Origin of the sequence: Arthrobacter sp. H35-D1 (genome assembly GCF_030063185.1) — a bacterium.
Classification (GTDB): Bacteria; Actinomycetota; Actinomycetes; order Actinomycetales; family Micrococcaceae; genus Specibacter.
The window spans coordinates 1-48636 of sequence record NZ_JASISP010000017.1; the positions used below are offsets into that span (position 1 = coordinate 1).

At 62.8% G+C, this 48636-nt stretch carries 33 protein-coding genes; 12 read left to right on the forward strand and 21 right to left on the reverse strand.

The genetic code is table 11. The annotated features are described in order from the left end of the window. Positions 1-126: 126 nt before the first annotated feature. Together QMG25_RS14765 and QMG25_RS14770 are read right to left on the reverse strand one after the other, a co-directional pair. Positions 127-456, reverse strand: coding sequence for a hypothetical protein (locus QMG25_RS14765; protein ID WP_283461525.1), 330 nt, complete (start codon positions 454-456; stop codon positions 127-129). A gap of 292 nt (positions 457-748) precedes the next feature. Continuing rightward, on the reverse strand, positions 749-4246 hold the full coding sequence (locus tag QMG25_RS14770; RefSeq protein WP_283461527.1) for a DEAD/DEAH box helicase: 3498 nt from the start codon (positions 4244-4246) through the stop codon (positions 749-751). Between the two features lie 193 nt (positions 4247-4439). Here QMG25_RS14770 and QMG25_RS14775 point away from each other — a divergent pair, with 193 nt between their 5' ends. After that, positions 4440-6071: a DHA2 family efflux MFS transporter permease subunit gene (locus tag QMG25_RS14775; protein ID WP_283461529.1), complete on the forward strand. Its 1632-nt coding sequence runs from the start codon at positions 4440-4442 to the stop codon at positions 6069-6071. A 102-nt stretch (positions 6072-6173) separates the two neighbouring features. Here the strand turns inward: QMG25_RS14775 and QMG25_RS14780 are convergent, their stop codons facing one another. The 4 genes from QMG25_RS14780 to QMG25_RS20605 all read right to left on the reverse strand — a co-directional run bounded on the left by QMG25_RS14780 (position 6174) and on the right by QMG25_RS20605 (position 9222). Continuing rightward, positions 6174-7076, reverse strand: a complete 903-nt coding sequence (locus tag QMG25_RS14780) for an FHA domain-containing protein (RefSeq protein WP_283461531.1) — start codon at positions 7074-7076, stop codon at positions 6174-6176. Between the two features lie 10 nt (positions 7077-7086). After that, the gene (locus tag QMG25_RS14785; protein ID WP_283461533.1) at positions 7087-7341 is read right to left on the reverse strand and encodes a hypothetical protein; all 255 of its coding nucleotides are present in this window, start codon (positions 7339-7341) and stop codon (positions 7087-7089) included. A 213-nt stretch (positions 7342-7554) separates the two neighbouring features. Continuing rightward, positions 7555-8952, reverse strand: coding sequence for an MBL fold metallo-hydrolase (locus QMG25_RS14790; RefSeq protein WP_283461535.1), 1398 nt, complete (start codon positions 8950-8952; stop codon positions 7555-7557). Between the two features lie 93 nt (positions 8953-9045). Continuing rightward, positions 9046-9222, reverse strand: a complete 177-nt coding sequence (locus QMG25_RS20605; RefSeq protein WP_502866420.1) for a DUF8730 family Cys-rich protein — start codon at positions 9220-9222, stop codon at positions 9046-9048. Between the two features lie 158 nt (positions 9223-9380). Here QMG25_RS20605 and QMG25_RS14795 point away from each other — a divergent pair, with 158 nt between their 5' ends. Further along, positions 9381-9638, forward strand: coding sequence for a metal-sensitive transcriptional regulator (locus tag QMG25_RS14795; protein WP_283461537.1), 258 nt, complete (start codon positions 9381-9383; stop codon positions 9636-9638). A gap of 104 nt (positions 9639-9742) precedes the next feature. Here QMG25_RS14795 and QMG25_RS14800 read toward each other — a convergent pair whose 3' ends face one another. From QMG25_RS14800 to QMG25_RS14810, 3 genes are all read right to left on the reverse strand, one after another. After that, positions 9743-9991 (reverse strand): hypothetical protein, encoded by a 249-nt coding sequence (locus tag QMG25_RS14800; RefSeq protein WP_283461538.1) that lies wholly within the window; start codon positions 9989-9991, stop codon positions 9743-9745. A gap of 108 nt (positions 9992-10099) precedes the next feature. Next, on the reverse strand, positions 10100-11086 hold the full coding sequence (locus QMG25_RS14805) for a diaminopimelate dehydrogenase (RefSeq protein WP_283461540.1): 987 nt from the start codon (positions 11084-11086) through the stop codon (positions 10100-10102). Positions 11087-11261: 175 nt separating this feature from the next. Then, complete coding sequence (locus QMG25_RS14810; RefSeq protein ID WP_283461649.1) at positions 11262-11981, reverse strand: dienelactone hydrolase family protein; 720 nt, start codon at positions 11979-11981, stop codon at positions 11262-11264. A gap of 409 nt (positions 11982-12390) precedes the next feature. Here QMG25_RS14810 and QMG25_RS14815 point away from each other — a divergent pair, with 409 nt between their 5' ends. After that, positions 12391-13977: an ABC-F family ATP-binding cassette domain-containing protein gene (locus QMG25_RS14815; protein WP_283461542.1), complete on the forward strand. Its 1587-nt coding sequence runs from the start codon at positions 12391-12393 to the stop codon at positions 13975-13977. A 68-nt stretch (positions 13978-14045) separates the two neighbouring features. On the opposite strand, the gene QMG25_RS14820 is transcribed toward QMG25_RS14815, so the two are convergent. Beyond that, complete coding sequence (locus QMG25_RS14820; protein WP_283461544.1) at positions 14046-16310, reverse strand: MMPL family transporter; 2265 nt, start codon at positions 16308-16310, stop codon at positions 14046-14048. A gap of 87 nt (positions 16311-16397) precedes the next feature. On the opposite strand from QMG25_RS14820, the gene QMG25_RS14825 reads away from it, so the two are divergent. The 4 genes from QMG25_RS14825 (at position 16398) to QMG25_RS14840 (ending at position 27621) form a co-directional block, all read left to right on the forward strand. After that, positions 16398-16868: a MarR family winged helix-turn-helix transcriptional regulator gene (locus QMG25_RS14825; RefSeq protein WP_283461546.1), complete on the forward strand. Its 471-nt coding sequence runs from the start codon at positions 16398-16400 to the stop codon at positions 16866-16868. A 121-nt stretch (positions 16869-16989) separates the two neighbouring features. Further along, on the forward strand, positions 16990-18981 hold the full coding sequence (locus QMG25_RS14830; protein ID WP_283461548.1) for a penicillin-binding transpeptidase domain-containing protein: 1992 nt from the start codon (positions 16990-16992) through the stop codon (positions 18979-18981). Positions 18982-19231: 250 nt separating this feature from the next. Next, positions 19232-24727 carry a DUF4082 domain-containing protein gene (locus QMG25_RS14835; protein WP_502866421.1) on the forward strand — a complete coding sequence of 1832 codons (5496 nt, stop codon included), beginning with the start codon at positions 19232-19234 and terminating at the stop codon, positions 24725-24727. Between the two features lie 368 nt (positions 24728-25095). After that, a complete protein-coding gene (locus QMG25_RS14840; RefSeq protein ID WP_283461552.1) occupies positions 25096-27621 on the forward strand; it encodes a DUF222 domain-containing protein in 2526 nt (841 codons plus the stop codon). A gap of 92 nt (positions 27622-27713) precedes the next feature. Here the strand turns inward: QMG25_RS14840 and QMG25_RS14845 are convergent, their stop codons facing one another. The 3 genes from QMG25_RS14845 to QMG25_RS14855 are packed head-to-tail and all read right to left on the reverse strand — an operon-like array spanning position 27714 to position 30767. Continuing rightward, positions 27714-28727, reverse strand: coding sequence for a hypothetical protein (locus tag QMG25_RS14845; RefSeq protein WP_283461554.1), 1014 nt, complete (start codon positions 28725-28727; stop codon positions 27714-27716). Next, positions 28724-30016, reverse strand: coding sequence for an MFS transporter (locus QMG25_RS14850; RefSeq protein WP_283461556.1), 1293 nt, complete (start codon positions 30014-30016; stop codon positions 28724-28726). Before QMG25_RS14850 ends, QMG25_RS14845 begins: the two co-directional genes overlap by 4 nt. A gap of 13 nt (positions 30017-30029) precedes the next feature. Continuing rightward, positions 30030-30767: a hypothetical protein gene (locus tag QMG25_RS14855; protein WP_283461558.1), complete on the reverse strand. Its 738-nt coding sequence runs from the start codon at positions 30765-30767 to the stop codon at positions 30030-30032. Between the two features lie 256 nt (positions 30768-31023). Here QMG25_RS14855 and QMG25_RS14860 point away from each other — a divergent pair, with 256 nt between their 5' ends. Beyond that, positions 31024-32907, forward strand: coding sequence for a DUF2264 domain-containing protein (locus QMG25_RS14860; RefSeq protein WP_283461560.1), 1884 nt, complete (start codon positions 31024-31026; stop codon positions 32905-32907). Between the two features lie 6 nt (positions 32908-32913). Here QMG25_RS14860 and QMG25_RS14865 read toward each other — a convergent pair whose 3' ends face one another. From QMG25_RS14865 to QMG25_RS14880, 4 genes are all read right to left on the reverse strand, one after another. Beyond that, the gene (locus tag QMG25_RS14865) at positions 32914-33429 is read right to left on the reverse strand and encodes a hemerythrin domain-containing protein (protein ID WP_283461562.1); all 516 of its coding nucleotides are present in this window, start codon (positions 33427-33429) and stop codon (positions 32914-32916) included. Positions 33430-33505: 76 nt separating this feature from the next. Beyond that, positions 33506-35104, reverse strand: a complete 1599-nt coding sequence (locus QMG25_RS14870; protein ID WP_283461564.1) for an ABC transporter permease — start codon at positions 35102-35104, stop codon at positions 33506-33508. Next, entirely contained in the window at positions 35083-36096 is a 1014-nt protein-coding gene (locus QMG25_RS14875; protein WP_283461567.1) for an ABC transporter ATP-binding protein, read from the reverse strand. Before QMG25_RS14875 ends, QMG25_RS14870 begins: the two co-directional genes overlap by 22 nt. 9 nt (positions 36097-36105) lie before the next feature. Beyond that, entirely contained in the window at positions 36106-36780 is a 675-nt protein-coding gene (locus tag QMG25_RS14880) for a TetR/AcrR family transcriptional regulator (protein ID WP_283461569.1), read from the reverse strand. Between the two features lie 64 nt (positions 36781-36844). Between QMG25_RS14880 and QMG25_RS14885 the strand changes: the two genes are divergently transcribed. Both QMG25_RS14885 and QMG25_RS14890 read left to right on the forward strand, forming a co-directional pair. Next, positions 36845-37543, forward strand: a complete 699-nt coding sequence (locus tag QMG25_RS14885; protein ID WP_283461570.1) for an NUDIX hydrolase — start codon at positions 36845-36847, stop codon at positions 37541-37543. Positions 37544-37589: 46 nt separating this feature from the next. After that, a complete protein-coding gene (locus QMG25_RS14890; protein WP_283461572.1) occupies positions 37590-37823 on the forward strand; it encodes a PLDc N-terminal domain-containing protein in 234 nt (77 codons plus the stop codon). 18 nt (positions 37824-37841) lie between these two features. Here the strand turns inward: QMG25_RS14890 and QMG25_RS14895 are convergent, their stop codons facing one another. From QMG25_RS14895 to QMG25_RS14910, 4 genes are all read right to left on the reverse strand, one after another. Beyond that, positions 37842-39623, reverse strand: a complete 1782-nt coding sequence (locus QMG25_RS14895; RefSeq protein WP_283461574.1) for a 5-oxoprolinase subunit B/C family protein — start codon at positions 39621-39623, stop codon at positions 37842-37844. Then, complete coding sequence (locus QMG25_RS14900) at positions 39624-40406, reverse strand: LamB/YcsF family protein (protein ID WP_283461576.1); 783 nt, start codon at positions 40404-40406, stop codon at positions 39624-39626. 19 nt (positions 40407-40425) lie between these two features. After that, the gene (locus tag QMG25_RS14905) at positions 40426-41421 is read right to left on the reverse strand and encodes a malate dehydrogenase (RefSeq protein WP_283461579.1); all 996 of its coding nucleotides are present in this window, start codon (positions 41419-41421) and stop codon (positions 40426-40428) included. Positions 41422-41600: 179 nt separating this feature from the next. Beyond that, the gene (locus QMG25_RS14910) at positions 41601-43748 is read right to left on the reverse strand and encodes a beta-galactosidase (protein WP_283461582.1); all 2148 of its coding nucleotides are present in this window, start codon (positions 43746-43748) and stop codon (positions 41601-41603) included. 252 nt (positions 43749-44000) lie between these two features. Here QMG25_RS14910 and QMG25_RS14915 point away from each other — a divergent pair, with 252 nt between their 5' ends. Beyond that, on the forward strand, positions 44001-45032 hold the full coding sequence (locus tag QMG25_RS14915; protein WP_283461585.1) for a LacI family DNA-binding transcriptional regulator: 1032 nt from the start codon (positions 44001-44003) through the stop codon (positions 45030-45032). Positions 45033-45187: 155 nt separating this feature from the next. Further along, a complete protein-coding gene (locus tag QMG25_RS14920; RefSeq protein ID WP_283461588.1) occupies positions 45188-48391 on the forward strand; it encodes a DUF8696 domain-containing protein in 3204 nt (1067 codons plus the stop codon). Positions 48392-48636 lie beyond the last annotated feature (245 nt).

Consider the following 48636-nt stretch of genomic DNA (forward strand, 5'->3'; position numbering starts at 1 on the left):
GCAGGGGCACGACCCGCCCTGCCAGGACCGCCGCGGTGTCAGCCTTCAAAACGGCTGCGGCGCCGGCAGCTTCGGCGGCACGCTCGACGCGTTTGGTGCCCAGACTGATCCCGGCCAGGCCCCTGATTAGCCCGGCAGCGTGGCCCAAGGGTACCGCGGCACCGGCGGTGGCATCGAGGACATGCCTCCCGAGACGGACGTGCCTGTGACACCGAGTTCAGCATCGCGGGGCACTACTCCTGCCCGGCATTGCCGGCAGTGGCAATACGCCCGTTCCAACCGGATCGGGCCGAGCACGGTATCGATGTCCTTGGCACGGTAAGAAACGAACCCGGCCAGGTGCCCGGGACCGCACGGGATCCATTGACCGTGATGCCCGGTATCAGCGGCCAGCAAGCCCTCCAGCAACGAGGCCCCCACCGCGGTCATCGCGATTCGAATCGCTTCCTCCAACACACCCAGGCCATCACCACTACCGGCCCCAAGCCGTGGGCTGCTCCCTGCGCCAGCACCTCGATCTCGGTCATGAAATCCTTTTCGGATCCGGCTCAAGAGCCCCCCCCCTTTTCCCCGCCTGTCGCGGCGGGGGTCATCATCAACGACAACCCGCCCAGGCGGTCCCCGCGCTCTCGGCGATATCGAGCACGTTGTTGAACATGAACTTTTGGCCGCCCTCTCGGGCAGTGCCCCAGCGGAGTGGATCGAAGAGTACTCCGCTGGAGATACCCAATGCCCGCAGGGAGCATGCTCAGGCGTCGAACAGGCCGCGCACATCATCGGCGGAGAGCGCGGAGGAGAACATGGCGTCGTCGTCCATGACAGCGGAGAACAGCTTGGCTTTCTTTTCCTTCAACGCCATCACCTTTTCCTCGATGGTGTCCTTGGCGACCAGCCGGTAGACCATCACGTTCTTTTTCTGCCCAATTCTGTGGGTGCGGTCCACGGCCTGATTTTCCGTGGCCGGGTTCCACCACGGATCCAACAGAAAGCAGTAGTCCGCCTCGGTGAGGTTCAGGCCAAACCCGCCGGCTTTGAGGCTGATCAGAAACACCGGTGCCGTACCCGACTTGAACTTCTCAATGACGTCGCCGCGCTTGCGGGTCTTGCCGTCAAGGTAGGCGTAGTCGATGCCCGCCGCATCCAACCGTTCGGCGGCCTTGCCCAGAAAACTGGTGAACTGGCTGAAGATCAACGCCCGGTGCCCCTCGGCCACCACGTCTTCCAACTGTTCGAAAAGCACGTCGAGCTTGCTGGAGGGGGCATTGGCGTATTTTTTGTCCACCAGCGACGCGTCAAGGCTGAGCATGCGCAGTGTGGTCAGCGACTTGAAGATCGCAAACCTGTTCTTGTCCATGTCGCCGAGCATGCCCAGCACCTTTTGGCGTTCGCGCTGCAAATGGCGCTGGTAGATGGTCCGGTGCCTGGGAGCCAGCTCGAGTTCCAGAACCTGTTCTTGCTTGGGCGGGAGATCCTTGGCGACGGCATCTTTGGTGCGCCGCATGATCAAGGGGCGGATCCGGCGTCGGAGCTGCTTCAGCTTGTCAGCGTCGCCCTCCTTTTCAACTGGCTTGCTGTAGTAGTCGGCAAAGTTCTTCGAGGAAGGGAAGAGCCCGGGCGCCGTGATGGCAAAGAGCGACCACAACTCCATCAAGTTGTTTTCCATGGGTGTGCCGGTGATGGCCAGCTTGAAGGGCGCCGGGAACATCCTGGCGTTGCGGCTGGCGTGCGTGGCGGGATTCTTTACGAATTGGGCCTCGTCAAGGATCAGCCCGGACCACTCCTGCCTCGCGTAGGCGTCGTAGTCGAGCCGGAACAGCGTATAGGAAACTACGACGACGTCGGCTCCGGCCACCAGCTCAGCCGGTTCCGTTTTGCTGCGGGTGAGGGTGTCCGTCACGGCCGTGGTCCGCAGGCTTGGGGCAAAACGAGCGGCTTCCGCCGCCCAGTTCGGCACCACCGAAGTGGGAGCCACCACCAGGAACGGCGAGGCATTCGTATCGGCGCCGGCCATCGCTTGGGCGTGGCAAATCAGCGCAAGGGTTTGCAGGGTCTTGCCCAACCCCATGTCGTCGGCAAGCACACCGCCCAGCCCGTTTTCATGCAGGAACACCAACCAGTTGAACCCCTCGTGCTGGTAGGGGCGCAGCGATGCTTGCAGGCTGGCGGGGACCGGCACGGGCTCCACGCCGGAGAGCTCCAACAGCCCCGACACCTGTGTACGCCAAGCCTCGGCCTGCTCGGACGTGGCGGCCAGCTCGGCCAGTTCGTCCCACAGCCCGGCCTGATAACGGCTGATCTTCAAGCTTTCACCGGGTTCCTGCAGGGAGCGTGCCTCCTCGATGAGGGTGCGCAGCTGCTGGAACTCGGCCTGGTCAAGAGAGAAGTAGTGCCCGTTGGGCAGCATCAAGTGTTCCTCGCCGTCGGCCAGCGCCCGGAACAGTTGGTCGAAAGGCGCCTCGGTGCCGTCGATCTTGACAGTGACGCCCAAATCAAACCAGTCGCGGTTGTCCGTTCCGGTGGTGCTGATACCGATTTGCGGGGTTGCCGTCAGCTCGGTGTAGTCCGGTGCGATCCCGCTGGTGTCCACCCGGACGTGCTCAAGGATGGCCAGCGCCGGCAGCGCCTCCGTGCTGAAACGCGCCGCCGCCACGTCCTTCAAGCGGACAGGTGCATTGCTGCCCGGGTACAGGCTCGGCGCATGCGGGAACGGTTCCTGGACCGCTGCCGGGAACGGTTCCAGCAGCGCGGAAACCTCCGCAAGGAGCCGTGTTTCAAAGGCAGCATCCCGGTAGCCACTGTGGTCGGCCACCATGGGGCGCCGCGCCACTGCGCCGTCCACAAGGTATTCCCAGTGCCAGTGCAATTCCAGCCCTGGGCCGCCTTGCGGTTGCGTGGCGCCGCCCTTGGATTTTCTCCCAAGTTTGTTGTCACCGGCATCCTTCGGCGCGGGGGTATGGACTGCCGTGACCACCAGGTCCGGGTCCTTGAGTTCCGGAAGGTCCGCCGAGCCGTCGCTGGAGACCAGTTCCCCTGTGGAGACCAAGCCCTGGCGCAGCAACGGGTAATAGCTCCCCATGAAGCGTTCTCTGCCGGACGGCGGAATCTCCACGGCGGTGCGACCGTCCACCAGGGCGTGCACGGTGTTGCTGACAGCATGGGAAACAGGAGCCAAGGAAATGTTGGACTTTGCCAGGACCTTCTGCAGGGAGGGTTCGTTGCCCTTGCCGCTGTCCCACCAAAACAGCCCATGCGCCGGCGAGCCCACCATGCCAACGGCGGCAGGGTCCAACGCGACGCCGTCGGACTCTGCGCGCGGAAGGAGACGGAGGGCGCCGTCGGCCTGTGCCAGTACGTCCAGCCCGACGACGGCTTCCTCGTGGACGGAAATGGTGACGGCTTTCCTGGAGCCAACAAACTGGATGCCGACCTGGCGGGCCTGCCCCAGCAATTGCCACAACAATGCGGAATTGAACTTCTCCACGTTGATCCACCGACCGGTGTTGGCGTAGGAGGGAGTTCCAGCGCGCGCCAACGCATGAAAAACGACCATCCAGTTCCAGTGTGCCGGGTTTAGTCCGTGGCTGTAGTGGTCGTAGCCAAGCTTGTCCCAGGTCAGATTGCCGCGCACCCATTTGCCGGCGTCGTTCAAGGCAACCAGGCGGACACGCAATTCAACGTGCGCCGGGTCCTCCTCCTGCACAAGTGCCGCCGCACGGTAGCGGGAATAGGGGTTCGCGGGTTCTGTGAAAAGTTCAAATTGCAATGCCATGGGCATCAGCTTGGTGACCACCTGGCCGGGGGATGCGGGATGGGCGCGGCCGCGATGAGCAGCCTCCTCCGGCTCGCAAGGCAGAATTGCCGCCAATTGCCGTTCCCACTTTTCCGGCACTGGTTTGTCGCCCGCCCCGGAACCCAAACTGGCTTCGGCGCGCATGGCATCGGCCGTCAACAACAATGCTGCAACATGCTTGCAGTTGGCCTGGACGGGGCAGGTGCAGATTCCGTAGTCGAGCTGGATCCCGCGCTGGCCCTTGTGGAAGATGGCAGCGGTGCCATAAGCGGCTTGTTGGCTTCCAGCCACCAGTCCCGTCAGTGTCAGTCCATCAGCATCCCACTGCATTGTCTGGACCCGCTGGCTTAGCGAGTACGCGCGGCCGCGATCTAGTGAGAGCGTGCCAACCAATGCGGCGATTGCCTGCGTGCTGATCGTTGGAAGGAGCACCGTTGAGGTGGGGGAAGAAACCATGTATTAACGATAACGGCAGGGTGTGACTTCCCACTGCTTGGACCCGCGTTCCGTGGGACTGCCCTCCGGCAAGAGCCACTCTTCACATTCGGTGAACGAGCCATCACCCTGCCCGAATCATTGATGATTCGATGAGTTAGTAATACGATTATCTAAGTAATTTATTTTGATGCGCAAGGAATGGTGCCTTCCGATGCAAACAGACTCAAAGAGAAGATGGGTCGGGCTGGTCTTCATCAGCCTCGCCGTATCCTTGATCATCGTCGACTCCACAATTGTCAACGTTGCGATTCCCTCGATCGTGGACGACCTCGGGGCGACGTCCACCCAGGTCCAATGGATTCAAGAGTCGTACACGTTGGTTTTTGCTGCACTGTTGCTGGTCTTTGGGGTGCTGGCCGACAGATTCGGACGACGCCGGCTCCTCATCCTTGGCGTCAGCATCTTTGCCTTGGCGTCGATACTCGCGGCGACAAGCCAAAGCGGGAATCTCCTCATCAGTTCCAGGATCCTGCAGGGCATTGGCGGGGCCATGGTCCTTCCTGCCACACTCTCGATCATCAATGCCACGTTTAGGGGCAAGGAAAGGGCCTTGGCCTTTGCCGTCTGGGGCTCCACCATTGGGGGGATGTCAGCTGTGGGTCCTTTGCTGGGCGGCTGGCTGACCACCGCGTATTCTTGGCGATGGGCCTTCGGCATCAACATTCCACTCGGTGTCATCGTTGTGGTGGGAACGCTGTTCGCCGTGGAGGAATCTCGTGACACGGGGTCCACCAAACGCATCGACGCCATTGGTGCGATGCTCTCCGTGCTGGCCAGCGCCTCACTCGTTTTTGGTCTGATTGAGGGAAGAAACTACGGCTGGTGGCTGGTGCACAACCCCTTCATCGTGGGTGCGTGGAGCTGGCCCTTGAGTCTCTCCCCGGTGCCGCTTGCCTTCGCCGTGAGCGTGCTATCGCTGGTGCTCTTTATTACTTTGGGCCGTTCCCGGTCCCGTCGAGGGGCCAGCACCATGCTGGACTTCAGTCTTTTTTCCATCCCGTCGTTCCGCAACGGCAACATCGCGGCCATGATCGTTAGTCTGGGAGAGTTCGGGATCATCCTTTCGCTGCCCATTTGGCTGCAGAATGTATTGGGATTTTCTGCACTGCAAACCGGGCTGCTGTTGCTGCCGCTGGCTGCGGGATCATTCGCAGCGAGTGGTTTTGCCGGAGCCTTCGGCAACAAGGTCGAAGCTGTCGTGATTGTCCGCGCCGGTATTGCCTTGGAGATCGTCGGAGTGGCGTTTCTGGGCTTGGTCATTAGTTCCACCACGCCATGGGGCGCGCTTGTGCCCTTCCTGTTCATTTACGGGCTTGGGGTGGGGCTGGCCACTGCGCAGCTGACTGGTGTGGTGCTCAAGGACGTCCCACAGCTTAAGAGCGGCCAAGCTTCCGGAACTCAAAGCACTGCGCGGCAAGTGGGTTCGGCACTGGGGATCGCGATTCTCGGAACTGTCTTGTTCACCACAGCCACAGTGCAGTTGGGAAACTCCCTGGAAGAACAAAACGTGCCGGCAGCTGCCAGGGCAAAGATTGTTTCGGCAGTGGTGGAAAGCTCCGGGGCGGCCATCAAGGGGCTGGACAAGGAACCGTCAACCCAAGCTGCTGCAAATGCCGCGCGCATGGCCTTCTCCGACGGGACAAAGTTTTCGGCGTACTTTGCCGCAGGCTTCCTGACGCTCGGCTTGTTGGCCACGCTGTCACTGGGCAGGGTCGATCCGCGGACGGATCCGGGGCGCGGGTTGGATCAGGAACCCGCGGAAGAACAGGTCATTTCAGACTGAAAGTCTTCGCGAGGCATGCCTGTGGGCCAGCTTGAATGAGCAAGGCAGAAACCATGGCACCTGCGCAGGGGCTTGACTGTGCAGGTGCCATGGTTTTGCGGGCTAGTCTTGGTCGTTGTACTCAACCCGGCGGGGATCGCCCAGCCCGGAGATGGCGTCGTACTCAAACTGGCCTTTCCGGGGATCAAATTGCGGGCGTTGCACTTTCGAGAATTCGCCGCCCGTCCTGCCGCCAAAGGGGCGGCCGTGATCTGCATATTCCTCCCGGAAAAAGACCATCCGCCATGGCCCCAGCAGGATCCGTGCCCCGGTTCGCAGAATTCGTCCAGGCGCTTCGGAAGAAGCCGGCTCAGCGGGAAAGAAGACGTACTCGTCGTCGTCGGTGTGCACTATGCGGCCCTGCGCGGCAGGCAATTCCGGCAACTTGAGGGTCGCGTCGGCTCCACTGCCAATGACAGTGGTTTCCTCGGTGAGGTTGAACTCCTTGGGTGCACGGCCATCCCAAGTCTCGCTGTCCCGGACAAAGATCAGCCGGGGCCTGCCACCTCCGCGGGCGTAGTGGGTGGTGGTGGGTTTCATTCGATACCGCCGCTGGAACGTTGGCGAGAGCGGAAATGGTGTGGGCGGCGGAAGCATGCGCCCCTGCAGTCCGCTGTGGGCTTGGGCCTTGATGACGGTGGCCCAGGTGTTCGACTTCCCCGGCTTGATGTGGGGCGAGGTCGACATGAGGCGTTGCAACGGGGAGACCGACACGGCACCCATGCTGACAATCGTCCCTTCCGGAAGGGACACGTTCACAACAATTCCACGCGTGGCCAAGGATTTAGCCAATTTCCTGATGACAGTTATATGCCTCCGGGAACCGAGCCGAAAAAGTGCTGCGTTGTCGGTGTGGATGTTAATCTCTTGGCCGGCAGCCTTGATGCTGCCGTTGACCGAGGCTGCTTCCTTGCCGTCCTCGGCCGGCAGTTCGGCCGAAAACTCAAGATCAATGTCGAAGCGCATGGCCCCGCACCTAGTGCTTGGAATCGGCGGAGGGGGCGCTCTCATTGTCGCTGGTGGTAACCCGCAGCGTCCCATTGAACTTCCAGGTGGCCCGTGGCGCATCCGGACCAATGTCCCGGGGCACTTCCACGCTCATGTCCATGAAGCTGTAGTTGACCACTGCTCCACGGCCAGTCAGATAGGACCAGAGCTGTTGGCCCAGATCCGACCAGTCGCTCACGGGAACGGACCGGAAATCTTCGGCTACTGGTTGGTTGTCAGTCATGGCTGCTGTCCCTTCAAGCTATTTGCTGCCTGTGCTGATCGCACAACAGGGGTGTCTTGACTGGAGCAGGGGTGGCATTCCCTGGATCCGGGTCGTGCACTTGCTGCAACCATAGTGCTTGGTGATGAAGAATAATAGACCTAGTTAAAAAATCTAATTACTTCTTCATGGAAGTTAATTGGTTGAACTGATTTCAGCGGGAGATCGCCGGAATCAGGCGTTCTGCGACTGGTGCCAGTCGATCCAGCCCGCGTAGCTGCCAACAAGTTCGACGACGTCGAACCCGGCCCGGCGCAGTGCCGATGCTGCGACCGAGTTTCGGACGCCGCTCTGGCAGTAGCTCACGATGGTGCCTTCCCTGGGCAGCTTCTCCATGTTCCACAGGACGCGGCCGGCGCTGAACTGCTCGGACCCCGGGATGTCTCCGGCCGCGTGCTCGGTTTTGGTGCGGACATCCAGGAGCAGTTCGGTGTTGAAGCCTTCCAGCTCCGCCGGGGAGATTGTGCGCGGGACGAAGAGCGGCAGTCCTTCAAAAGACGTGATGTAGCCGGCAACCAAGTCGATGCCCACGCGGACCAGATGGTCCCACAAGTCCATCGCCGATTCCTGGTCTGCAGCCAACAGGACCACGGGCCTGTCGGCAACTTCGGGGTCAAGTGCCCACGCGCCGTAGCTTGCCACCTTGGCTCCCGCCGGAATATTCACCGACCCGCGCACAGTGCCCTGGTGAACCACGCTGTGGTGGCGGGTGTCCACCAAGCTGACTTCATCGGTTGCCATCCGGTCCGCAACTTGGGCCGTGGGGAGTTCGGTTAGGGGCTCGCGTGCACCCAAGATGACGGGTCCCTGACGGTTCTGCTGCTTCATGCGGGCGAAGTACGCGTGTGCGTCGGGCTGCCCATCGAGCAATTCCTTGGTGAATCCGGCCTCGTCGTTGGCCTCCAGGTAGTGGCCCCACCAGGAAAATCGGCGTTCGTAGCCAACCGTCGTGGAGGGGATGGAGCCAAGCGACTTCCCGCAGGCGCTTCCGGAGCCATGGGCGGGATAAACCTGGACATAGTCGGGCAGGGTCAGGAACTTCTCCTTCAGCGACACGAAAGTGTCGTGCGCGCCGACAAAGCGGGTGTCGACCCCGCCAGCAGCTTCATCCAGCAAGTCGGGGCGGCCCAGGTCGCCCACGAAAACGAAGTCGCCGGAGAGCAGGAAGCCCGGCTGGTCGCTGAAGGCGCCGTCCGTGATGAGGAAAGACAAGTGTTCCGGGGTGTGGCCCGGGGTGTGCACTGCGCTCAGAGTGATGTTTCCGAGTGGGATGGTGTCTTGGTCGAACATCCTCACGCCGTCGAATCCGTATTGCCAATCTTCCCCGCCTTCTGCGGAAAGATAGATGGAAGCATCCGTCGCCGCAGCCAGTTCGCGGGTTCCGGAGAGGTAGTCGGCGTGAATGTGGGTCTCGGTGACAGCCACGATTTTCATGTCATTGGCGGCAGCAAGGCGCAGGTACACATCGATGTCACGGCGGGCGTCCACCACCATGGCTTCACCCTTGGCCTGGCAGCCAATGAAGTAGCTGGCTTGGGCTAGATCTTCGTCATAAATACGTTCGAGAAGCATGTCACTCCTACATTTCGTCAAGTGATTTTATACCCCCAAGGATGTCAGATCCCAGGTAAAGCATAATACCCCCGGGGGTAATGTGGCCAGTGTCTAGCGCCCGAACAGGCGTGCCAACCAGTTGGTGCTTTTTGCGGGCGACTCGGGTGTGTTCTTATCGCAGGTGCAGCGCTCGGCCCGGAGGACATGGCTCATGACCTGGTCCACGTGCTGGCCGCAGCCGGCCCACGTTATCTTTTGGCACTTACGGCATGTTACTGCACGGCACATCTGTTTTCTCCTCAGCTTGGGGCGGCACCAGCGGTGCGGCGACCGTTTCAACTGAGTGTTCCATATACCCCTAGGGGTATTTAAGTTAGTGTTTGTCGCAGTTCGTAAACCCCCAGGGGTATAGGGTTGTGCACACGAGAAGCAAAAAGGAGGCAGCCATGCAGCTGGAGGCAGACGAGATGAAACCAGCCATCAACAGGCTTAAGCGGGCGCAGGGGCAGCTCAATGCCGTCATTCGCATGTTGGAGGAAGGCAGCGACTGCAAGGCGGTGGTAACCCAGCTGGCCGCAGCGTCCAAGGCCATAGACCGAGCGGGATTCTCCATTATCGCCACCGGGCTTGAGCAGTGCCTTGCCAGTGAAGACTCCACGGCAGACCGCGCCGACCTGGAAAAGCTTTTCCTCTCCCTCGCCTAACACCGCAGCCTCGATACACAGACGCTCCAGCACTTTCGGGGCATTAACCCCCAACGCTCCTGCGCCTTCGGAGCCGAGCTGCCCTCCGTATCGAGCCCAGCCAGTCAGGGCTCCACTGCGCTCATTTCCACGAAGCCGGCTGAAACGCTGAACTGGGCGCCGGTGGTGGCGCGAACAGTCTTGATGCTGACCCAGGGTGCCGTATCAGCAAGCACCAGCCCCTTGCGGCTCACATCCATCACGGCCAAGTCGGTGATGACCCGGTCCACCACGTTCCTGCCGGTCAGCGGCAACGAGCAGTTCTCGACAATCTTGGCGTCGCTGCCACAGACGCTCCTGCACTTTCCGGGCATTAAACGCCAACTCGCCCAAGTGACGGAGCATTGGCGTTTAATGCCCCAAAGGTGCAGGAGCATTGGCGTTTAATGCCCCAAAGGTGCAGGAGCGGTGGTGGGTGGGGGTTAGAGCTGGTCGGCCCGCAGCTGTGCGGCAGAGTGCGGCGACAACAGGCCCGGAGCCACGTCAAAGACGGTCTTGGCGCCAAATTGGCCTGCAGCGCTCATGCGGTGCACGGCGCGGGCGTAGGCCACCAGCACGCTTGAGGTGAACTCTGGGTTGCTCTCCAACGCCAACGAGTACTCAATGACCTGCGCGTGCCCGTCGGAGGTGTTGCCGCTGCGAATCACAAAACCGCCGTGGGGCATGGAGCTGTGGTCGCGCGCCAACTCTTCGGCGGTAATGAAGTTCACCGTGGTGTCGTACTGGTCAAAGTAGTGCGGCATCGAAACGATCTCGGTGCGCACAGCGTCCTCGGAAGCGCCCGCTTCCAGCACCACAAAGCATTCGCGGGTGTGCTTCTCCCGCGTGGAAAGCGTGGGGTGCGAGCCGCTGCGAACCTCTTCGATGGCGGTCTCCGAGGGCAGCGTGTACTGCACGCCGCCGGCCACGCCGTCGACCCGGCGGACAGCATCCGAATGCCCCTGGCTCAGTCCGCGCCCCCAGAAAGTGTAGGTGTCGCCGTCGGGCAGCAAAGCCTCTCCGTAGACGCGGTTGATGGAGAACATGCCCGGGTCCCAGCCGGCGGAGATCAACGCTGTCTTGGAGTTGGCCAGGGCAGGCTCGTCCACAGCGGCAAAGTACTCCGGGATCCGCGCGTGCGTATCAAAGCTGTCCACGGTGTTGAAAAGTGCAGCAAGGGCCGGCCCCTGTTCGGGGAGGTCGGACTTGGAGCCGCCGCACAGGATCAGCACGTCGATGTCGCCCGCATGCCCTGCCAGATCGTCCATGGAGTGCACGGCTGCCCCGGCATTCAGGGGTGTCAGCGCTGCCGGGTCGCGACGGGTGAAGATGCCCACCAAAGTCATGTCGGCGTTCTTGGCAATGGCGGCTTCCACGCCGCGGCCCAAGTTTCCGTAACCAGCAATTCCAATGCGAATTGGCGCGCTCATCTAATCTCCATTCGTTCATCGGGCCGTCCTCTTTGGCGGCCGCATATCTACCCACCACCGTACCTCCTGTACAGCAGCGCATGCAGAGTTGCGCCTGTGTGGCACACTCCGGTGCGGGAACCAACTTCAGTGCGTGCCTGCCGGGGTGCGCAGCCGCGGCAGCCGCTGGGGAGCACTAGGCGAGATGCTGCCCCAAGAACTCCAGAGTCGCCGTCCATGCAGCCTGCGCCGCTTCCGGCCGGTGCATAGACGGGTTGGTGTCATTGAAAAACGCGTGGCCGGCCCCTTCGAAAATAGTGTTGCGGAAGTCCACGCCTGCTTCCTTCATGCGCGCGGCCAGCTCCGGCAGGGCATTCACCAGCGCGGAGTCGTCGGCGCCGTAAAAGGCCAAGACAGGGCAGGCAATGGCAGCAAGCTCGGCCACCGAATAGCTTGCGTGTCCATAGAAGGGGACGGCCGCAGCCAACCGTGGCTCCTCCACAGCCAAGGAAAATGCGTAAGTGCCGCCAAAACAGTAACCCACCACGGCTGTTCTTCCGGCGCCCTCCGCCGAGGACTGGAGCTGCTCAAACGCCGCGGCGACCCCTGTCCTGATCCGTGCCGCCCTCTCCGGGGCGTTCATTGGCTGCAGGGCCGCCCGGATCTGGGGCTGGATATCCGACTTCTCGGCCGGATCTGCGAGGCGGGCGCCGAGTTCGGCCAGCAACGTCGCATCCAAGCCGGCCAGGCCCATGAGGTCCGGGGCCACCGCCACGTATCCGGCCGACGCAAACCTGTCGGCCACGTCCCGAATGTGCGCGTGGAGTCCCCAAATCTCATGGATCGCCAGCACTGCACCCCGCGGCGGACCCGACGGGTCCGCCGCGGGGTGCCTGAAATTGCTCTCCTGCCGCACTGAAATCAACCATGGTTCCCATGGCCCAACAGTGGCACTGTTGGGTGGATGATTCCAGAAGTATTTGGCAGCTGATGCGGGTGCGGCTGTCCACTCGATGTTCGTACTGCAGCTGATGCGGGTGTTCGGGGCGGTAACTCACAGGAGCTGCAGTATGAACGATGGGCGTTGCCGGTAACTCGCAGGAGCTGCAGTATGAACGTAAGCCGGGGACGTCCACCCGCAGGTGCTGCAGTATGAACCAGTATCAACCACGATCAACAACGATCAACCACGAGCCGTGCTGCGCAGGACCGCAGCAGGGCGTGAGCCTCTCCACGGGATCAACGGTAAAATGGTGGCAGGTATTATTACCGCGCTTCTTTTCCGCACCATCAGCTTCCTGCACAACCATAAAGGACATCACCGAATGAGTTTGATCCGCCTCAATGACGTTTCCGTGCGCTTCGACAAGGTCCAGGTGCTCCGCGAGGCGTTCTTCAAGCTGGATGCCGGGGACCGGGTGGGTTTGATTGGCCGCAACGGGTCGGGAAAGTCCACGCTGCTGAAGCTCGTCCTGGACCAGGTGGAGCCCGACTCCGGCACTGTCAGCGTGGAGCTGGGAACCAAAATTGGCTACTTCTCCCAGTTCTCCGAACTCAACGGCAGCTCCACCATCCTTGAAGTGCTGGAGGACGTGTTTGCCCACGTGGTGGAGATCGAAACCGAACTTGCCGGGATCGACGCTGCGCTCGCCGTCGAGCCGTCCGCTGCCGACATGGACCGACTGATCCACCGGCAATCCGAACTGTTTGCCGATATGGACCGGCTGGACGGTTGGGACTACCAGCGCTCCATCGACAAGGTCCTGACCACGCTTGGATTCAACCAGGCGCACCGCGTGTGCGCCATCGATGAGCTCTCCGGCGGGTGGCGCAACCGGGCCGCCTTGGCCAAGATTCTCCTTGAAGCCCCCGACGTCCTGCTCCTTGACGAGCCCACCAACTACCTTGACGTGGCTGGCGTGGAATGGCTCGAAGGCTGGTTCAAGAATTTCAAGGGCGCGGCCATCATCGTCTCCCATGACAGGAAGTTCCTCGATGCGGTGGTCACCCGCATCATCGAAGTGGAGAACTTCCACCTGCACGAATACCCGGGCAACTTTGGCGACTACGTGACGGCCAAGCAGTTCAGGCTCAAAAGCCTCGAGAGCCAGTTTGTGCACGAATCCGAGCTGCTGGCCTTCGAAGCCGAAGGGATCTCCGACCGTCGCGCGGCTGCCAAGGCTGCCTCTCGCGGCCTGGATTCCAAGCTCTCAAAAATCAAGAAGTCCCGCACGCCCCGTCCCGTGGACAAGATCATCACCGAAATTTACGCCGGGCTGCACGTCAAGGACGTGCTGTGCCGGGTGGAGTCGCTGACCAAGAGCTACGCCGACCGCACCTTGTTCAGCGACCTCAGCTTTGAGATTCGCCGCGGCAACAGAATTGTGGTGCTGGGCGCCAACGGCTCGGGCAAGTCGACGCTGCTGCGTGCGTTGACGGGGGAGGAGCCGGCAGATTCCGGCTACGTCACGTGGGCCAAGGGCGGCGGGCTGGTCTCCTACAACCAGGTCCTCGACCAGCTGGACCCCGAAGATACTGTCACGCACGCCGTCAACGCCATGCCGGACAGCCTGGCCCTGACCGCGACCAAGAAATCGGTCAACAGGTTCCTGGCCATGTTCCAATTCTCCGAGGCCGACCTGAAACAGCGCATCGGCAACCTCTCCGGCGGCCAGCGCGCCCGCGTCGCCATGGCGCAGTGCCTGCTCTCGGGTGCCAGCGTGTTGGTGCTTGATGAGCCCACCAACCACCTTGACATGTCCAGCACCCAAGTCATGGAGCGGGCGCTGCTGCACTTCCCCGGCGCCGTCCTGGTGGTCAGCCACGACCGCTTCTTCACCGACAAAATTGCCAACCGCCGCATGGTGTTCAACCCGGAAGCGCCCGGCGCCGTCGCCGTCAGCGGAGGTTGAAAGGCGGTGCCGCCGTCGTGCCTTGGAAAAAGTACGACGGCGGCACTCAGGGCCCAGCGTGGGTCGCCCTAGCGTTGGGCAGACTCAACGGGTTCAGGCTCCAGGGGATCGGGCTCCAGCGGCTCAGCCTGGGCATCCTGCGATGGAACGCGCTGGCCGAACTTGCTTCGTTTGGCAGGCCACCAGACACGATTTCCGACGTCGTAGGTCGCCGCCGGGACCAGCAGCGAGCGCACAAGCACCGTGTCCAGCAGCACGCCGAACGCCACGATGAACGCCAGTTGGGCCAGGAACAGCAGCGGGATGACGCCCAATGCCGCGAAGGTGGCGGCCAGCACCACGCCGGCGGAGGTGATGACGCCACCGGTCTTGCCCAGTCCGCGCAGGACACCGGCGTGGGTGCCCATCCGCAAGGATTCCTCGCGGACCCGGGTCATCAAGAAGATGTTGTAATCCACTCCCAGGGCCACCAAGAACACAAAGCCAAACAGGGGCACGGTGGCATCGGCGCCGGGGAAGCCAAACACGTGGTTGAACACCAGCGCGGAAATGCCCATGGTGGCCGCGTAGGAGAGCACCACGGAGCCGATCAGCAGCAACGGCGCCACGATGGAGCGCAACAGCAGCATCAGCACGATGGAAATGACCACCAGCACCAGCGGCACAATCTTCACCAGGTCCCGTTGCGCCGTGACGTTGGTGTCCAAGGCAATGGCGGAGACACCGCCCACCAGCACGTTGGAATCAACGGCGGGCAAGTTCTCGCGCAGGTCAACGATCACTTTTTCCGCGGCGTCGGAATCGGCTTGGTCTTTCAGTGTCGCATTGAGCAGCACCCTGCCGTCTTGCACCATCGGTTCCGCATTGCTGCCGGGACGGCCGGGACCGGTGTAGATGCTGGCTGCGCAAATGCCCGCGGTGCCGGTCACTGCCGCCAGGACTTGGTCCGCCTTGGCCTGGTCCGCAATGATCAGCACCGGACTGCCGCTGCCGCCGTCGAAGAGTTTGGCGAGCGCTTTCTGTCCGTCCACGGCTTTGCTTTGGCTCAAAATGACTTCAGTTTGTGAAACACCGTTGGCCTGCAGTTGCAGCACCCCGCTGCTAGCGGCCAGCAGCAGCACCAGGGTCACCACCCAGGTAACCCGGGGCCTGCGGGCAATCAACAGGCCCACCTTGCGCCAGAGCCCGCCGATTCCAGCCAGGCCGCGATCGACGTCGTGCACGGTTGCCTTGCTCATTCCGGGCGTGGCAACGGCTTCGTGCTTGTGCCCGTGCGCATGCTCCACCTTGGGCCGGAAAGGCCAGAACGCCACTCGGCCAAAGGCAACCAGCAGGGCCGGCAGGCAGGTCAGGGCCGCCACGAGGGAAAAGAAGATGCCGATGGCCGCGATGGGGCCCAGGCTGCGGTTGGAGTTCAGGTCGGAGAAGAGCAGGCACAGCATTGCCAAAATGACGGTGCTTCCGGACGCGACAATGGGCTCCCATGCGCCGCGCATGGCACGCCCAAGCGCAGCCCACTTCGACTGGACTTGCTGCAGGGCTTCACGGAAGCGCGCCACCAGCAGCAGCGAGTAGTCGGTGGCCGCACCAATCACCAGAATGGAAAGGATGCCTTGGCTCTGGCCGCTGAGCTTGATCCAATCCCAGCTGGCCATGTAGTAGATGGCCAGAATGGACGCGCAGAGGGCCACCACTGAGGTGAAAAGCACCAAGATCGGCAGTACCAGAGAGCGGTACACCGCCAGCAGAATGACAAAAACGGCCAGCAGGGCAACCAGCAGCAACACCCCGTCAATGCCGGCGAAAGCGTTGACAAGATCAGCGGTCAAGCCGGCGGGCCCAGTGACGTAGACGCTCATGCCCGCGGGGGCCGAGGACTCGAGCACCTCCCGCAGTTCCGCCACCACCGTATTTATTTCGTCGGTGGCGGTGATGGGGACCAGGAACTCCACCGCCAACTTGTCCGCCGAGGGAATGGGGCCGGCAATGCTGGTAGTGGCCGGCGCCTTGGGGGCCTGCACTCCTGGGACGGCAGCCATTTTCTCCGGCAGGGCGGCGATTTCGCCCAGTTGTTCCGGGGTCAACGGGTCCTTGCTGCTCAGCAGGACGACGGCGGGAATTGCGGTGCTGTCCACAAAACGCAGCTGCCAATCCTGCACGGCGGTGGACTCGGCACTCGCCGGCAGAAAGCTGGCCTGGTCGTTGGTGGAGACATCGGAAATCTTTCCGAAGGTGGGCCCGCCGATGCCGGCGATCGAAAGCCAGATGATGATCAAGATGGCCGGCAAAAGGATTCTCAGCCACCGTTTGGGCGCCCAGTCAGCAGTTTTCATAGTGCCATAATACTTCCATAATGAAGAGGTTCGGCAACAGAGATATATTGTTATCCGGAAACTTGGAAAGGGAGGATGATTGATGCCATGAAGCCATCACAACCTCATGCCGAGCTCCTCTTGGCGATGCGTGAATTTACGCTGGAGTCTGACCGCTATGTTGATCGGGCCGCCACTTTGCACGGCCTGCACCGCACCGATCTCAATGCACTGGGTTTTCTCGTTCGTCCCAGCCGGGAGGCAACCACCATGACGCCGGGAAAACTGGGCGAAGCCCTCAACCTCAGCTCCCCGGCAACCACAGCCTTGGTCGATCGGCTGGAACGTTCGGGTCACGTCAACCGCCAGCGGGGCCAAGTTGACCGTCGGCAAGTCCAGCTCTCCATGACCGAGCATGCCAGGAATGTTGGCCGGGCCTTGTTCATGCCGTTGGCCGTGCAGCTGGGGGGAAGCTTGGAACACTACACACCAGCCGAGCTGGCGGTGGTGCAGCGGTTCCTGCTTGAAATGACGGAAGCAACCACAACGGCCACGGAGAACCTCCAAGCGCCGGAGTAGACCGGCCCCGGGCCGGCCGACCGTCGCAGCCAGCCCGATGCGCAGCCAGCCCGTCGCAGCCTGCCCGATGCGCAGCCTGCTCGACGAGCACAGCACAGCACAGGCAATGGTTGTGGGTAGTGTGAATACATACACCAACGTCAGGGAGTCAATGATTCGCCGCGCCACAACCATGCTTCTCACCCTCGGTCTTGTTCTGGCAGGAACGGCCTGTTCCCCGCAAGACGACGGCACCTCCACCGCCGACGCCCTTGCCAAGGCACTCAGCTCGCACTCCGTTGGAGACGTAAAATTTGATGTGCCTGCCGCCGAGGTGCAAAAGGAACTCACCGAACTTTCCAAGGGCATCGACCCGGTATGGCCCACCGTCAGCGTCTCAGGCGTTGAAATTGCCGACGACGACACGGCCCGCGTGGCCCTCGACTACTCCTGGGCCATCCCGACGCTGGAAAAGCCGTGGACGTACTCAACCAGTGCGGACATGACGCGCGACGGCAAGGCCTGGACCATCGCGTGGACGCCGGAAATGGTGGAGCCGAAACTGGCTGCCGGAGACCGTCTCAAGCTCACCACCACCCGTGGCCGGCGTGCCAACATTCTTGCAGCCGACGGCGAGGCCATCGTCAAGGAGCGGCCCGTGAAGATTGTGGGCATCAACAAGGATGGTCTCAGCGACGCCGAGGCCCAGACCGGCGCGAAGGCGCTCGCCGCCGTGGTCAACATTGATCCAGGAGCCTATGCAGCCAAGGTCAAGGCCTACGGCCCGGTGGCGTTTGTCGATGCAATCACCTTGCGCGCGGAGGATTTCGCCGCTCTGGACACGGCCAGGCTCGACGCCGTCGAGGGCATCCTTGTCACCTCCGCGACCCAGCCGCTGGCCCCTTCACGAACCTTCGCCCAAGCCATTCTGGGTTCAGTTCATGAGGCCACCGCCGAGGACATTGAAAAGTCCGACGGCGAGGTGGTCGCCGGGCAGGTGGTGGGCTCCGGCGGGCTGCAGGCGTCCTTCGACGCCCAACTCGCCGGCGACCCGGGCATCACCATCAGCACCGTTGCGGCAAGCGTATCCACCCCCACGGAATCCGCACCCGCTGATTCGACTTCCACCGACGACGCCGGGACGTCGTCGGAGGCGGCCGCCCCGCCGTCCAAAGTCCTTTACTCCGTGGATCCCGTCGACGGCAAGGACGTCAAGACCACTTTGTTGCCGGCGCTGCAAAGCGCTGCCGAAGATGCGCTGTCCGAGGTCAAGACGCCCAGCTCCATCGTGGTGATGCGCCCGTCCACGGGAGCCATTGTGGCTTCCGCCAACGGCCCCGACAGTGCGAGCTACAACACGGCGTTCCTGGGCCAGTACGCGCCGGGTTCAACCTTTAAGATCGCCACCTCGCTGGGACTGCTGCGTCAAGGCATGAGTCCAAGCTCCACCGTGAACTGCACCCCGGAGTACATTGCGGACGGCAAAAAGTTCCTCAACGCACCCGGCTACGCTCCCGAGGCGACCGGTGAAATATCCCTGACATCCGCCGTCGCCCATTCCTGCAACACGGCGTTCGTCTCCCAATTTGAGAAACTCTCCCAGGAAAAGCTGGCCGACGCGGCAGGGGCGCTGGGCATTGGCATGGCGAACGACCTCGGCCTGGGCGCCTTCACCGGAAACGTGCCGCGCGACTCGGCCGGCACCGAACACGCTGCTTCCATGATCGGGCAAGGCAAGGTGCAGGTCTCGCCGTTGGCCATGGCCGCCATGATGTCCTCGGTGGTCAAGGGCGCCGCCGTGGTGCCCGTCCTCGTTGACGGGCACGACGGCGGGGCCAAGGCTGCCGAAGGTGCGGCGCTGACCGCCAAGGAATCCGGCGAGCTGCGCACCATGATGCGCGCCGTTGTCACCGACGGCTACTTGGACATGCTCGGCGGGCTGCCCGGACCGGAAGTGATCGGCAAAACCGGCACGGCCGAGTTCGGCAGCGATGCTCCGCCGCGCACCCACTCGTGGGTCATAGCCGCACAGGGAGACATCGCCGTCGCCGTGTTCGTTGAGGATGGCGATCTGGGCGCCGTCACCGGCGGGCCGTTGGCAAAGACCATTCTGGAAGCTGCCGCCGCCAAGTAACCCCGGGCAGGAATGGGCTACTCATTATTGTGCCCAAGTAGTTCTTTCCCGCCACCACTCTTGCGGAAACCGCTAGGCAGGTATTAGCGTCGGGAAACGTCGGCACTTGCCGTTTGCAACTGTCGTTGTGCGTTGAAGGGGGACCGGAAATGGTGCCGGTGACACTGGGGGAAGACCACTCATGAGAGATCCAGCGGCATGTTCCGGCATTAGTGCCCAGGGAAAATCAGTGGCGCGCTCCAGGCTGTGGATGGCCATGGTGGCGGCGTTTGCGGTGTTTGCCATGGTTGGTGTGTCGCTTGTGCTTGGTCCTGTCACCGGAGCATCGGCGGCAGATCCGTGCGGCCCCGGCAGCAACCCCATTTCCTGTGAAAACAGCAAACCGGGCGCGGATCCCGCCATTTGGGACGTCACCGGTGCCGGGGAATCGGACATTCAAGGATTTTCCACCGACATCAGCGTCAACGTGGGCCAGACCATGGGCTTCAAGATCAAGACGGATGCTGCAGACTACACGATCGATATTTACCGCACCGGCTGGTACCAGGGGCTTGGCGCACGCAAGATCACTTCCATTGACCCCTCCGCAGCGCTGCCGCAGATACAGCCGGAGTGCCTCTCTGATATTGAAACCCAACTCTATGACTGTGGAACTTGGGGCCTGTCGGCGTCCTGGGCAGTCCCGGCAAACGCGGTCTCCGGTGTCTATATTGCCTTGCTGACACGCAAGGACAACGGCAATGCAAGCCACGTCACCTTCATAGTCCGCGACGATTCCAGCCACGCGAAGGTGGTTTTTCAAACCTCCGATCCCACCTGGCAGGCCTACAACAGCTATGGAGGCGCGGACTTTTACCAGGGCGCCTCCATTGGCCGGGCGTTCAAGATCAGTTACAACCGCCCCGTTGTCACTCGAGGCGACGTTGGCGGGCGGGACGCCTACTTTGCCAGCGAATACGCCATGGTCAGGTTCCTTGAACAAAACGGCTACGACACCACCTACATTTCCGGCGTCGACACCGACAGGCACGGGACCCTGCTGAAAAACCACAAGGTGTTCCTTTCCGTGGGCCACGACGAATACTGGTCCGGGGCGCAGCGGGCCAACATTTCCGCTGCCGCCGACGCGGGGGTGAACCTGCAGTTCCTCTCCGGCAACGACGATTACTGGCGCACCCGCTACGAACCCTCCACGACCGACAACACGGATTACCGCACCATCACCTCGTACAAGGAGACCTGGTCGAACGCCAAAATTGATCCATCGCCTGAATGGACCGGCACGTGGCGTGATCCCCGCTTTGCCTCAGCAGCCAATGGTGGAGGAATGCCGGAAAACGCACTCAGCGGCACCATCTACATGGCCAACTACACGGATCTTCCCGTGACGGTGTCTGCGGCCGAGGGCAAGACCCGATTGTGGCGGAACACGACGCTGACGTCCATGGCGGCCGGCACGAAACAAGCTTTGGCTCCGCATACTGTGGGCTATGAATCCAACGAGGACCTGGACAATGGCTTCCGGCCAGCCGGGCTGATACGGCTCTCAACAACCGTGGGCGAAACCCCGCAGTACCTGCAGGACTACGGAAATGCCGTTCTCCCGGGAACCACCACGCACAACATCACCTTGTACAAGAATCCCTCGGGCGCCTTGATCTTCTCTGCCGGGAGTGTGCAATGGTCCTGGGGCTTGGACCAAACCCATGATGGCAATGGTGCCCCGGCCGACCCGCGCATGCGCCAGGCCCAAGTGAACCTCTTGGCGGACATGGGCGCCCAGCCGGCAACCCTTGACCCTGCATTGGTCGCCGCCTCGGCCAGCACCGACACCACGGCACCCGTGGTGTCGGTGGCCAGCCCGGCCAACGGCACCACTGTGGCCAATGGCGACAACGTGACCCTGAGCGGAACGGCAACGGACAGCGGCGGCGTGGTGTCCGGCGTCGAAGTTTCCACCAACGGCGGCACCAGCTGGCACCCGGCGACCGGCACCGGCAACTGGAGCTACAGCTATGTCCAGCACGGCAAGGGGGCCCGGAACATTCTGGTGCGCGGCATTGACGACAGCGCCAACTACCCGGCAACCCCCACGGCAGTCCAGCTGCAGGTTGACGGGCCGTACAGTGTTTTTGGCAATGAAGTCCCCGCGACGATTGACTCGCAGGATGCCGGGAACACCGTTCTTGGACTGCGCTTCACACCCACCGAAAACGGCTACATTTCAGGTGTTCGTTTCTACAAGAGCGCAGCCAACACAGGCATTCACACGGGAAAGGTGTGGGACGCAGCCGGAACTGAGCTTGCAACACTTGCCTTCGCCAACGAATCGTCCAGCGGATGGCAAAGCAGCCGTTTCGTGACGCCCGTGAAGGTGACAGCGGGAGAAAGCTACGTCGTGTCGTACAACGCACCCAACGGGCGCTATTCGTACGCCACAGGGTACTGGGACTACAAGGGAATGGACAGCGTGCCACTGACGGCGGCGGGCGGCTTTGGTGCTGCACCGGCCGGTGTCTACAACACCAACTCAAGCTTCCCCACGGACAGCTTCGAAAACAGCAACTACTTTGTGGATGCCATCTTCGAAAGCACCGACACTTCCCCGTTGACGGCGGTTGGTCAGGTGCCTGTTGATGGTGCTGGGAGTGTTGCTGTTTCGAGTGCTGTGAGTGCTGTGTTGTCGAAGGATGTTGTGCCGTCGAGCGTGGGTATTGTGCTTAAGACGGCGGCTGGTGTTTCGGTGGCTGGGAGTACTTCCTTTGATCCTGTGTCGCGGGTGGCGTCGTTTGTTCCGGGGGCGGCGTTGGCGGAGTCGACGAAGTTTGTGGCGACGTTGAGTGCGACGGCGGTTGGCGGGGGTGCGCTGATTGCTGGCGGGAGTTGGTCCTTTGGCACGGTGAAGCCTGATTCGGTGGGTTGTCCGTGTGGTTTGTATCAGGACAGTGCTGTACCGAGCGTGCTGTCGATTGCTGATGGAACGGCGTTGTCCTTGGGTGTGAAGTTCAGTGCCTCGAGCAACGGGACTATAACTGGGGTGAAGTTCTACAAGGGTCCTGGCAATACTGGTACTCATACGGGGTATTTGTACAAGGCTGACGGGTCGGTGTTGGCTTCGGTGGTGTTTACCGGTGAAACAACCACGGGCTGGCAGATAGCAACGTTCGCGACTCCGGTGGAGGTGACCGGTGGTGCTGAGTACACGGCGGCGTATAGCAACGCGGTGGGCACGTATTCGTCCACTCCGGGGGAGTATGGGGCGAATGTGACGGTGGGGCCGTTGCATGTTTCTGCGGGCTCTGCGGTTTACTCCTATGGTTCCAACTACCCCGTCAACGGTTCTTCCGCCAGCTACCTCGTCGACGTCGTCTTCGAACCCGCAGTGATGCCGTTGTCCGCAACAGGCCAGGTGCCTGCCGATGGTGCCGGCAGTGTTCCGGTATCGACTGCTGTCAGTGCTGTGTTGTCGAAGGATGCAGTGCCGTCGAGCGTGGGCATCGTGCTGAAGACGGCGGCTGGTGTTTCGGTGGCTGGAAGCACTTCCTATAACGCTGTGACCCGGGTGGCGTCATTCGCTCCGGGGGCGGCGTTGGCGAAGTCGACGAAGTATGTGGCGACCTTGAGTGCGGCAACGGGGGATGGCGAGGCACTTGCGGCCGGGGGAAGCTGGTCCTTTGGCACGGTGAAGCCTGATTCGGTGGATTGTCCGTGCGGTTTGTACCAAGACAGTGCAGTACCGAGCGTGCTTTCCATAGCCGATGGGACACCGCTGTCCCTGGGCGTAAAGTTCAGCGCCGCCTCTGATGGGACGGTGACAGGGGTGAAGTTCTACAAGGGCCCCGGCAACACTGGCACTCACACCGGGTACCTGTACAAGGCTGACGGGTCGGTGCTGGCTTCGGCGGCGTTTACCGGTGAAACAACCACGGGCTGGCAGATAGCAACGTTCTCGACTCCGGTGGCTGTGACCGGCGGTGCTGAGTACACGGCGGCTTACAGCAACCCGGTGGGCACATATTCGGCGAATCCGGGGGAGTATGGCGGGGATGTCGCTGTGGGGCCGTTGCGCGTTTCTGCGGGCTCCGCGGTTTACTCCTATGGTTCCAACTACCCCGTCAACGGTTCTTCCGCCAGCTACCTCGTTGACGTGGTCTTCGAACCCGCAGTGATGCCGTTGTCCGCAACAGGTCAGGTGCCTGTTGATGGTGCTGGGAGTGTTGCTGTTTCGAGTGCTGTCAGTGCTGTGTTGTCGAAGGATGTAGTGCCGTCGAGCGTGGGTATTGTGCTTAAGACGGCGGCTGGTGTTTCGGTGGCTGGGAGTACTTCCTTTGATCCTGTGTCGCGGGTGGCGTCGTTTGTTCCGGGGGCGGCGTTGGCGGAGTCGACGAAGTTTGTGGCGACGTTGAGTGCGACGGCGGTTGGCGGGGGTGCGCTGACTGCTGGCGGGAGTTGGTCCTTTGGCACGGTGAAGCCTGATTCGGTGGGTTGTCCGTGTGGTTTGTATCAGGACAGTGCTGTACCGAGCGTGCTGTCGATTGCTGATGGAACGGCGTTGTCCTTGGGTGTGAAGTTCAGTGCCTCGAGCAACGGGACTATAACTGGGGTGAAGTTCTACAAGGGTCCTGGCAATACTGGTACTCATACGGGGTATTTGTACAAGGCTGACGGGTCGGTGTTGGCTTCGGTGGTGTTTACCGGTGAAACAACCACGGGCTGGCAGATAGCAACGTTCGCGACTCCGGTGGAGGTGACCGGTGGTGCTGAGTACACGGCGGCGTATAGCAACGCGGTGGGCACGTATTCGTCCACTCCGGGGGAGTATGGGGCGAATGTGACGGTGGGGCCGTTGCATGTTTCTGCGGGCTCTGCGGTTTACTCCTATGGTTCCAACTACCCCGTCAACGGTTCTTCCGCCAGCTACCTCGTCGACGTCGTCTTCGAACCCGCAGCGCCCCCGCTGGCAGTCACCAGCCGATCTCCGGTTCCCGGGGCGATGGGCCAGCCCGCGGACGTACTCGTCAAGGCCACGTTCTCCGAACCTTTGGCGGCAGGCTTCACCGCAACGCTCAAGGACGGAGCCACGGTTCTCTCCGGAACGACGACGCTTTCCCCGGATTCGAAGACAATCACGTTCAGTCCAGCCAGCGCTCTTCCAAGCGGTGCCACGATCTCAGTGGTGCTGGCAAGCTTGGTGTCCACGCAGGGGGCGGAACTGGCGGATGTGGACTGGCAGTTTGGCACAGTTGGTGAGTCCTCAGCTCCTGGCAGCCAGTCGATGTTCGGAGCTTTGGTTCCAGAAACACTCTCCAACTCCGGTGACTCAGCGGCCATTGAATTGGGTGTTGCCTTCACTCCGGCAAGCTCCGGGACAGTGACTGCCATCCGCTTCTTCAAGGGCGTCGGTAATACAGGAGTACACACCGGATCCATCTGGAACGATTCCGGGGTGAGACTGGCAACGGTGCAGTTCGCCGGTGAAACCTTAAACGGGTGGCAGAGTGCCACGCTGGCCACGCCCCTGGACCTGGCAGCCGACACGACGTACACGGTCTCTTACTACGCGCCGAATGGCCGCTACTCGTCAACCGTTGCGTTCTTTGCCGCACCGTTCTCCAAGGGCCAGCTGTCCGTGGCTGCAGGCAACAACGGAAAGTACTTCTATGGGACAGGCGGAGGAATGCCCATCAACAGTTGGAATTCAACAAACTACTTTGTCGACGTGCTTTTTACCCCCGCTGAGCCCTAGTCGAAAAGCTCCACGCTGCTGGTGGACGATGTGCCAGAAAAGCGGCGCTCATGGCGAACAGGTCGAGGGGCAAGCAGGTGGTGACTCCAGCTGTTGTTTCCCACGTCTGTCTGCCGGATAGAGGACTCCGCGGTTGGGACTCTTCCTGCAACGACAATACAAGAAGCGACAGCACAAGAGGCGTCACGCTTCGTTTGGTGCAAACACTGGGCATCGGGCCAGAATTACGCCACTGTCTGCTTCCATGGGAGGGTATGGGATCAGCAACGATCAGGCTTGATGGGACCGGTGCTGGAACGTGGCGAATTAATCGTATCTATGTACGTGTATCTATTGCGGTGGTGTAACGGTGGGGGTATTGTGGGGGTATGAGTAGTCGGGAGGAGTTCCCCGGGGACCGGGGCTTTGCAGCCACAGCGGATGTGGCTGCACTGCTTGGTGCGATCACTCTTCCTTCCATTGAACCCTTTGGCCCTGACACTGCGGCACTGGCGGGCCTGCCGGCGTTTATTGCTTTTCCTTCCCCGGTTCCCGAGCCGCCCTCGCGGGTGGGGGTCGCCCGGGCCGTGTACGACGCCGGAATCGAGGCGTTGCTGGTGTTGAAGCGCCTCGAAGACGCCACCGCAGCCTGCAAAGCAGAACTCATCGCCCAGGTCATGGCGGCAGCGACCGTCGAGGGAACCGCGGTGGGTCTTGATTCCTGGCAGGCAGGAATCGCCGAAGCCAGTGCCTGCACCGACATCGCCTTGACCCTGTGTCTTCCCGAACGCACTGTCACCGCGCTGGCGCACCACAGCACCGCCCTGACCACCACCCACCGACACACCCTGGCCGCATTGCACGCCGGGGTGCTCTCCTACCGGCACGCGGGGTTGATCGTGGATGAATGCAACACCCTGGCCGAAACCCCGACCATTACCGCCGAACAGATCACCGTCTTTGAACAACGCCTGCTACGCCTGGCCCCGGGCACCACAGCCTCCGGGTTCGCCTCCAAAGCCCGCCGCGCCCGGGAAAGCACCCACCCAGAAACCAGGGCCACCGCCACCCGCCAGGCCTACCGGCACCGGGCCATGACCCTGGACCCCGGACGCGACGGAATGTCCTGGCTCACCCTGCACATCCCCACCATCAGCGCCGAAGCCATCTGGGTCCACGCCACCCGCACAGCACGCACCATCAAACACAACACCACCACCACCACCAACGGCGGCAAGCCCGGCCGGGGCAGCCAGCAGAGCGATAGCGGCAGCGGGGAGCACCGGACCCTGGCACAACTACGCGTCGACGTCGCCACCACCCTCCTCCTCAACCAACAACCCCTCCCCACCCCCGCCAGCAACACCAGCAACGGCCACGACAACGCCGATGCTGGTGACAACGGCAACACTGGTGCCGGAAAGAACCACTCAGGAAGCAATGCTAGCCACGGTGACGCCAGTACTGGCGGCATGGGCAGCCACAGCAACGATACGGATGGTTCAGAGCCCCCGAACCAAGCCGGCGACGTCCCGTTCGGTGCGAACTCCGCTTTCGGTGTCTCGCTCATCGAAGAAGCACCCCCATGGGCACACCGCAACCCCACAAACGACACCGACGACACAGACACCGAGGGCGCAAAGAGGACAAAACCTGCTGACAACAAAGCCCGCATCGTCACCCCCACTGACGCGCCCATCACCAAACCACGCGACGCTCAACACGCCACCGGCAAAAGTGGCCCTGGCAAAAGCAAGGCTAAGGAAACCACCACCGAGGGTGCTACAGAGTCCGCGACCAGCGACAGCACCGACCAAACGACCAAAACCGGCACCACCAACAGCCCCAGTACTACCGCCAGCGGAAACACCACCGCCAGCGAAAAGGCGACGGGAAGCAGCGCCGGGGCCAGCCAGGGCGCCGTCCCCGATGCGGCGGACCACCCCGCTGGTGCGGGGCACGGTGTGGGTGCGGACCACCCTGATGGTGTGGAGCGCGACGGAGGTGAGCCGCCCGAGGCCGGGGTGGAAGACGTGCCCGTGGTCGGGGAACTCCTCAGCGATGGATCAGGCTACATTGACGGGGTCGTGGACGGAATCCCGGAACATCCCGAACAGGACTACCTCGACCAACTCGAAGCAATCCGAACCCACCACACCATCACCGACCCGCCCATGCCCAAAGCCCTGGTCTTGGTCACCGTGCCGTTCCTGTCCGCGCTGAACATCACCGATGAACCAGGCGAACTCGTCGGCACCGGCCCCGTCCCAGCCCCGATCGCCCGGAAACTCCTCGCCAACTCCACCACGTTCCTGCGCGTACTCACCGACCCCGTCACCGATGAGCCCTTGGCAATGAACCCCACCCGATACACGATCCGCGAAACCGAAAAAGCTGTCCTGCGCGCCCTCGCCGGAGGCTGTTATATCCCCAACTGCCCCAACCCCGTCATGGACACCGACACCGACCACCTCCAAGCATTCGAACACGGCGGGGAAACCACCCTGGCCAACCAACGCCCCGCCTGCAAGCGCCACCACCACCTCAAACACTTCACAGACGACAAAGACCAACACGGGAACTACCGCCGCGAACACGACCCCCAACGCACCACGATCCGCCTCCGCGGCTGGAAACCACTGCCCGCCAACGACGGCACCACCGCCTGGCTCAGCCCCTCCGGCACATACCACCCACCCCAATACCAGGAACCCCGACCACCAGCCTTCCCCAAATGGCTCAAGAAAAAACTCAACAACGCCCTCAACACCACCGCACCCACCACCAACCCCACCACCAACCCCACCACCAACCCCACCACCAACCCCACCCACACAAGCCCACTAGAACAATTCCTCATCACCTACACCCACAAACACCACAAATTACGCCATGGCACAACCAGTCAGCGGTGACGCGATGAGACCACGCAGGGCAGAAGCTCGATGAGATATTGTCCGCCCCGACGCTCACCAACCGTCCACGACTAGTCCTTGGGATTGCTCATCTAGCGGACAACGGCCGGAGACCAAGCGTGTTCAAGAAACAGTTGTGGTGCTGATTCTGCCGTGACTCCAGTTGACCAAATATCGTTGTCTCCCACAGTGCCGTCCCTTGGCATCCCATACAACAAAGTCTGGTTGTCCAGCCATTCAATTTGGTCATCCACGCTGCGGGTCTCCGCCAGCACGGTTTCAGTGTTGCTGGCCAGGTCCAAAATGGCGATGTTCCAATGCGGGCTGGGTCCGGGGACAGCATTCTTTTTGTAAGCGATGCGCGTGCCATCCGGCGAAAGGGAGGGGCATTCAGCGGTCTCAAGGATGGAAGTCAAGGTCCGCTTGTCAAGATCGCCGCGCACCAGCCAAGTGTCGGCACCGCTGGCGGCCGTGGCATAGAACGTATTGTCATCCGGGGCGAAGGTCACGCCCCACAGGTTTCTGTCCACTGGGGCAAAAGGCTTCCCGTCCACGATGAGCGTGAAGTCTTCAAGGTTTCCGAAGTCACCACCTGCGGTCTTGGCTATGACCGTTGCGGTTGAAAAGCTGGCAGGGGCGTAAGCATGGCCTGTAACAAAAGCCGTGGATGCCACGAGTGTGCCATCGGGGGAGACCCTTGTGCGGCTCGGGATGCCTGGAAGCGGCCATTCCCGTTCCTGCTGCCAGTCGGCCGTGTAGATGGCGGCTTCAAAGGTGGTGACAATGCCTGCATTGGTGCGTAGGCAGGCATTGGTGCCGCCGGCTGAATAGATGCGGTCACACACTGCCCCTGTTACCGTCCGGGGTCCTTGCGGGTTGTTCAGGGGCACGGAAGCGACATGGCCGTAGCCTGCACCGGAGGCCGTGTTTCGAAAGACCACATGTGGAGTGGAGGGGTCGAATATCCCAGCCGTCACGGCTACCGAGGCCGGTGCAGACTGGCGCTTTTGGTATTGAACGAAGGACCATGCGCCGTAACCAATGGCCATGGCGAGCAGTACTGCCGTAATGAGGACAAGCCACGTCCAACGAGCCCTGGAAGTCATGCAGATTCCTTCGTCGGCTTGATCCCACGCACCAACAAAACAACGCACACCAGAACTGCGGCCAAGGCTGCAGCGGCCAGCAGGATCGCCTGCTGGCGGCCAACCGTAAACCAGAGAATGCCGAACCCCACAGAGGCCACCAACCGGGAAAGGGCAACGACAGTTTGGGCTGCAGCGATGCCGCTTGCGCGACTGGCGGGAGTGGAGAATTGTCCTGCCAGCGCAGCCAGTACTCCATCAGTAGCTGCGTAAAAAGTCCCAAGCAGCACCAGGCACGCCAGCGTTGCCGTGGCTCCGGCCGTCGGCAGGGCTGCGCATAGGTAAGCGGCAAGCAAAGCTCCGTGTCCCACGACAAATAGACGCATCCGACCCCACCGGTCCGCCACCCTTCCCAACGGTATGGCAAGCAGCAGGTAGGCCACATTGGTGCCAACGTACAGCAGCGGAAACCACTGGGTGGCAAAGGATGCCCGGCTCTGCAGGACCAAATAAATGAAACCGTCGCCAATGGTGACCAAGCCGAAGATGGCCGCCACGAGCAAAAGCTTGCGCATGGCAGGATTGTTCAGTTCCGTCCACCGGAACCGTGCCCGCGGCGCGTTTGCTGCAGATTTTCCTTCCGCGTCACCTGCGGCTGCGGCAATGACGGCGGCTCGCTGCTTCCGGGCTGGGACGATGATGCCCAAGACCGCCAGCCCGATCAGACCGCAGGCCAGCGAGGCGACAAAGACGGCGTGGTAGCCATTGGGGATGAACAGCAGCACCACGAAGGCCAGCAGCGGCCCAATCGTGGCCCCCACGGTGTCCAGCATCCTGTGGACGCCAAATGACCTGGCCAGGTGCTCGGGTTGGGCGGCGTCGGAAATCATCGCGTCGCGCGGGCCTGTCCTGATGCCCTTGCCAATCCTGTCAATCGCGATGATGGACGTGATGGCACCAAATCCCGTTGCCACCAGCAGGCCAACCCGGGAAACTGCCGACAGCCCGTAGCCCAAGAAGGCCACCAACTTGTGGTGGTCGGAGCGGTCCGCCGTCCAGCCGGCGCCGATGCGGACGAAGGCGCTTATTCCTTGGTTAATGCCGTCAAGGAATCCATAGGCCACCAGGGACAGTCCCAACGCTCCCGTGATGTACAGCGGCAGGACGGCACTGACCGACTCGGAGGAAATATCGGTGAAGAGGCTTACAAGACCCAACGAAATGATGATCGGAGATATTTTGAACGGCGTTGTGGTGCGGACCGACTGGTCGGCTTTGCCTCCACGGCGATCCGAGAATGAAAGATACATTTATGCAAGGTCCCTAACTGCCAGCGTGCAACACGCCAAAGATGATGTACTCCGTGCCGCCATTCTCATGGAGAGTTGTGGTGACGGTGACTTTGTCATTCCCGCGGGTGAACCACATGGCGTTAGAACCGTCTGCTGACGGGGCCTGTACGGCGCCAAGGCCCATTGCGGCAAACTCTTTCTGGTAGTACTGCATGATGGCCAGTGGCCCTGCAGTGTTGTGGGCAACGAGGCTGACTTGAAGAATCGAACCTTGCGGACTGACTGAGCTGCTCTTCACCGCGGAAGACGGCATTTCCGGAATGACAGTTGAGGGGAAGCCCTTGACGAGCGCGCCGTTTGCACTGCCTGGCGCCGGTAGGGGCAGTTTGAGCAAGGGTCCGTCCGCACGCGACGTGGGCAGGGTCGGATTCTTGGGCTTCTGGGCAGCGGGGACTTCCAACGGTCGGTTGGGATCGGCAGTGGCTGCCGGGGCCTTCGGAGCTGCTGGGGCTTTCGGATCCGCTGGGATAGCCTGTGCGCTGCCGGAAGCGGGGGAGGAGGCAGACGGATCTTCAGATGAACTGCTGTTGGGAGACAGCGGGTCGGTTGGCGAAGCTGCTGGTGAAGGCACTTTTTCCGATTGACTGCTGGACGGCCCAGCAACTGGGCCCGAGACTTGCTGGCCCGGCAATAAGTTCAGGACCACTGCTGCGGCAACAATGAGGACCGCCAATCCAAGTCCGGCGATCACTAAAATGCGTGGCTTCATTGCTGCCTCGAGTCATTAGGTCCGTGCTCCCGTTACGTTGGTGACGGTGCAATGAAGCCTAGCCGTCGATGCTTCCACCCTAGTCCGGCAACTGCGGTTGCTCCAGAGCTGGCGGCACACGTTACGGCATCGCAACCAGCTTTGATCGTGGTTACACGTGGCCCGGACGTCCTGAAGCGTGGAACGCCCGTTCGTCCTAGACTGACAATGGTTAGACATGACTGTCCGAGAGACAAGACCGTGCAAGGGATTTGCCATGATTGAGATGCCACACCACAACTGGGCCGTGAGCCCGCTGACCGGTTTCACGCGTGAGCATTGGCTGGCAGCAGCCGACGCACAGTTGGGTGCCGTGCGCCCCTTCGCCACGGCGGAGCACGCCTTGATCAGCTTGCCGGGTACTGCCAGCATGTCAGGGGAGGTCTCCGACGGTCTGGAAGGCTTTGCCCGCACCTTCATCCTCGCCGCATTTCGTGTCGCCGGGGAAGCCGGGGAGGACCCGCACGGCCACCTTGATTTTTATCGCAGCGGACTGCTGGCCGGCACCGACGCCGCCTCCGCACACCCCTGGCCCCGCATCGACGTGACGCGCCAGGCCCTGGTGGAAGCGGCGTCGCTGGTCCTCGGTTTGCACCTGAGCCGCACATGGCTCTGGGACACTTTGTCCATCCAGGAGCAAGACCAGGTCATTGCGTGGCTAGACGGTGCCGCCGGCATGGCCGTCCCGGACAACAATTGGGTCATGTTCAAGGTCATGGTGCAGGAATTCATTGCCTCCACCGGGCGCCCGTTCCACCAAGCGGACATTGAGCACGGCTTGGCCCGCATTGAAGATTGGTACATTGGCGACGGCTGGTACAGCGACGGCGACGGACAGCGCTTCGACTACTACGCCGGGTGGGCCATGCACCTCTACCCCTGCCTGTGGACGTTCATGGCCGCGCCGCGCGTGCCCGAACTTGCCGCTCAAAAGGCAGCCCTCTACAAGGAACGCCTGGCGAACTATCTCCAAGACTTCCCCTACTTCTTCGGCGGCAACGGAGCCCCGCTCTTCCAAGGCCGCTCGCTCATTTACCGCTTGGGTGCGACAGCCCCGCTCTGGCTCGGTGAAATCATGGGTGTCGGACAGCTGGCCCCGGGCGCCACGCGCGCACTGGGCAGCGCGGCCCTGCGTTACTTCAACGACGGCGGCGCGTTTGGCGAGAACAACGTGCTCAGTTGCGGCTGGTTTGGCACGTTCCGCCCCATGACCCAGGTGTATTCCGGCCCGGGCTCCCCCTACTGGGCCTCCAAGGGATTCCTTGGTCTCCTGCTGCCCGCCGACCACCCTGTCTGGACCGACGTCGAACAAGCCGGGCCGGTCGCCACTGACGACTCCGTGCGCGTTCTGCACGCTCCCGGTTTCCTGCTCTCCAGCACGGCTGCCGATGGCGTGGTGCGCCTGGCCAACCACGGCAGCGACAACTACCCGGGCATTGTTCCTGGCGACGACCCGCACTACTCGCGCCTTGCCTACTCCACCCACACGGCGCCCGAATACTGCGCACCGCTGGACAACCACATGGCCGTCCTTGACATTCTGGACGCCCCGTCCCGACGCACCGTCATTCACCGCCGCCAAACCACGACGCCGGACACTCTCGCCAGTGCCCACCGTCCGGTCTGGGGCGATGAGGCTGTGGAAACGGACTCGCCGTGGCGCATCAGCTCTGCCACGGCCGTTCGCGGACCATGGGAACTGCGCGTGCACGTGGTGGAATCGGACACGCCCCAAACAGCAATGGTGCGGGAAGGCGGATACGCAGCACCGGCCCACGGCGCCGTGACCTCGCACCTCATCCCCGTGCTGGGCACAGGCCTCTCCGGGCTTGAACACGCGTTGGGCACCAACCCCATGGCAGCTGAAACCCTCATCCCGTGGCGCACGGGCGAGCACTCGGGAACCCGTAGCGTCCATGGATCTCTTGCCGTGTTGACTGGTGACCCGGAGGTGTCCAAAATGCTAAAAGGCTTCGACCCAGCCAGACTGATGCCCGTCCTGGAAGACAATTCCATCGAAGGGCAGAACGGCGCGTTGACACTGACCATCACGGCGCCGGATGGCAAACCCCTGGCCGCGGGTTTACTGCTCGAGGCGTAGGGCGGGTCAGGCTGCCGAGCAGACCCAGCCCTCGGGCATTGAACCTGCCGCGAGGAAGTCAAGAAGGTCGTTGCTGGCGGTTGTGCCAAGGATGTCATCGGCCTGCGTGTAGATGATGGGTTCCTCCTTTGCATTGTGCGCATCGAGCAGGGCCAGTAGCTCGGTGCAGGCCCCGCGCAGGGTGTCCTCCGCTCCAGTGTCCGCGTCGGTGCCGTCAGGCAGCAGCGCCGCAATGACGTTCATCTGGCGCCAGAGCTGGCCGTGTTCGCGCACCATGACGAAGACGGGGCCCATGAGTCCGGCGGCCTTCAGCGGGGGAAACAAGAACTGTTCCTCCAAGTAAATGTGCCGCCGCAAACCGTTCAGGGCAGAGGTCAGCGGTGCAGAGTTCGGCGGTGCAGAGGTCAGGGGGGCTGGCCCGGACGGTCCCGCGCCGTCAAGGGATTCGATGAAAGATTCGATGCCTCCGTCGATTGCGCGGTGTTCGAGCTCCAGGGCTTGGCCCAATGTCATTGATTCCATGGTTCCTCCTTGGCGGCCGCCTTTCCTTCAGGCTACTCCGGCACGCGCGGCTGCGGCGCGGCTGCCCGGAGCGGTGCTACTCCGTCACGATGTCGCGAGTGCGGAAGCGCCACACCCCCAATGCAGCCAGCACCACGGCAATCAGCAACAACACCACCAGCGGCATGAGCGCAAAATCCGCAACGGGCATGCGCGGCACGGCGCCAAACGGCGTTGCCTTGATCGCCGCTTCGGAGAGTGAGAACAAGCTGCCAAACATGGCCACCAGGACGGAAATCCCGTACACCGCCCAGCTCAGGCTGACACTGAGCCTGGGCAGGAAGCCGTGCAGGAACAGCAGCACTCCAAGCATCAGCAGCACGGCCGGCCAATACGCCAACGACGCCGCCGCAAGCTCGCCGCCCGTGGCGGCCCCCTGGGAGGAAGCTCCCATGAGCCAGCCACCCAACAGCAGCATTGCGGCGGATCCGGCGGCGGCAACAAGCATCTGGGCGAAAAGCCATCTGCTGCGCGACAGCGCCCCGGAAAGCTGGGATTCGAGCCGTCCGCTGGCTTCCTCGGCCCGGGCTCCGGCCAGGCATTGCACGGCGAAGGCACCCGCCAAAAGGCCGTTGAACAACACCAGGAGGCCCATCACTCCCTGAAGCACGGTGGCGCTGTCGCCCACAAAAGCCTTTGCATACGGGTTTGACGGGTCAATCGCATCACTCATGGCTTGGCCCACGCCGCCAAAGAACAATCCGACAACCGCCGCCCCGGCAAGCCAGCCCACCAGGCTGCCGCGTTGCAGGCGCAGCACAAGCCCCACGGGCTGGACCAGAAACGCCGTCGCCGTGGCCGGGCCGCGCCGTTCGGGCAAAAGCCCCATTCCCAGATCGCGGTGGGTTTCGATCCGCAGGGCAACGGCACAACCCACAAGGGCCAGCAAAACCAACGGCGCCAGCGGCCACCACGTATCCTGCCCGAAGGGACGCATGGTTTGCGCCCAGCCGATGGGGGAGAACCAGCTCAAGGGGCTTGCCTCGGTTCCGTTGGCTTGCAGGTCCGCCCCTGCGCGGATGAAATAAAAGACGGCCAGCACCACGACGCCGAGGGAATTGGCGCCCCTGCTGGTGGAACTGAGCTGGCCGCACAGGGCGCCCACGGCAACAAAGGCCAATCCAGTCCCGGCGATCGAAGCACCCATGGCCCAGGAACCGGCCGCTGGCAGGTCCACCTCCAGGCACAGCAGCGAGATCAGCAGCCCCGTCACCACGCTCAGCGCCCCGGCCACGGCATAGTTCGCCACACTGTATGCGTGCCGGCCCAGCGCGGAGGAACGCAGCAGCTCGGTGCGCCCTTCCTCTTCATCGGCCCTGCCGTTGCGGGTGACAAGGAAGATCGAGGCAAAGCCCAGCGCAACGGCAAGCGTCATCCAGATCTTGATGACAAGGATCCCGCCCAGCGAACCGGCTGCGTACGGCAATCCTGTCATGGCCGCCACGGCCGGGTTGTTGGCCACTTGCGCGTAGGCGTCGCGGTCGGCTTGCGTGGGGAAGATCTGCTGTTGGGAGTTGTAGACCACGGGGATCATGACGGCCAGCACGGCCGCCCATAGCAGCAACCTGACCCAGTTGCGGCGCAGAAGGAAGCGGACGCAGATGGATAAACCTGTCATGGTGCCCGAAATTGACATGTCACGGGAAGGCTCGCGGGAACTGGGCACGGCGGTGTTGATCGCGTCCCCGCCCTGTGTTTGCCTTCCGCAGGTGCGTCGGAAGGAGCGGAGCCGGCAGCCGGGCCGCCGTAGTGGCGCAGGAACAGGTCCTCCAACGACGGCGGGCTGGACACCAGGGTGTGCGGCGCGTAGCTCGACAGGACAGCCAGGACCCCGCCCAGCTCGGCCTCGCCCACGGTGAAGGTGGCCTTGGGGCCGTCGACCGCCAGGTCGTTGATGCCCGGCACAGTCGCCAGCACCGAGGCCTCCCTGTCGAGGACAATGGACACCGTGGTCCTGTGCAAGTGGCGCAGTGCATCCAGCCGCCCGGCTTCGACGGTCCGCCCCTCGCGGATGATCGTAATGGTGTCACACAGCTTTTCCACCTCGGCAAAGATGTGGCTCGACAGCAGCACGCTGCGGCCCTCATCCTTCACCTCGCGGATGCACTCGGTAAAGACCTGCTCCATGAGCGGGTCAAGGCCCGACGTCGGTTCGTCCAGGATGAGCAGTTCGGCGTTGGAAGCCAGCCCCGCCACCAGCGCCACCTTTTGCCGATTGCCCTTGGAATAGCTCCGGGCCTTCTTCGTGGGGTCAAGCTTGAACCGTTCCAGCAGGCTGTCGCGCTTTGCGGTGTCCACGCCGCCGCGCAGGCGCGAGAGGATCCCGATGGCCTGCCCGCCGGTGAGGTTGGGCCACAGGCTGACCTCACCGGGGACATAGGCAATGCGGCGGTGAAGTTCGACGGCGTCGCGCCAGGGGTCCCCGCCCAGCAACCGGGCGGTCCCGCCGTCGGACGTCAACAGACCGAGCAGGATGCGGATGGTGGTCGACTTTCCAGAGCCGTTGGGGCCCAGGAACCCGGCAACTATGCCTTTCTCCACCTGCAGGTCAAGGCCTGCCAGGGCAGTGGTCCTGCCAAAATGCTTGTGCAGGCCCGTGGCCGCAACGGCCAGATCGCTCGCTGACATGGGCTTTCCTTACGGTGGTGGTGTTCCGCCCGCGGGGGCCGCAGGCGGCTGGGGATTTCCGGAAGTGTGCTGAAGGTACTGCTCCAGATAGCTGTTGTCGGTGAAGAGCCCTTCGGTGAACAACTCCAACGTGGGAAGCATGGTGTCGGCGTAGAACTGCTCCATGACGGATTCGAAGTCGTCAAGGGCCGTGTCGGGGTGCATGGTCAGGCGGACCACGAGGGCGCCGACTGCCTGGTAGATGAGAAGTCGAACGCGGGCTTCCTCGTCGCGGCTGGGCACCACCAGCCCGCGCTCAACGGCCTCGCGGGTGACGAGGAGTGATTCTGCAACCAGCGCCTCGATGAACTCGCGCCCGGCAGCTCCGCCCTCGCGCACGCTGCGCAGGATGTACACAAGCAGGATTCCGCTGCCCTTGTCAGGAGGGAACGCGGCAAAGAGCCGGGCCGGGCTTGCGTGGATGCTCTCTGCCTTGAGGGTTCGGTAGCGTTGGAGCACAGTCGCATCGCACTCCGCCCGCAGCGCCTCCTTGGAACCAAAGTGGTGGCGCACCAGCCCTGCGCTGACACCGGCACGAGCGGCAATGGTGCGCAGCGACTCGCCAAATCCCTGCGCGGCGAAGCCTTCAATGGCCGCGTCACGCAGCCTTGCCCTGCCCGTCAAATCCGTCTGGGCTGTCCTCATGAATAGCAGACTACCCGCATGTATAGCCGCTGGCAATGGGTTGGTGATGGGCCATACTGGCACTATGGAAAATCGATCAGGGCTTGCCCCGCTGGAAGACGCCTGCACGGTTGTTTTGCTGCGGGATGGTGCCGAAGGCCTTGAAACCCTGATGCTTGAACGGCCCAGCTCCAGCAGTTCCTTTGGTGGGGTGTGGGTTTTCCCGGGCGGCAAGGTGGACCCCGAAGACCGCACGGAAAAAACGGGCGGCCAGCTTGATTCACTCGCTGCCGCGCGTGCCGCGGGACTGCGTGAACTTGCCGAGGAAACGGGGCAGCAGCTTTCCCCCGACGAACTGGTGTGGCTGGCCCAGTGGATCCCCATGCAGCCCATCCCGCGCCGCTTCCGCACCTGGTTCATGCTGGCTGCCGCAACGTCGGAGCAGGTGGTGCTGAACTCCGCCGAACATGAAAAATACGCCTGGCTGACGCCTGCGGAAGCCCTGGCCAGGCATGCAGCCGGAGCCATGGAGCTCGTGGCACCCACCTGGGTCACGCTGCACAACCTGGGCACCATGGGCTCGGCGGCACAGGCCCTTGAACGGGCCAGGGAAGGCTCACCCTTTGTCTACAACTCACATTTGCTCATGCCCAACGCCGACGCCGGCCCCGCAGGCGTTGTCTGGGCCGGCGACGCAACCTATCCGGGTTCGCAGGAGCCGGCCGGTGCGCGGCACCGGCTGATCACTACGGCACTGCCCTGGATATTTGAACACACCGCCTGAGCAGTCTGAACCGAAGAAGAATGTCCCTCTACGGAAGTAGGAAATCATGGCTGGCAAGAAGTGCGGAAAGAAGCATTGGAAAGACCTGGGCAAGGGCGCCAAATGCGCCATTGCGCTGGGTGCCTGTGTGCAGCTTGGCCTGCAGGCGGCAGCCCTGCGCGACCTTTCCCAAAGAACCCCGGCGCAGGTCAACGGAGCCAAGGCAACGTGGGTGGCGGCGTCGTTCATCAACTTCGCCGGCCCGATCGCCTACTTCCTGCGCGGACGCAGACAAGAATAGGACTCCGGCTGCTGCTAGTCAGCCCGCTTCCAAACTGTGCGGCACCTTGCTGAAACCGACCTTGCTGAAGCGGACTCGCGCCCCGGGCGACAACTGCGCAGCCTTGCCGAGGTCTTCGGCCAGCACCACACCGAGCACCGGGTAGCCGCCTGTGACGGGATGATCGGCCAGGAAAAGCACGGGAAGGCCCGACGGCGGCACTTGCAGCGCGCCCTCGACCATCCCTTCGCTGGGCAGCTCCGCCGCGGGAGTAGGTTCGGTGTGACGGTCTGGATCTGTCCGGTTTGCGCCGGCCCGGACCAACGGGGTGCCCAGCAGTCGCAGCCCAATCCTGTTTGACTGTCCGTCCACACCCCACTCCTGGCGCTCAAAAGCGTCAAGGGAGTGTGGCGCGAACCAGTCTTGCCGCGGGCCCGGCAAGTAGCGCAACACAGTGCAGTCTTGCGGTGAAGGCGGAGCTGCTTCGGGAAAGCCAACAATGCTGCCGAGCCGGGCGGGTGCCACGGGCAGGAACATGCCGGGCTGCAACGGAGCCGGCCCGAGCCCAGAGAGCACATCCGTGGCGCGGCTGCCCAACACCGGCGGCAGCTCGATACCCCCACGCACGGCAACATAGCTGCGGAATCCACCGTCGCCGCGGGCAGGGAGCAGGCTGACGGTTTCGCCGTCGCGCAGCACAAAGGGAGCGTCCAGGGGAACGGACCGCTCCGCACCTGTGGCGTCTTCAAGGAGAAGGGCCACCGGGCCGCCCGCAACGGCCAGCACGTGGGTGCCTGCAGCTTTCAGCCGGAGTCCTGCCAGGACGGTCTCAAGCCCCGCAGCCCCGGCAGCCCCGGCCGTCCCTGGCGTTCCCGCTGCCACGCCCGCCATGTCGTTGGCAACGGCAGTGCCGGTGTTGTTGCCCACCATTCTGTTGGCCCGGCGCAGTGCTGCCCTGTCCAGTGCGCCGGAAGCCGTTACGCCCAAGTGGGCAAACCCGGGCCTGCCCAAGTCCTGCACAGTTGTAAACATGCCGGCGGCCAGCACGTGCAGGCCGTGTTCGGCCTCGGAGGAACCGGTGGATTCAGCGGTTGGCGCCGGGGCAGTCAATACCGCGGCACCCAGTTTGGGGGCGGGGGAGGGAGCCAACTCAATAAGTGCGCGCACGGGGGTAAAACGGACGGTGTCGCCCGGCTGGATGAGCGCCGGTACTGTCCTTGCGGCATCCCACAGCGCGTCGGCGCAGCGGCCCAGCAATTGCCAACCGCCCGGCGTCGGGCCCGGATATACGGCGGAAAGCTCCCCGGCAACGGCAACCGAGCCCGCCGGAACCACAGTGCGCGGTGTGGCTCGGCGGGGGATGGACACTGCGCGGTCCATGGGAGTGAGGTACATGAAGCCGGGGGCAAATCCGCCAAAAGCGGCCACCCAGTCCTGCCCGGAATGCCAGCCGAGCAGGGTCTCGCTTCCCATGCCTGCGAGCCGGGCAGCGTCTTCGAGGTCGGCGCCGTCGTATATGGTCTCAAGGGTGTGGACGGCCCCCGTGGCGGCGGCCTGTTCCGGCAGCCTGGCCTCCAGCACCAGCCGCTTGACCCGCGCCAGCGTGGAGGGGGAGTCGCAGCGCACCAGCACGGTTCGGGCTGCGGCGACAACGTCCTGCACGCCGGAAAATCGAGAGCCGGCCGCCGTGGCGTCCGCCCGGGTGTCCACCGGGGTGTCCGCCCGGAGCAGGGCCTGCAAAGCCATGACTTGGGCAAGCGAGTCGCACTGGAGCAGGAGGGCTCCCTGCCCCATGCGGAGCACGCGCAGGACCGGCACCATTTAGGCGAAGCTGCCAATCTCAACGCCCGCGTTGGACAGGGCGGCACGCACGGCGCGCGCCATGTCCACTGCCCCGGGGGTGTCTCCGTGCAGGCACAGGCTCCGGGTGGTGAGCTTGACCCGGCTGCCGTCCACGGCCGTCACCTCCTGTCGAAGGGCAATGTCCAGGCTTTGCGCCACCACGGCGTCAATGCTGTGCAGCACGGCCCCTCGTTGGGTGCGGGAGACCAGCGTGCCGTCGGGGTTGTAGGCGCGGTCGGCAAACGCCTCGGTCACCACCGTCAATCCGGAGGCCTCTCCCAGCAGCTGCACTTGCGACTGCGGGGCAACAAGGATTGCCAGTCCCGGATCCACGGCGAGCACGGCTGAAACAACAGCCTGCGCCTGGGCGCTGTGGTGGACAATCGCGTTGTACAGGGCGCCGTGTGGCTTGATGTAGCGCACCGTGGCACCTTCCGCCCGGGCCATGGCCTGCAGCGCACCGATCTGGTACACCAGCTCCTGGGTGAGTTCATCAGGATCCACATCCATGAAGCGCCGGCCAAAACCAGCCATGTCGCGATAGCTGGGGTGCGCCCCAATCACGACGCCGGCGGCGGCGGCCGTTGCGCAGCTACGGCGCATGGTGGAAGGACCGCCGGCATGAAAACCACACGCGATATTGACGCTCGAGACCTGGGCCATGATGGCGGCATCGCCGTCCAAGGGGGACTGGTCCAACAACTCGCCCACGTCGGCGTTGAGGTCGAGGCGACTGGCCAGTGCTGCGGATCGCGTGGTCATGGCTGCCTTGTCCGGCACATTAAAGCAGGCCCAGTTCCGCGACGGCGTCGCGCTCGGACTGCAGCTCGGCCACCGAGGCGTCAATGCGGGTGCGGGAGAAATCGCTGATCGGCAGACCCTGCACAATGCTGTACTTCCCGCCCGAGGTGGTGACGGGGAAGGAACTGACAAGGCCTGCCGGGACGCCATGGGAACCGTCGGACGGAACAGCCATGCTGGTCCAGTCGCCCTCGGGGGTTCCCTGCACCCACAGCCGCATGTGTTCGAGGGCGGCATTGGCGGCCGAGGCTGCCGAAGAGCCGCCGCGCACTGAGATGACCTCGGCCCCGCGCTTGGCCACGCGGGGAATGTACTCGTCGGCGATCCACGCCTGCTCCACCAACGACGTGGCAGCGGCACCGCCCACCGTGGCATGGCTGATGTCCGGATACTGGGTGGCAGAGTGGTTGCCCCAGATGGCCACCTTCTTGATGTCCGTCACTCCGGCACCGGTTTTGGCAGCCAGCTGCGCCACCGCGCGGTCGTGGTCAAGGCGCGTCATTGCGGTAAAGCGCGACGCCGGAATGTCCTTCGCGTGCGAGGCCGCGATCAAGGCGTTGGTATTGGCAGGATTGCCCACCACCACCACCTTGATGTCATCGGCGGCACCGGCATTAAGTGCCTGCCCCTGGACGGAGAAGATGCCGCCGTTGGCGGCGAGCAGGTCGGCACGCTCCATGCCCGGGCCGCGCGGACGCGAGCCCACCAGCATGGCGATGTTGGCGCCGTCGAACGCCTTGATCGGATCGTCAAAAACTTCCATGCCGGCCACCAGGGGGAACGCGCAGTCCATCAATTCAAGCACTGTGCCTTCGGCGGCCTGGGCAGCCTGCGGAATTTCAAGCAAGTTCAGCTTGATCGGCACAGCCGGGCCCAGCATGGCGCCGGAAGCGATCCGGAAAAGGAGGGCATAACCAATCTGGCCTGCGGCTCCGGTGACGGTGACTGTGACAGGGGCGGGAGCATGTGCATTCATGGGGCCAGTCTAGCCCGGGAGGCCCGTCACAACAGCTGGTCGGCCGGGCGGCAACCTGCTTGGCGGAGATGTGGGGGAGGCCTGCGGTGGGAAACTGCCATGAGCAACACCGGAGGAAATACCGCTGGGTGGCAGCAAGGAGCGGGAGCCGCCCATCGGCTGATCCCGCTTCCTTACGCCTATCGCGCAGTTGTTTCCGGATCTTGGAGCTGCAGCACCACGGCGTTGCGCGCCGCAACGGCCACGGACCCATTGTTGAGCGAGGTTCCTTGCTGGTGGGCATCATTGGCGGCCTGGCCGCCGTCGTAAAGCACTGTGCCCGAAAGCCCGTTGACCGTGGCCGGAGTATCGGCATGGTTGAGCAGGAACAACACGCTGCCGCGTTGGACCGCCTCAACCCCTGGCACCTGGACCGGCAACACAGGAGAGATTCCCGCTTCGGCCAGCACAGCGGAGATAATGTCCCAGCGTCCCCTGGCATCCGGATTCGTCCCCACGTACCAGGCAGCACCCTGCCCGTAATCCCGCCGAGTGACGGCGGGCGCACCGGGCAAGTCCAGGCTGTCGAAAGTGGCCTTGACAACGGCACCGCCGCCGTCGAGAAGTTCCAGCTCTTCCACCCAGCCGATGGCATTGCCGCCAATCGAGGCCCCGCCTGCGGCCAGCAAGGGCACGCTCGGGCGGGTGGCAGGGGTCTTGACCATGGAGCTGATCGGCTCGTAGGCGGCATCCAGGTCAGGACCATCCAACGCTCCGGCGGCTTCAATCCCGGTGGGCTGCGGGGAGACGCCGATGGGTGCATAATCCACCACGCGGACACCCAAGAGCGGCGCCAGCGGGCCCAGATAACCGCCAAGCTGCGCATGCCCGTCGGCGTTCAAGGCGCCGCTCAGGGCCCCGACCACCACGTGGGCGCCCCGCTCCACGGCCTGCGCCAGTGCGGCAGCAAACTTCTCACTGAGCTGGAACAGCGACGGGACCACAATGAGCTTGTACCTGCCTAGATCATGGTCCGGGTGTACAAAATCGGTGGCAATGCCGGATTCGAAGAAGCTGGCATGCCAGCTTTTGGCCACGCTCAACGGCTCGATCTCCACCGGGCCAATGGCGTTGCGCTGGGCCCAGGCACTCTCCCAATCCCAGACAATCGCCACCTCGGCCTCAACACGGGAACCGGCGACGGCGCTGATGCTGCCCAACGCTGCGCCGAGCTCGACCACCTCGGCCCAGGTTCGGCTTGCGGTTCCGGAGTGCGGGAACATGCCTGAATGGAAGGTCTCCGCTCCGGAGGCGGACTGCCGCCATTGGAACTGGCAAATGCCGTCGGCACCGCGGGCAACGGCCTGCAGCGACCACAACTTGTACTGCCCCGGCCGCTTGACGGCGTTGCGGGTACGCCACTGGACCGCGGAGGTGGTTTGTTCCAGCTGGATGAACGGCTTGCCGCCGCCCAGGGAACGCATCAAATCCGACTCAAAGGCGAATTCGCGGGCGGCCCGCGGGTCCGAAGGATCAGGGTATGAATCGTTGCTGATGATGTCGATGTCTGCCGCCCACTTCCAGCCATCCACCCAGGCAAAAGCGCCCATGAAGTTCGTGGTGGCGGGAATGCCGGGGGTGAGCTCGTCCAGCACGGCCTTCTCAGCCTTGTAGCAAGCGAGCAGGGCATCGGAGCAGAAGCGGTTCCAGTCCGTCATCATGTTCGGGTTGGGCAAGGTTGGCATGCTGGCAGGCGGGACAAATTCGGCCCACTCCGAGTACTGCTGGGACCAGAACCGGGTGCCCCACACCCGGTTGACCTCCTCCACCGTGGCGTAGCGGTCCTTCAGCCATTGCCGGAAGGCCTCAGCGGACTCCGGGTCAAAGCTCTCGTGGACGTGGCAGCCGTACTCGTTGTTGATGTGCCACATCTTCAGGGCCGGGTGCTTGGCGTAGCGTTCGGCGAGGGCGCGGACCATCGTCAGTGCCTCGCGCAGATAAGTGGCGCTGGAGGGGTTGAACTGCTGCCGGGAACCGTAGCCGAGGCGTACGCCGTCGCGGTTTACCGGAAGCGTATTTGGATAAAGATGTCCCAACCACGGGGGAGGGGAGGCGGTGGCGGTGGCCAGGTCCACGGAAATGCCAGCCGCGTGCAGCTTGTCCATGACGGTGTCCAGCCAGCCGAAGTCAAAGACGCCCGGTTTTGGTTGCAGCACGGCCCACGAGAACACTCCAACGGTGACGAGATTGACGCCGGCCTCGCGCATAAGGTCAATGTCCTCATCAACTTTCGCGCTGGGCCATTGCTCCGGGTTGTAGTCGCCGCCGTAGGCGATTGCGGGAATCATCCCTTGGTACCTCCACTGCTCAGATATGGGCATTTATGTATGTGTGCACGCTCACACATGTCTGAAACCACTATAGGAGAGTTGTTTGAAAGCGCAAAAGGCACGATGCAACGTTCGGCGCGGGTCCTGTTCGGCGCTGTTCCCATTCTGATGGGCTTGACTTTCTGGGGCGGCCCCTGCTGCGCCGTAGGCTGGGATTCGCAAGCCTGGCTTACTATGGGAAGAACCCCAGTCAAAGGAAATATTTCGGCAATGAGCAACGAGCAGCCTGAAACCGGGCGTGCCCGGCGGGTTACCATTTTCGACGTCGCTGCCGCCTCGGGGGTCTCCCGCGGCACCATCTCCCGCTACCTCAACGACAGTGGCTACGTCTCCGAGAGCGCCCGCCAAGCCATCAAGGACGCCGTGGAAGAAGTTGGCTACGTACCCAACACGGCTGCACGGTCATTGGCAACTCGGCAAACCAAAAATATTGCCTTCGTGGTCCATGAATCACACAATATGTTTTACAACGACCCCAACCTCGGGGGCATGCTCACCGCCGCCAACAGGGTTCTCTCCGAGGCGGATTTTCAGCTGGTTATCTTGATTCTGGACACGGAACAGACCCTGAGCCGCATAGCCGGACATCTTCGCGGTGGCTATGTCGACGGGGCGATCCTGGTGTCGGTGCGGGCCGAAGACCCGTTGTTGCGCATTGTGCAAGAGCTGGGCATACCCGCCGCAATGGCCGGCCGGCCGGCCGGGGCAAGCAGCGTCCCCTGGGTGGACGTGGACAATGTCGAAGCGGCCAGGGGCATTTCCGCACGTTTGGTGGGCACCGGGCGGAAACGCATTGCCATGATTGAGGGGCCGGAAACCATGCGTGCAGCCAGGGAGCGCCTTGCGGGGTTTACTTCTGCCGTGGGTGCGCACTTCGACGCGAACCTCGTGATCCCCACCCCGGACTGGGGCCACGAGTCGGGCTTCGACGCGATGCGGGAAATACTGCGTCGGGAGCCTGCCGTTGACGGCGTTTTTGCCGCCTGCGATGCCATCGCCATTGGTGCCATGGATGCCCTGCGTGAGGCCGGAAAATCCGTTCCGGGCGACGTCGGCGTGGTCGGCTTCGATGACAGCCTCTGGGCCAAGCGCTCATTTCCCGGCTTGTCCACAGTGCGGCAGCCGGTTGAGGAGATGGGGGCTCGCATGGCCGCCATGGTGTTGCGCCAGCTCAAGGGCGAGGACCTGCGCCACACCCACGAAATTGTCCCCACCAGCATTGTGTGGCGCGACTCCGCCTGATCCGGGCAATGCAACGACCGGTTCCCCGTCTAGCTGTTATCTGTAACATTTGCCTCGCTAAAGATCTTTTGTGATACCTTTCACACAATTGTGTGCACGCTCACAGCCTCGACGGTGTCGACGCGTGCGAGAGCCCGACTCGATAAGGAAAATTGATGAAGAGACCTGCATTGCTGGCTATGCTCAGCGCCGCGCTGGTGGCGGGCGGGCTGGTTGCCGCCGGCCCCGTCGCCGCACAAACCAACTTCCCGGAACCAGCCCCCGTCAGCGGTGTCGGTGCTGTTGGCGCACCAGCTGCCGCCGTGGCCCCCACCGCCGTCGGAAACCTGTACTTTCTAGACTGTGGTGCCACTGCCAACGGTGATGGCGCGATCGGCAACCCCTGGAACTCGCTGACGACAGTCAACGAAACCACCTTTGCAGCAGGCGACCAGCTGCTGCTCAAGCGAGGCAGTGCCTGTGAAGGCACCTTGCGGCCGCTGGGTTCGGGCGAAGCGGGTGCCCCCATTGTCATTGATGCCTATGGAAGCGCTGCTGCCAAGCCCATCATCAACGGTGCCGGCATTGACGCAACAGTGCAGCTGTCCAACCAGCAATACTGGGAAATCCGCAACCTGGAAATCACCAACACCGATGTTGATTCGAACAAGCACTACAAGAATGAACGTCGCGGAGTAGTCGTCAAGGTCCAGGACATTGGCCAGGCCAATTACTACCGGATTGAAAACCTGAACATCCATGATGTCTATGGCGAAGGCAAGAAGGACCTCAAGGGTTCCGGCGGCATCCAGTTTGAGGTTTACGCTTCCGACACCGTCTCCGAGCGTGTGCCCACCTGGTTCAACGACGTGGTCATCGCCAACAACACCGTTGAGAACGTGAACCGCAGCGGCATCAACATGTCCACACGCTGGAAGTGCCGGGCCGAGGTCGGATGGAATGGTTGCGCCGGCGAGGACCGGGTGAACTTGCCGTGGACGCCTTCAACCGGGCTGGTCATTCGCGGGAACACCGTGAAGAACATCGGCGGCGACGGCATTGTTGTCCAGATGAACAAGAACGCCCTCGTGGAATACAACACCGTCTCGGACACGGCCAATATTCCCAACGGCTCCAACGCCGGCGTTTGGGCGTGGAATGCCGACGGCACCACGTTCCAGTACAACGAGGTCTTTGAGACCAAGAAGCTCCCCGGAAACAACGACGGCAACGCCTTCGACGTTGACTTCGGCACCAATGACACGCTGTTCCAGTACAACTACAGCCACGACAACGAGGGCGGCATGATGCTCTTCTGTGGCTGTGGCGGGCTGTCCACCCAAGCCACCTTTCGCTACAACGTCTCGGAAAATGATCACGACCGCGTCAACTTTGTTGCCGGGGGAACTCAGAACGAGTTTTACAACAACACCATCATCCTGCCGAACACTGCAGGGCACCTGCTGAACAACACCCAGGGTTCGGCCATGTCAATGCTGATGGCCAACAACTTGTTTGTTGCCTCGGCGGCAGTGGTTGACCAGTCCACAGCCTCACCCAATGCGAAGACCATCCAGTGGCGCAACAACGCCTTCTCCGGTCCCGGCGGCGCCTGGCCGGCGGACCCGACAGCCGTCACCATCGAAGACAAGCTGGCGCTTGCCGCAGGTACCGGCCTGGAACGGTTCAAGATCCAGGACTCCAGGATTGCTGCCAAGGGTTTGCCGATCGCCCCTGTTGGAACAGTGGATTTCTTTGGTAACCCGGTCCCGTCCAGCTGCGCCCCCGACATTGGCGCTTTCCAGTTCACGGCAGTCGATGACAGTAACTGTGACGTCGACGGTGCCACCATTGCAGCCGGTGCCGCACTGACCGAGGTGCCGGTCCGCACGAACACCACCTACATGGTTTCGGGCACGCTTGCTGCAGGCGCCACCCTTTCAGTCACAAACCCCAAGGGCTTTAAAACCCCGGCTGGCGCCAACGGTAAAGTCATCTTCTCCACAGCACTGGACGCCACAACTGTCGCCGTCAACTGTGACGGCACGGCGGGCTGCTCCGCTGTGAGCATGGTGGAAATCGATGACAGGATCGTTGATGGTTCCTTCGAGTCGCTGAACAATACCCCGTGGACCGCCTGGAACACGTCCCGGGATGAGGCCAAGGCAGCCTCGGGCAACTTTGCGTTGAAGATTTCGGGTGCAGGCTCCACCGAACAGTTCCCGGTGGTGCTCCAGCCTGACACCGACTACTTGTTCAGCGGTTGGGTATCATCCGAGGACGGCACGGATGTGCGCCTGGGCCTGAAGAACTTCACCGGAAACCAGGATGAAAACAATCCCGATCAGTTCCAGAAGTTCGTGGGTGTTTCAACCCCGGAAATGAAGTACACGACCATTGCCTTCAACTCCGGCAACACCAAGGCTGTGACGGTTTACTGCTACAAGCCAGGGGGAGCCGGCGCCGGTTTCTGTGATGACATCACCATGACCGCAGCCACTCAGGCCCCCGTGGCGTCCTTGACCCCGGTGGACACCACGGTCACCGAAGGCAACGACGCGTACTTCTTCAGCAACTTTGTTGGAGCTCCCCGCACTCCCGTGCTGTGGCAGTCAAATGTTGCAGGAGTGTGGACCGACATTGTCGCAACACGCGGCACGGCACTGACAGTTCCGGCCGTGACGGCTGAAATGAACGGCACCCAATACCGCGCCCTGATCAACGGGCCAACGGGCCAGGTCGTTTCCGAGCCGGCCACCTTGAGCGTCACCGCGCCTCTGGGCGCGCCTGTTGTGACGGGACAGCCCGCCGATGTGCGCGCCACCTCCGGTGATGCTGCAGAGTTCGTTGCCGCGGCTGCCGCGAATCCGGTGGCCACCGTGCAGTGGGAAAGCTCCACCGACGGTGAAAACTGGGAAGCAGTCGTCGGTGCCACGAAGGCGACACTTAGCCTCGCCGATCTCACCACAGGGCAAGATGGCGCTCAATTCCGTGCCGTCTTCAGCAATAGTCTGGGCTCCACCACCACCGATGCAGCCACGCTGACAGTGGAGGCTGCCGCAACGCAGCTGCCGACGGCAACGGACAAGCCGACGGATGGGGCAACTGACAAGCCCACGGATGTGGCAACGGACGATGCGACCAACGATGCAACGGATGAAGCAACAGCCACGGACGACACCACGGATAATGCGGGCGCTCCGACAGCCGGCACGACAACGAGCTCCTCCTCCAGTGCTGCAGCAACGAGCGGCAGTACCGAAGGCGACTTGGCCAACACTGGTGCAAGTTCTGTTTCCATGATGATCATTTCAGGTGGGCTGCTGCTCCTTGCCGGTGGCGTCGCGGTCTTCAGCCGCCGCCGCAAGCACGCCCACTAAGGCGTCGGCTGCAACTGACTCCGCTCCTTGACGAGACAGCATGCAGAATGGGAAAGAACCGCGGCCGGGCCCCCCTGCCCCCCACGGCCGCCGCCGGGTGATTCGCCGCGCCCACACGGCCCCCCGCCTGGTCCGCCCCGGCGAGGCACCCGGACCCAAACCCGAACCATAGTGCCCCCCCAAGGAAGGCGACCCCCAACCCACCAACACACGTAATGCTAACAGCACAAAGACACGTTGATCGG

What these genes read in the sequence shown, in the direction of transcription:
- QMG25_RS14900 (WP_283461576.1), bottom strand. Translation starts at nt 40,406, where the DNA reads ATGACCACGCGATCCGCAGCACTGGCCAGTCGCCTCGACCTCAACGCC.
- QMG25_RS14920 (WP_283461588.1), top strand. Translation starts at nt 45,188, where the DNA reads ATGAAGAGACCTGCATTGCTGGCTATGCTCAGCGCCGCGCTGGTGGCG.
- QMG25_RS14865 (WP_283461562.1), bottom strand. Translation starts at nt 33,429, where the DNA reads ATGGAATCAATGACATTGGGCCAAGCCCTGGAGCTCGAACACCGCGCA.
- QMG25_RS14880 (WP_283461569.1), bottom strand. Translation starts at nt 36,780, where the DNA reads ATGAGGACAGCCCAGACGGATTTGACGGGCAGGGCAAGGCTGCGTGAC.
- QMG25_RS14795 (WP_283461537.1), top strand. Translation starts at nt 9,381, where the DNA reads ATGCAGCTGGAGGCAGACGAGATGAAACCAGCCATCAACAGGCTTAAG.
- QMG25_RS14875 (WP_283461567.1), bottom strand. Translation starts at nt 36,096, where the DNA reads ATGTCAGCGAGCGATCTGGCCGTTGCGGCCACGGGCCTGCACAAGCAT.
- QMG25_RS14770 (WP_283461527.1), bottom strand. Translation starts at nt 4,246, where the DNA reads ATGGTTTCTTCCCCCACCTCAACGGTGCTCCTTCCAACGATCAGCACG.
- QMG25_RS14845 (WP_283461554.1), bottom strand. Translation starts at nt 28,727, where the DNA reads ATGACTTCCAGGGCTCGTTGGACGTGGCTTGTCCTCATTACGGCAGTA.
- QMG25_RS14790 (WP_283461535.1), bottom strand. Translation starts at nt 8,952, where the DNA reads ATGCTTCTCGAACGTATTTATGACGAAGATCTAGCCCAAGCCAGCTAC.
- QMG25_RS14870 (WP_283461564.1), bottom strand. Translation starts at nt 35,104, where the DNA reads ATGTCAATTTCGGGCACCATGACAGGTTTATCCATCTGCGTCCGCTTC.
- QMG25_RS14890 (WP_283461572.1), top strand. Translation starts at nt 37,590, where the DNA reads ATGGCTGGCAAGAAGTGCGGAAAGAAGCATTGGAAAGACCTGGGCAAG.
- QMG25_RS14855 (WP_283461558.1), bottom strand. Translation starts at nt 30,767, where the DNA reads ATGAAGCCACGCATTTTAGTGATCGCCGGACTTGGATTGGCGGTCCTC.
- QMG25_RS14915 (WP_283461585.1), top strand. Translation starts at nt 44,001, where the DNA reads ATGAGCAACGAGCAGCCTGAAACCGGGCGTGCCCGGCGGGTTACCATT.
- QMG25_RS14895 (WP_283461574.1), bottom strand. Translation starts at nt 39,623, where the DNA reads ATGGTGCCGGTCCTGCGCGTGCTCCGCATGGGGCAGGGAGCCCTCCTG.
- QMG25_RS14910 (WP_283461582.1), bottom strand. Translation starts at nt 43,748, where the DNA reads ATGATTCCCGCAATCGCCTACGGCGGCGACTACAACCCGGAGCAATGG.
- QMG25_RS14835 (WP_502866421.1), top strand. Translation starts at nt 19,232, where the DNA reads ATGGCCATGGTGGCGGCGTTTGCGGTGTTTGCCATGGTTGGTGTGTCG.
- QMG25_RS14840 (WP_283461552.1), top strand. Translation starts at nt 25,096, where the DNA reads ATGAGTAGTCGGGAGGAGTTCCCCGGGGACCGGGGCTTTGCAGCCACA.
- QMG25_RS14860 (WP_283461560.1), top strand. Translation starts at nt 31,024, where the DNA reads ATGATTGAGATGCCACACCACAACTGGGCCGTGAGCCCGCTGACCGGT.
- QMG25_RS14800 (WP_283461538.1), bottom strand. Translation starts at nt 9,991, where the DNA reads ATGCCCGGAAAGTGCAGGAGCGTCTGTGGCAGCGACGCCAAGATTGTC.
- QMG25_RS14780 (WP_283461531.1), bottom strand. Translation starts at nt 7,076, where the DNA reads ATGCGCTTCGACATTGATCTTGAGTTTTCGGCCGAACTGCCGGCCGAG.
- QMG25_RS14885 (WP_283461570.1), top strand. Translation starts at nt 36,845, where the DNA reads ATGGAAAATCGATCAGGGCTTGCCCCGCTGGAAGACGCCTGCACGGTT.
- QMG25_RS14825 (WP_283461546.1), top strand. Translation starts at nt 16,398, where the DNA reads ATGAAGCCATCACAACCTCATGCCGAGCTCCTCTTGGCGATGCGTGAA.
- QMG25_RS14785 (WP_283461533.1), bottom strand. Translation starts at nt 7,341, where the DNA reads ATGACTGACAACCAACCAGTAGCCGAAGATTTCCGGTCCGTTCCCGTG.
- QMG25_RS14905 (WP_283461579.1), bottom strand. Translation starts at nt 41,421, where the DNA reads ATGAATGCACATGCTCCCGCCCCTGTCACAGTCACCGTCACCGGAGCC.
- QMG25_RS14815 (WP_283461542.1), top strand. Translation starts at nt 12,391, where the DNA reads ATGAGTTTGATCCGCCTCAATGACGTTTCCGTGCGCTTCGACAAGGTC.
- QMG25_RS14775 (WP_283461529.1), top strand. Translation starts at nt 4,440, where the DNA reads ATGCAAACAGACTCAAAGAGAAGATGGGTCGGGCTGGTCTTCATCAGC.
- QMG25_RS14820 (WP_283461544.1), bottom strand. Translation starts at nt 16,310, where the DNA reads ATGAAAACTGCTGACTGGGCGCCCAAACGGTGGCTGAGAATCCTTTTG.
- QMG25_RS14805 (WP_283461540.1), bottom strand. Translation starts at nt 11,086, where the DNA reads ATGAGCGCGCCAATTCGCATTGGAATTGCTGGTTACGGAAACTTGGGC.
- QMG25_RS20605 (WP_502866420.1), bottom strand. Translation starts at nt 9,222, where the DNA reads ATGTGCCGTGCAGTAACATGCCGTAAGTGCCAAAAGATAACGTGGGCC.
- QMG25_RS14850 (WP_283461556.1), bottom strand. Translation starts at nt 30,016, where the DNA reads ATGTATCTTTCATTCTCGGATCGCCGTGGAGGCAAAGCCGACCAGTCG.